Source organism: Pseudomonas sp. TWI628, assembly GCF_039673865.1.
Lineage (GTDB): Bacteria > Pseudomonadota > Gammaproteobacteria > Pseudomonadales > Pseudomonadaceae > Aquipseudomonas.
Window position 1 is genome coordinate 1 of record NZ_JBDJMM010000036.1, and the last position, 55902, is coordinate 55902.

At 59.6% G+C, this 55902-nt stretch carries 60 protein-coding genes and 5 tRNA genes (1 of these 65 only partly in view); 62 read left to right on the top strand and 3 right to left on the bottom strand.

Annotated elements, in window-relative coordinates; genetic code table 11:
• Window positions 1-215 precede the first annotated feature (215 nt).
• The 50 genes from birA (at window position 216) to bfr (ending at window position 36725) form a co-directional block, all read left to right on the top strand.
• On the top strand, window positions 216-1175 hold the full coding sequence (gene birA, locus ABE528_RS23640) for a bifunctional biotin--[acetyl-CoA-carboxylase] ligase/biotin operon repressor BirA (protein ID WP_346654214.1): 960 nt from the start codon (window positions 216-218) through the stop codon (window positions 1173-1175).
• A complete protein-coding gene (locus tag ABE528_RS23645) occupies window positions 1165-1914 on the top strand; it encodes a pantothenate kinase (protein WP_346654215.1) in 750 nt (249 codons plus the stop codon). The genes birA and ABE528_RS23645 overlap by 11 nt, the downstream gene beginning before the upstream one ends.
• 7 nt (window positions 1915-1921) lie before the next feature.
• Window positions 1922-2347: a hypothetical protein gene (locus ABE528_RS23650; protein ID WP_346654216.1), complete on the top strand. Its 426-nt coding sequence runs from the start codon at window positions 1922-1924 to the stop codon at window positions 2345-2347.
• A gap of 153 nt (window positions 2348-2500) precedes the next feature.
• A tRNA-Tyr gene (locus ABE528_RS23655) sits at window positions 2501-2584 on the top strand.
• 24 nt (window positions 2585-2608) lie between these two features.
• Window positions 2609-2682 (top strand) — tRNA-Gly (locus ABE528_RS23660).
• Between the two features lie 29 nt (window positions 2683-2711).
• Window positions 2712-2787, top strand: a tRNA-Thr gene (locus tag ABE528_RS23665).
• A gap of 79 nt (window positions 2788-2866) precedes the next feature.
• A complete protein-coding gene (tuf, locus tag ABE528_RS23670; RefSeq protein WP_028614144.1) occupies window positions 2867-4060 on the top strand; it encodes an elongation factor Tu in 1194 nt (397 codons plus the stop codon).
• 54 nt (window positions 4061-4114) lie between these two features.
• A tRNA-Trp gene (locus ABE528_RS23675) sits at window positions 4115-4190 on the top strand.
• 44 nt (window positions 4191-4234) lie between these two features.
• Complete coding sequence (gene secE / locus ABE528_RS23680) at window positions 4235-4603, top strand: preprotein translocase subunit SecE (RefSeq protein ID WP_152959299.1); 369 nt, start codon at window positions 4235-4237, stop codon at window positions 4601-4603.
• A 9-nt stretch (window positions 4604-4612) separates the two neighbouring features.
• Window positions 4613-5146: a transcription termination/antitermination protein NusG gene (nusG, locus tag ABE528_RS23685; protein WP_003255501.1), complete on the top strand. Its 534-nt coding sequence runs from the start codon at window positions 4613-4615 to the stop codon at window positions 5144-5146.
• 119 nt (window positions 5147-5265) lie between these two features.
• Complete coding sequence (gene rplK / locus ABE528_RS23690) at window positions 5266-5697, top strand: 50S ribosomal protein L11 (RefSeq protein ID WP_003255500.1); 432 nt, start codon at window positions 5266-5268, stop codon at window positions 5695-5697.
• Window positions 5697-6392, top strand: a complete 696-nt coding sequence (gene rplA / locus ABE528_RS23695; RefSeq protein ID WP_054893557.1) for a 50S ribosomal protein L1 — start codon at window positions 5697-5699, stop codon at window positions 6390-6392. Before rplK ends, rplA begins: the two co-directional genes overlap by 1 nt.
• A 198-nt stretch (window positions 6393-6590) precedes the next feature.
• Window positions 6591-7091 carry a 50S ribosomal protein L10 gene (gene rplJ / locus ABE528_RS23700; protein ID WP_346654217.1) on the top strand — a complete coding sequence of 167 codons (501 nt, stop codon included), beginning with the start codon at window positions 6591-6593 and terminating at the stop codon, window positions 7089-7091.
• A 77-nt stretch (window positions 7092-7168) separates the two neighbouring features.
• Window positions 7169-7534: a 50S ribosomal protein L7/L12 gene (gene rplL, locus ABE528_RS23705; RefSeq protein ID WP_003255496.1), complete on the top strand. Its 366-nt coding sequence runs from the start codon at window positions 7169-7171 to the stop codon at window positions 7532-7534.
• Between the two features lie 219 nt (window positions 7535-7753).
• A complete protein-coding gene (gene rpoB / locus ABE528_RS23710; RefSeq protein ID WP_152959300.1) occupies window positions 7754-11827 on the top strand; it encodes a DNA-directed RNA polymerase subunit beta in 4074 nt (1357 codons plus the stop codon).
• Between the two features lie 64 nt (window positions 11828-11891).
• Window positions 11892-16091, top strand: a complete 4200-nt coding sequence (gene rpoC, locus ABE528_RS23715) for a DNA-directed RNA polymerase subunit beta' (protein ID WP_152959301.1) — start codon at window positions 11892-11894, stop codon at window positions 16089-16091.
• Between the two features lie 211 nt (window positions 16092-16302).
• Complete coding sequence (gene rpsL, locus ABE528_RS23720) at window positions 16303-16674, top strand: 30S ribosomal protein S12 (protein ID WP_003255492.1); 372 nt, start codon at window positions 16303-16305, stop codon at window positions 16672-16674.
• 106 nt (window positions 16675-16780) lie between these two features.
• Window positions 16781-17251, top strand: coding sequence for a 30S ribosomal protein S7 (gene rpsG, locus ABE528_RS23725; RefSeq protein WP_003246741.1), 471 nt, complete (start codon window positions 16781-16783; stop codon window positions 17249-17251).
• 30 nt (window positions 17252-17281) lie between these two features.
• The gene (gene fusA / locus ABE528_RS23730; protein ID WP_152959302.1) at window positions 17282-19429 is read left to right on the top strand and encodes an elongation factor G; all 2148 of its coding nucleotides are present in this window, start codon (window positions 17282-17284) and stop codon (window positions 19427-19429) included.
• 31 nt (window positions 19430-19460) lie between these two features.
• Window positions 19461-20654: an elongation factor Tu gene (gene tuf / locus ABE528_RS23735; RefSeq protein ID WP_028614144.1), complete on the top strand. Its 1194-nt coding sequence runs from the start codon at window positions 19461-19463 to the stop codon at window positions 20652-20654.
• A 142-nt stretch (window positions 20655-20796) separates the two neighbouring features.
• Complete coding sequence (gene rpsJ, locus ABE528_RS23740; RefSeq protein WP_003186070.1) at window positions 20797-21108, top strand: 30S ribosomal protein S10; 312 nt, start codon at window positions 20797-20799, stop codon at window positions 21106-21108.
• A gap of 80 nt (window positions 21109-21188) precedes the next feature.
• Window positions 21189-21824 carry a 50S ribosomal protein L3 gene (rplC, locus tag ABE528_RS23745; RefSeq protein WP_027917847.1) on the top strand — a complete coding sequence of 212 codons (636 nt, stop codon included), beginning with the start codon at window positions 21189-21191 and terminating at the stop codon, window positions 21822-21824.
• A 12-nt stretch (window positions 21825-21836) separates the two neighbouring features.
• Window positions 21837-22439 (top strand): 50S ribosomal protein L4, encoded by a 603-nt coding sequence (gene rplD, locus ABE528_RS23750; RefSeq protein WP_027917846.1) that lies wholly within the window; start codon window positions 21837-21839, stop codon window positions 22437-22439.
• Complete coding sequence (gene rplW / locus ABE528_RS23755; protein WP_003255484.1) at window positions 22436-22735, top strand: 50S ribosomal protein L23; 300 nt, start codon at window positions 22436-22438, stop codon at window positions 22733-22735. The genes rplD and rplW overlap by 4 nt, the downstream gene beginning before the upstream one ends.
• A 14-nt stretch (window positions 22736-22749) precedes the next feature.
• Window positions 22750-23574, top strand: coding sequence for a 50S ribosomal protein L2 (gene rplB / locus ABE528_RS23760; protein WP_003255483.1), 825 nt, complete (start codon window positions 22750-22752; stop codon window positions 23572-23574).
• A 16-nt stretch (window positions 23575-23590) separates the two neighbouring features.
• The gene (gene rpsS / locus ABE528_RS23765) at window positions 23591-23866 is read left to right on the top strand and encodes a 30S ribosomal protein S19 (RefSeq protein WP_003255482.1); all 276 of its coding nucleotides are present in this window, start codon (window positions 23591-23593) and stop codon (window positions 23864-23866) included.
• Window positions 23867-23877: 11 nt separating this feature from the next.
• The gene (rplV, locus tag ABE528_RS23770) at window positions 23878-24210 is read left to right on the top strand and encodes a 50S ribosomal protein L22 (RefSeq protein ID WP_003103908.1); all 333 of its coding nucleotides are present in this window, start codon (window positions 23878-23880) and stop codon (window positions 24208-24210) included.
• A gap of 13 nt (window positions 24211-24223) precedes the next feature.
• A complete protein-coding gene (rpsC, locus tag ABE528_RS23775) occupies window positions 24224-24910 on the top strand; it encodes a 30S ribosomal protein S3 (RefSeq protein ID WP_003255481.1) in 687 nt (228 codons plus the stop codon).
• Between the two features lie 12 nt (window positions 24911-24922).
• A complete protein-coding gene (gene rplP, locus ABE528_RS23780; protein WP_003255479.1) occupies window positions 24923-25336 on the top strand; it encodes a 50S ribosomal protein L16 in 414 nt (137 codons plus the stop codon).
• Window positions 25336-25527, top strand: a complete 192-nt coding sequence (gene rpmC, locus ABE528_RS23785; protein ID WP_002555481.1) for a 50S ribosomal protein L29 — start codon at window positions 25336-25338, stop codon at window positions 25525-25527. The genes rplP and rpmC overlap by 1 nt, the downstream gene beginning before the upstream one ends.
• 2 nt (window positions 25528-25529) lie before the next feature.
• A complete protein-coding gene (gene rpsQ, locus ABE528_RS23790) occupies window positions 25530-25796 on the top strand; it encodes a 30S ribosomal protein S17 (protein WP_008089812.1) in 267 nt (88 codons plus the stop codon).
• Window positions 25797-25819: 23 nt separating this feature from the next.
• Entirely contained in the window at window positions 25820-26188 is a 369-nt protein-coding gene (gene rplN / locus ABE528_RS23795) for a 50S ribosomal protein L14 (protein WP_008089810.1), read from the top strand.
• 11 nt (window positions 26189-26199) lie between these two features.
• The gene (gene rplX, locus ABE528_RS23800) at window positions 26200-26514 is read left to right on the top strand and encodes a 50S ribosomal protein L24 (protein ID WP_003255476.1); all 315 of its coding nucleotides are present in this window, start codon (window positions 26200-26202) and stop codon (window positions 26512-26514) included.
• Window positions 26515-26534: 20 nt separating this feature from the next.
• The gene (rplE, locus tag ABE528_RS23805; RefSeq protein WP_003255474.1) at window positions 26535-27074 is read left to right on the top strand and encodes a 50S ribosomal protein L5; all 540 of its coding nucleotides are present in this window, start codon (window positions 26535-26537) and stop codon (window positions 27072-27074) included.
• A gap of 13 nt (window positions 27075-27087) precedes the next feature.
• On the top strand, window positions 27088-27393 hold the full coding sequence (gene rpsN / locus ABE528_RS23810; protein WP_012316516.1) for a 30S ribosomal protein S14: 306 nt from the start codon (window positions 27088-27090) through the stop codon (window positions 27391-27393).
• A gap of 209 nt (window positions 27394-27602) precedes the next feature.
• The gene (gene rpsH, locus ABE528_RS23815) at window positions 27603-27995 is read left to right on the top strand and encodes a 30S ribosomal protein S8 (RefSeq protein WP_019097628.1); all 393 of its coding nucleotides are present in this window, start codon (window positions 27603-27605) and stop codon (window positions 27993-27995) included.
• A gap of 12 nt (window positions 27996-28007) precedes the next feature.
• The gene (rplF, locus tag ABE528_RS23820) at window positions 28008-28541 is read left to right on the top strand and encodes a 50S ribosomal protein L6 (RefSeq protein ID WP_054887033.1); all 534 of its coding nucleotides are present in this window, start codon (window positions 28008-28010) and stop codon (window positions 28539-28541) included.
• 10 nt (window positions 28542-28551) lie between these two features.
• Window positions 28552-28902, top strand: coding sequence for a 50S ribosomal protein L18 (gene rplR / locus ABE528_RS23825; RefSeq protein WP_003255467.1), 351 nt, complete (start codon window positions 28552-28554; stop codon window positions 28900-28902).
• A 3-nt stretch (window positions 28903-28905) separates the two neighbouring features.
• Window positions 28906-29406 (top strand): 30S ribosomal protein S5, encoded by a 501-nt coding sequence (gene rpsE / locus ABE528_RS23830; RefSeq protein ID WP_003255465.1) that lies wholly within the window; start codon window positions 28906-28908, stop codon window positions 29404-29406.
• A 2-nt stretch (window positions 29407-29408) separates the two neighbouring features.
• The gene (rpmD, locus tag ABE528_RS23835; protein ID WP_003255463.1) at window positions 29409-29585 is read left to right on the top strand and encodes a 50S ribosomal protein L30; all 177 of its coding nucleotides are present in this window, start codon (window positions 29409-29411) and stop codon (window positions 29583-29585) included.
• A 3-nt stretch (window positions 29586-29588) separates the two neighbouring features.
• A complete protein-coding gene (gene rplO / locus ABE528_RS23840) occupies window positions 29589-30023 on the top strand; it encodes a 50S ribosomal protein L15 (protein ID WP_003255461.1) in 435 nt (144 codons plus the stop codon).
• Entirely contained in the window at window positions 30024-31355 is a 1332-nt protein-coding gene (gene secY, locus ABE528_RS23845) for a preprotein translocase subunit SecY (protein WP_016393394.1), read from the top strand.
• 28 nt (window positions 31356-31383) lie between these two features.
• Window positions 31384-31500 (top strand): 50S ribosomal protein L36, encoded by a 117-nt coding sequence (gene rpmJ / locus ABE528_RS23850; RefSeq protein WP_002555468.1) that lies wholly within the window; start codon window positions 31384-31386, stop codon window positions 31498-31500.
• Between the two features lie 131 nt (window positions 31501-31631).
• Window positions 31632-31988 (top strand): 30S ribosomal protein S13, encoded by a 357-nt coding sequence (gene rpsM, locus ABE528_RS23855; protein WP_003255457.1) that lies wholly within the window; start codon window positions 31632-31634, stop codon window positions 31986-31988.
• A gap of 18 nt (window positions 31989-32006) precedes the next feature.
• Window positions 32007-32396 (top strand): 30S ribosomal protein S11, encoded by a 390-nt coding sequence (gene rpsK, locus ABE528_RS23860; RefSeq protein WP_003255454.1) that lies wholly within the window; start codon window positions 32007-32009, stop codon window positions 32394-32396.
• A gap of 15 nt (window positions 32397-32411) precedes the next feature.
• Window positions 32412-33032, top strand: coding sequence for a 30S ribosomal protein S4 (gene rpsD / locus ABE528_RS23865; protein WP_027917844.1), 621 nt, complete (start codon window positions 32412-32414; stop codon window positions 33030-33032).
• A 22-nt stretch (window positions 33033-33054) separates the two neighbouring features.
• Entirely contained in the window at window positions 33055-34056 is a 1002-nt protein-coding gene (rpoA, locus tag ABE528_RS23870) for a DNA-directed RNA polymerase subunit alpha (RefSeq protein ID WP_003255452.1), read from the top strand.
• Between the two features lie 42 nt (window positions 34057-34098).
• The gene (gene rplQ, locus ABE528_RS23875; protein ID WP_003255451.1) at window positions 34099-34485 is read left to right on the top strand and encodes a 50S ribosomal protein L17; all 387 of its coding nucleotides are present in this window, start codon (window positions 34099-34101) and stop codon (window positions 34483-34485) included.
• A 172-nt stretch (window positions 34486-34657) separates the two neighbouring features.
• Window positions 34658-36097 (top strand): catalase, encoded by a 1440-nt coding sequence (locus ABE528_RS23880; protein ID WP_346654218.1) that lies wholly within the window; start codon window positions 34658-34660, stop codon window positions 36095-36097.
• Between the two features lie 163 nt (window positions 36098-36260).
• Window positions 36261-36725, top strand: a complete 465-nt coding sequence (gene bfr / locus ABE528_RS23885; protein WP_003257116.1) for a bacterioferritin — start codon at window positions 36261-36263, stop codon at window positions 36723-36725.
• A gap of 72 nt (window positions 36726-36797) precedes the next feature.
• Here the strand turns inward: bfr and uvrA are convergent, their stop codons facing one another.
• Complete coding sequence (gene uvrA / locus ABE528_RS23890) at window positions 36798-39632, bottom strand: excinuclease ABC subunit UvrA (protein ID WP_346654219.1); 2835 nt, start codon at window positions 39630-39632, stop codon at window positions 36798-36800.
• Between the two features lie 129 nt (window positions 39633-39761).
• Between uvrA and ABE528_RS23895 the strand changes: the two genes are divergently transcribed.
• Entirely contained in the window at window positions 39762-41156 is a 1395-nt protein-coding gene (locus ABE528_RS23895) for an MFS transporter (protein WP_152956289.1), read from the top strand.
• Between the two features lie 9 nt (window positions 41157-41165).
• Window positions 41166-41714, top strand: coding sequence for a single-stranded DNA-binding protein (locus tag ABE528_RS23900; protein ID WP_103448767.1), 549 nt, complete (start codon window positions 41166-41168; stop codon window positions 41712-41714).
• A 92-nt stretch (window positions 41715-41806) separates the two neighbouring features.
• Here the strand turns inward: ABE528_RS23900 and ABE528_RS23905 are convergent, their stop codons facing one another.
• The gene (locus tag ABE528_RS23905; RefSeq protein ID WP_152956288.1) at window positions 41807-43207 is read right to left on the bottom strand and encodes a PLP-dependent aminotransferase family protein; all 1401 of its coding nucleotides are present in this window, start codon (window positions 43205-43207) and stop codon (window positions 41807-41809) included.
• Between the two features lie 425 nt (window positions 43208-43632).
• Here ABE528_RS23905 and ABE528_RS23910 point away from each other — a divergent pair, with 425 nt between their 5' ends.
• From ABE528_RS23910 to ABE528_RS23955, 10 genes are all read left to right on the top strand, one after another.
• On the top strand, window positions 43633-44658 hold the full coding sequence (locus tag ABE528_RS23910) for a TauD/TfdA family dioxygenase (RefSeq protein ID WP_152956287.1): 1026 nt from the start codon (window positions 43633-43635) through the stop codon (window positions 44656-44658).
• A 29-nt stretch (window positions 44659-44687) separates the two neighbouring features.
• The gene (locus tag ABE528_RS23915; RefSeq protein ID WP_346654220.1) at window positions 44688-45473 is read left to right on the top strand and encodes a TSUP family transporter; all 786 of its coding nucleotides are present in this window, start codon (window positions 44688-44690) and stop codon (window positions 45471-45473) included.
• Window positions 45474-45494: 21 nt separating this feature from the next.
• Window positions 45495-46256, top strand: coding sequence for an SDR family NAD(P)-dependent oxidoreductase (locus tag ABE528_RS23920; RefSeq protein ID WP_346654221.1), 762 nt, complete (start codon window positions 45495-45497; stop codon window positions 46254-46256).
• Window positions 46257-46400: 144 nt separating this feature from the next.
• Window positions 46401-49469 (top strand): formate dehydrogenase-N subunit alpha, encoded by a 3069-nt coding sequence (gene fdnG / locus ABE528_RS23925; RefSeq protein ID WP_346654222.1) that lies wholly within the window; start codon window positions 46401-46403, stop codon window positions 49467-49469.
• Entirely contained in the window at window positions 49469-50419 is a 951-nt protein-coding gene (gene fdxH, locus ABE528_RS23930; protein WP_152956282.1) for a formate dehydrogenase subunit beta, read from the top strand. Before fdnG ends, fdxH begins: the two co-directional genes overlap by 1 nt.
• Window positions 50416-51072, top strand: coding sequence for a formate dehydrogenase subunit gamma (locus tag ABE528_RS23935; protein ID WP_152956281.1), 657 nt, complete (start codon window positions 50416-50418; stop codon window positions 51070-51072). Before fdxH ends, ABE528_RS23935 begins: the two co-directional genes overlap by 4 nt.
• A gap of 4 nt (window positions 51073-51076) precedes the next feature.
• A complete protein-coding gene (gene fdhE / locus ABE528_RS23940) occupies window positions 51077-52003 on the top strand; it encodes a formate dehydrogenase accessory protein FdhE (protein WP_346654223.1) in 927 nt (308 codons plus the stop codon).
• Between the two features lie 155 nt (window positions 52004-52158).
• Window positions 52159-53586 (top strand): L-seryl-tRNA(Sec) selenium transferase, encoded by a 1428-nt coding sequence (gene selA / locus ABE528_RS23945; protein ID WP_346654224.1) that lies wholly within the window; start codon window positions 52159-52161, stop codon window positions 53584-53586.
• Window positions 53583-55505 carry a selenocysteine-specific translation elongation factor gene (gene selB, locus ABE528_RS23950; RefSeq protein ID WP_346654225.1) on the top strand — a complete coding sequence of 641 codons (1923 nt, stop codon included), beginning with the start codon at window positions 53583-53585 and terminating at the stop codon, window positions 55503-55505. The genes selA and selB overlap by 4 nt, the downstream gene beginning before the upstream one ends.
• Before the next feature lie 6 nt (window positions 55506-55511).
• A tRNA-Sec gene (locus ABE528_RS23955) sits at window positions 55512-55607 on the top strand.
• A gap of 11 nt (window positions 55608-55618) precedes the next feature.
• On the opposite strand, the gene ABE528_RS23960 is transcribed toward ABE528_RS23955, so the two are convergent.
• Window positions 55619-55902, bottom strand: the final stretch of a protein-coding gene (locus ABE528_RS23960; RefSeq protein WP_346654226.1) for an asparaginase. It continues 703 nt past the right edge of the window; only the last 284 of its 987 coding nucleotides appear in the window; the start codon falls outside the window, past its right edge — the gene reads right to left on this strand; the stop codon is at window positions 55619-55621.

Below are 55902 nucleotides of genomic sequence, written 5' to 3' on the forward strand. Positions count from 1 at the left end.
ACGATGCATCGCCGATGGTAGTGTGGGGTTTCCCCATGTGAGAGTAGGTCATCGTCAAGATTCATTTCGCAAAACCCCTATCTGCGCATGCAGGTAGGGGTTTTGTCTTTCTGCCCGAAATATAGGGCACTTGTGGCGGCTGTGCGCAGCCCTTTTCCTATGCAAGCCAACGACCCCTAGCTATCATGCCAGCCTTATTCCAAGTCGAGACTGGCATGCTGAAGTTGTTGAATCTCCTCAAGGATGGCCGGTTCCATTCCGGAGAAGCCTTGGGGGCAGCCCTCGGGGTGAGTCGCAGCGCCGTTTGGAAGCAGCTGCAACACCTGGAAAGTGAGTTGAACCTCACCATTCATAAAGTTCGTGGGCGTGGCTATCAGCTGGCCGCGCCCCTGAGCTTGCTCGATGCGCAGGCGATTGCAGAGCTCGCCGACGGTGAGCGCTGGCCCGTTTTCATCCATGAAACCATCGATTCGACCAATGCCGAAGCCTTGCGCCTTGCCGGCGAAGGGCAATCAGCGCCATTTCTGGTCCTGGCTGAGCGCCAGAGTGCCGGGCGTGGTCGACGCGGTCGCATGTGGGTAAGTCCATTTGCAGAAAACCTCTATTACAGCCTGGTCTTGCGTGTCGATGGTGGCATGCGTCAGCTGGAGGGCCTGAGTCTGGTGGTCGGGTTGGCCGTGATGCGTACGCTGCAGGGGTTTGGCGTAAAGGACGTAGGGTTGAAGTGGCCCAACGATGTCCTGGTTCGCGGGCAGAAGATCACCGGTATTCTCCTTGAGCTTGTGGGTGATCCCGCAGATGTCTGTCATGTCGTGCTCGGCATAGGCATCAATGTGAACATGCAGGTCAATGAGCAGGTCGATCAGCAGTGGACCTCGATGCGGCGTGAGATCGGCGTGACAATAGATCGCAACCGCTTGGTGGCCATGCTCAGTCAGCAGCTGCAACATGAATTGGCCCGTCATCGGCGCTACGGTTTTGCGGCGTTCCAGGAAGAGTGGGAGCAGGCGCATCTCTGGCAGGGGCGTAAAGTGTCTCTCATTGCGGGTACCACCCATATCGATGGTGTGGTGCTGGGCGTGGACGGGCAGGGTGGATTGCGCCTTGAGGTCGACGGTGTGGAGAAGAGCTTCAGTGGTGGTGAGCTCAGTTTGAGGTTGCGTGATGATTCTTGAGCTCGATTGCGGTAACAGCTTCATCAAGTGGCGTGTCATTCACGCTGCCGACGCCACCATTGTAGGTGGTGGTATCGTCGATTCTGATCAGGCACTGGTAGACGAGGTTGCGGCACTCCCATCATTGCGGCTTACGGGCTGCCGAATTGTCAGTGTGCGCAGCGAGGATGAAACCGCGGCCCTCTGTGCGCTCATTGCCAAGGCTTTTGCAGTCGTTGCCCGTGTTGCTGAACCTGCGCAGGAAATGGCGGGTGTGCGTAATGGTTATGACGACTACCAGCGCCTCGGCATGGATCGATGGCTGGCGGCATTGGGTGCGTTCCATCTCGCCAAGGGCGCATGCCTGGTCATTGACCTGGGCACTGCAGCCAAGGCGGATTTCGTCTCAGCCGATGGCGAGCACCTGGGCGGCTACATCTGTCCGGGCATGCCGCTGATGCGTAGCCAGCTGCGCACGCACACCCGTCGTATACGCTATGACGACGCTTCCGCCGAGCGCGCATTGAGCAGCCTTGCGCCAGGGCGCTCCACTGTAGAAGCCGTAGAGCGCGGTTGTGTGTTGATGCTGCAGGGTTTTGCCCGCACTCAACTCGAGCAGGCGCGGGCCTTGTGGGGTGAAGACTTCACGGTGTTCCTGACGGGTGGGGATGCGCCGCTGGTGCGAGAGGCGGCGCCGCAGGGCAGGGTAGTCCCTGACCTGGTATTTGTCGGCCTGGCCATGGCCTGTCCACTGGACTGAGGTGCTTATGCGTTGGTTGTTTCTGCTGCTACTGGTGCTAAACGTCTTCTATTACGTCTGGCACCAACAGGAAGCCCCGCTGAAGGCTAAGGACGTCGCGCCGTTGTCGTTGTACAAAGGTAATCAGCAAGAAATCCGCCTGCTCAAGGAGACGGGGGCATCCGCACCGGTCCGGCGACGTGATGAATGCCTGGTGGTAGGTGGTCTGGTGGCTCGGGATCAGCTCGATGCACTTCGGCAACGCCTGCTGAGCCTGGATATCAATGCTGCGCCGGTGTCTGGCCAGCTGCCCGGAGCCGAAGGTTTCTGGCTCAAGATTTCCCCGGAAAGCGAGCGTTTACTGGACCAAACCGTCCTCGATACTCTTTCCAACGATTTCAAAGACTTAAAACGTAAAATTATTTTCTGCCAGGGTATTGCAACTGGCGAATAGCTTGATAGAATGGCGCCCGCTTCACAGGGAACACCACTCAGGTGGCAGAACTGGGAGCGAGTGTCAAAGCAGCTAAGTTTCAGATTTGATTGAAAAAATTTGAAAAAACGCTTGACACTAGGACGGCAGACACATAGAATGCCGGCCACATCTGGAGGGATTCCCGAGCGGTCAAAGGGGACGGACTGTAAATCCGTTGCGAGAGCTTCGAAGGTTCGAATCCTTCTCCCTCCACCAGTTTTAGCGAGAGCCGCAAGCTCCGCGGGTATAGTTTAGTGGTAGAACCTCAGCCTTCCAAGCTGATGATGCGGGTTCGATTCCCGCTACCCGCTCCAAGTTTGCAGGATTTTGCGCAAAGTGTTTCGCTCTTGTAGCTCAGTTGGTAGAGCACACCCTTGGTAAGGGTGAGGTCAGCGGTTCAAGTCCGCTCAAGAGCTCCATATAAACAAGGCAGATATGAAAATATCTGCCTTTGTTTTATCAGCGTAAGACTATTTTCTTCTGCGGAGGATTGTATCGATGGCTAAGGAAAAGTTTGATCGTTCCCTTCCCCACGTTAACGTCGGCACTATCGGCCACGTTGACCACGGTAAGACCACTCTGACCGCAGCTCTGACTCGCGTCTGCTCCGAAGTTTTCGGTTCGGCCGTCGTAGAGTTCGACAAAATCGACTCGGCTCCAGAAGAAAAAGCGCGCGGTATCACCATCAACACCGCTCACGTCGAGTACAACTCGAACATTCGTCACTACGCTCACGTTGACTGCCCAGGTCACGCTGACTACGTGAAGAACATGATCACCGGTGCTGCCCAGATGGACGGCGCGATCCTGGTTTGCTCGGCCGCCGATGGTCCGATGCCACAAACCCGTGAGCACATCCTGCTGTCCCGTCAGGTTGGCGTTCCGTACATCGTGGTCTTCCTGAACAAGGCTGACCTGGTAGACGACGCTGAGCTGCTGGAACTGGTCGAGATGGAAGTTCGCGACCTGCTGTCCACCTACGACTTCCCAGGCGACGACACCCCGATCATCATCGGTTCGGCTCGTATGGCCCTGGAAGGCAAAGACGACAACGAGATGGGCACCACTGCCGTCAAGAAACTGGTTGAAACTCTGGACAGCTACATCCCAGAGCCAGAGCGCGCTATCGACAAGCCGTTCCTGATGCCAATCGAAGACGTATTCTCGATCTCGGGTCGTGGTACCGTTGTTACCGGCCGTATCGAGCGTGGCATCGTCCGCGTTCAGGATCCGCTGGAAATCGTTGGTCTGCGTGACACCACCACCACCACCTGCACCGGTGTTGAGATGTTCCGCAAGCTTCTGGACGAAGGCCGTGCTGGCGAGAACTGCGGCGTTCTGCTGCGTGGTACCAAGCGTGACGACGTTGAGCGTGGCCAGGTTCTGGTCAAGCCAGGTTCGGTCAAGCCGCACACCAAGTTCACCGCAGAAGTCTACGTCCTGTCGAAGGAAGAAGGCGGTCGTCACACTCCGTTCTTCAAAGGCTACCGTCCTCAGTTCTACTTCCGTACCACTGACGTGACCGGTAACTGCGAACTGCCGGAAGGCGTTGAAATGGTAATGCCAGGTGACAACATTCAGATGACTGTTACCCTGATCAAGACCATCGCAATGGAAGACGGTCTGCGCTTCGCTATCCGTGAAGGCGGTCGTACCGTCGGCGCCGGCGTCGTAGCAAAAATTATTGAATAAGTAGTTGATTTACTTGATCAGGCCGGTATAATGGCCGGCCTGATACAGCGTTACAGGTCAGTAGCTCAATTGGCAGAGCGACGGTCTCCAAAACCGTAGGTTGGGGGTTCGATTCCCTCCTGACCTGCCATTTCACCTCGGTGTGATGGCTTTCTTCTTACAGGATCCTCCTCGATGACCCCCAAAACTGAAGCCCAAGAATCGCGTTTTGATCTGTTCAAGTGGCTGGCTGTAGTGGCTTTGGTGGTTGTTGGCGTTGTGGGTAATCAGTATTACTCCGCCTCTCCGATCCTGTACCGCGTCCTTGCACTTCTCGCCCTGGCTGCTGGCGCAGGCTTTGTTGCTCTGCAGACTGCGAAGGGTAAGTCGTTCTTTGCGTTGGCGAAGGAAGCTCGTACCGAGATCCGTAAAGTCGTGTGGCCGACCCGCCAGGAAACCACCCAGACCACGCTGATTGTCGTGGCTGTCGTGCTGGTTATGGCACTGCTGCTGTGGGGTCTTGATTCCCTGCTCGGCTGGGCGGTCTCCCTGATCGTTGGCTAAAGGTGTCCCGTGGCTAAGCGTTGGTATGTTGTGCATGCTTACTCGGGTTACGAGAAGCATGTAATGCGCTCCCTGATCGAGCGTGTGAAGCTGGCTGGCATGGAAGACGGTTTCGGCGAGATTCTGGTCCCGACCGAAGAAGTCGTTGAAATGCGCAACGGCCAGAAGCGCAAAAGTGAGCGCAAATTCTTCCCTGGCTATGTACTGGTCCAGATGGAGATGAACGAAGGGACTTGGCACTTGGTCAAGGACACCCCTCGTGTGATGGGCTTTATCGGTGGTACTGCAGACAAACCTGCTCCAATTACCGATAAAGAAGCTGAGGCTATCCTGCGTCGCGTTGCCGACGGTAGTGACAAACCGAAGCCGAAGACGCTGTTCGAGCCGGGTGAAGTGGTTCGAGTCATTGACGGTCCGTTCGCTGACTTCAATGGTAGTGTCGAAGAGGTTAACTACGAAAAGAGCCGCCTTCAGGTTGCAGTGCTCATTTTCGGTCGCTCCACTCCGGTGGAGCTCGAGTTCAGCCAGGTCGAAAAGGTCTAGGCGGACGAAGCATCCCATACCCCGCAGCCCTGTGTGCTGCGGGGTTTTGTCGTCACTGGGATAAAACGCAAGTCATCCGGGGAGCCAATAGGCGTTCGTACCCGATTTTGGAGTAGCTCATGGCTAAGAAGATTCAGGCTTACATCAAGCTGCAAGTTAAGGCCGGCCAGGCCAACCCAAGCCCACCCGTCGGTCCAGCTCTGGGCCAACACGGTGTGAACATCATGGAGTTCTGCAAGGCCTTCAACGCCCGTACTCAGGGTCAAGAAGCCGGCCTGCCGACTCCAGTGATCATCACTGTCTACAGCGACCGTAGCTTCACCTTCGAGACCAAGAGCACCCCTGCCTCGGTTCTGCTGAAGAAAGCTGCTGGCCTGACCAGTGGTTCGGCTCGCCCGAACACCGTTAAAGTCGGTACCGTTACCCGTGCTCAGCTGGAAGATATCGCCAAAGCTAAACAGGCTGATCTGACCGCCGCTGACCTGGACGCAGCTGTACGCACCATCGCTGGCTCTGCCCGCAGCATGGGCCTGAACGTGGAGGGTGTGTAATGGCTAAGCTGACCAAGCGCCAAAAGGCAATCGCCGAGAAAATCGAAGCAGGCAAGGCCTACAACTTCGAAGAAGCCGCAACCCTGCTCGCTTCGCTGCCGGCTGCCAAATTCGTAGAATCCTACGACATCGCCGTTAACCTCGGTGTTGACCCGCGTAAATCCGACCAGGTCGTTCGTAGCGCTACCGTGCTGCCACACGGCACTGGCAAGACCGTACGTGTTGCTGTCTTCACCCAGGGTCCAGCTGCTGAAGCCGCTCTGGCTGCCGGCGCTGACCGCGTAGGTATGGACGATCTGGCTGCCGAAATGAAAGGCGGCGACCTGAACTATGACGTCGTCATCGCATCGCCTGATGCCATGCGCGTTGTGGGTCAGCTGGGTCAGGTTCTGGGTCCTCGCGGCCTGATGCCTAACCCGAAAGTTGGTACCGTGACTCCAGACGTAGCCACTGCCGTGAAAAACGCCAAGGCTGGTCAGGTTCGCTACCGTACCGACAAAAACGGTATCATCCACACCTCCGTTGGCAAAATCGGCTTCGAAGCTGACAAGCTGAAGGAAAACGTTGAGGCCCTGATCGCTGATCTGAAGCGTATCAAGCCGGCTTCTTCGAAAGGTATCTACGTCAAGCGCGTTACCCTGAGCACCACCATGGGCCCAGGTCTGATCATCGATCAGAGCTCGCTGAACGTGTAAGAACTTGGTGGCGCGACCTGTCGCGCCACCTGCAAAAATTGGGGTCCCTGCCTGGCGGGGGCTATCCAAGACCGTAGGCGGCGCAAGCCTTAAAACTCCAGCCCACGCAGATGGTGCTCCCGATTCGTTTACCGAATCAGACACCAAAACGACATCCGGCTTCGGCCAGATGAAACGGTAAAAACCAGGAGTAAACCCGTGGCAATTAAACTCGAAGACAAGAAGGCCATCGTCGCTGAAGTCAACGAGGCTGCCAAAGTCGCTCTGTCCGCTGTCGTGGCCGATGCCCGTGGTGTGACTGTAAGCGCAATGACCGGACTCCGTAAAGAGGCCCGCGAAGCAGGCGTATACGTACGTGTCGTACGTAACACCCTGCTCAAGCGCGCTGTTGAAGGCACCGAATTTTCGATCCTCAACGACGCGTTCAAAGGCCCGACCCTGATTGCTTTCTCCAACGAACACCCGGGCGCTGCTGCTCGTCTGTTCAAAGAGTTCGCCAAGGGTCACGACAAGTTCGAGATCAAGGCAGCTGCGTTTGACGGCAATTTCATTGCAGCGAACCAGATCGACGTGTTGGCTACCCTGCCGACCCGCGACGAAGCTATTGCACGACTGATGAGCGTTATTCAAGGCGCCACCAGCAAGCTGGCTCGTACTCTGGCAGCCATTCGCGACCAGAAAGAAGCTACCGCTGCCTAAGGCACGCGAATTCTTTCAAAATCATACGTTTAATTTGATGGCTGCGTAGGCTGTCACCCCAATACAGGATTTAAGTCATGTCTCTGACTAACGAACAAATCATCGAAGCAATCGGCCAGAAAACCGTTCTGGAAGTTGTTGAGCTGATCAAAGCTATGGAAGAAACCTTCGGCGTTACCGCTGCTGTTGCCGCTGCTGGCCCAGCTGCTGCTGCTGCCGTTGTTGAAGAGCAGACCGAGTTCAACGTTGTTCTGGTTGAAGCCGGCGACAAGAAAGTGAACGTGATCAAAGCCGTTCGCGAACTGACCGGTCTGGGCCTGAAAGAAGCCAAAGAGAAAGTCGATGGCGCTCCTCAGGTTGTAGCTGAAGGCGTTTCGAAAGAAGCCGCTGAAGACGCTAAGAAGAAGCTGGAAGAAGCAGGCGCTAAAGTCGAGCTGAAGTAATTTCGACTTTGCGATGCCAGCCTGAGCGTTGAGCGAAAGGCTGATGGCTGGTGGCTTATGCCACCGGCCTTTTTCCGTTATTGGTGGCTGGTCAAGCCGGCCCCGATAACACGCTGCAAGACACCCATGTGGGTGCGCAAACCAAGGGGTTTGCACGATTTTCTGGCTGCTCCCGCCGGGAGAAGCCAAACAAGCAGGTGACCAAGCTGGGGAACGCTGATGGCTTACTCATACACTGAGAAAAAACGTATCCGCAAGGACTTTAGCAAGTTGCCGGACGTCATGGATGTGCCATATCTTCTGGCCATCCAGCTGGATTCGTATCGCGAATTCCTGCAAGCGGGAGCATCCAAGGATCAGTTCCGTGACGTCGGCCTGCACGCGGCCTTCAAGTCGGTATTCCCGATCATCAGCTACTCCGGCAATGCTGCCCTGGAGTACGTAGGCTACCGCCTGGGCGATCCCGCCTTCGATGTGAAGGAATGTGTCCTGCGTGGCGTGACCTTCGCGGTCCCACTGCGGGTCAAGGTGCGCCTGATCATCTTCGACAAGGAATCGTCGAACAAAGCGATCAAGGACATCAAAGAGCAAGAAGTCTACATGGGTGAAATCCCCCTGATGACTGAGAACGGTACCTTCGTTATCAACGGTACCGAACGAGTAATCGTTTCCCAGCTGCACCGTTCGCCTGGTGTGTTCTTCGACCACGACCGTGGCAAGACGCACAGCTCCGGCAAGCTGCTGTACTCCGCTCGTATCATCCCTTACCGCGGTTCGTGGCTGGACTTCGAGTTCGACCCGAAAGACTGCGTGTTCGTGCGTATCGACCGTCGCCGCAAGCTGCCGGCCTCGGTGCTGCTGCGCGCGCTGGGTTACAGCACGGAAGAAGTGCTCAACACCTTCTACACCACCAACGTATTCCATATTTCCGGCGAAAAACTCAGCCTGGAACTGGTGCCTCAGCGTCTGCGTGGTGAAGTCGCGGTCATGGACATCCATGACGAAAGCGGCAAGGTGATTGTCGAGCAGGGCCGCCGTATTACTGCGCGTCACGTCAATCAGCTCGAGAAGGCTGGTGTCAGCCAGCTGGACGTGCCGATGGAATACGTCCTCGGTCGCACCACCGCCAAGGCCATCGTTCACCCGGCCACCGGCGAAATCCTGGCCGAGTGCAACACCGAGCTGACTACCGATCTGCTGATCAAGATCGCCAAGGCTCAGGTTGTCCGCATCGAGACCCTGTACACCAACGACATCGACTGCGGTCCGTTCATCTCGGATACCCTGAAGATCGACACCACCAGCAACCAGCTGGAAGCCCTGGTCGAGATCTATCGCATGATGCGTCCAGGCGAGCCGCCGACCAAGGATGCTGCCGAGACCCTGTTCAACAACCTGTTCTTCAGCGCCGAGCGTTACGACCTGTCCGCCGTTGGCCGCATGAAGTTCAACCGTCGTATCGGTCGTACCGAGATCGAAGGTTCGGGCGTGCTGAGCAAGGAAGATATCGTCGAGGTTCTGAAGACCCTGGTTGATATCCGTAACGGCAAAGGCATCGTCGACGACATCGACCACCTGGGTAACCGTCGCGTTCGTTGCGTCGGCGAGATGGCCGAAAACCAGTTCCGCGTTGGCCTGGTGCGTGTTGAGCGTGCGGTCAAGGAACGTCTGTCGATGGCCGAAAGCGAAGGCCTGATGCCGCAAGACCTGATCAACGCCAAGCCGGTAGCGGCGGCGGTGAAAGAGTTCTTCGGTTCCAGCCAGCTCTCGCAGTTCATGGACCAGAACAACCCGCTCTCCGAGATCACCCACAAGCGCCGCGTTTCCGCACTCGGCCCTGGCGGTCTGACCCGTGAGCGCGCAGGCTTCGAAGTCCGTGACGTACACCCGACCCACTACGGCCGCGTGTGCCCGATCGAGACCCCAGAAGGTCCGAACATCGGTCTGATCAACTCCCTGGCAGCCTATGCCCGCACCAACCAGTACGGCTTCCTGGAAAGCCCGTACCGCGTGGTGAAGGAAGGCGTGGTCAGCGATGACATCGTGTTCCTGTCGGCCATCGAAGAAGCGGATCACGTGATCGCTCAGGCTTCGGCCGCGATGAACGAGAAGAAGCAGCTGATCGATGAACTGGTAGCGGTTCGTCACCTGAACGAATTCACCGTCAAGGCGCCGGAAGACGTCACCCTGATGGATGTTTCGCCGAAGCAGGTTGTTTCTGTTGCGGCGTCGCTGATTCCGTTCCTCGAGCACGACGACGCCAACCGTGCGTTGATGGGTTCGAACATGCAGCGTCAGGCTGTACCAACCCTGCGTGCCGACAAGCCGCTGGTAGGTACCGGCATGGAGCGCAACGTTGCCCGTGACTCCGGTGTTTGCGTGGTTGCTCGCCGCGGTGGTGTGATCGACTCGGTCGACGCCAGCCGTATCGTCGTTCGCGTCAATGACGACGAAGTCGAGACCGGTGAAGCCGGTGTAGATATCTACAACCTGACCAAGTACACCCGTTCTAACCAGAACACCTGCATCAACCAGCGTCCGCTGGTGAGCAAGGGTGACAAGGTTCAGCGCAGCGACATCATGGCCGACGGCCCGTCCACCGACATGGGTGAACTGGCACTGGGTCAGAACATGCGCATCGCGTTCATGGCGTGGAACGGCTTCAACTTCGAAGACTCCATCTGCCTGTCCGAGCGTGTGGTTCAGGAAGACCGCTTCACCACCATCCACATCCAGGAACTGACCTGTGTGGCGCGTGACACCAAGCTTGGCCCAGAGGAAATCACTGCGGACATCCCGAACGTGGGTGAAGCCGCACTGAACAAGCTGGACGAAGCCGGTATCGTCTACGTAGGTGCTGAAGTCGGCGCTGGCGACATCCTGGTCGGCAAGGTCACGCCAAAAGGCGAAACCCAGCTGACTCCGGAAGAAAAACTGCTGCGCGCAATCTTCGGTGAGAAGGCCAGCGACGTTAAGGACACCTCCCTGCGCGTGCCGACCGGCACCAAGGGTACCGTCATTGACGTACAGGTCTTCACCCGTGATGGCGTAGAGCGCGACAGCCGCGCCCTGTCCATCGAGAAGATGCAGCTGGACGAGATCCGCAAGGACCTCAACGAAGAGTTCCGCATCGTCGAAGGTGCAACCTTCGAGCGTCTGCGTGCTGCCCTGAACGGCCAGGTGGTCGACGGTGGCGCGGGCCTGAAGAAAGGCACCGTGATCACTGACGAAGTGCTGGACGGTCTGGAGCACGGCCAGTGGTTCAAACTGCGCATGGCCGAAGATGCACTGAACGAGCAGCTGGAAAAGGCTCAGCAGTACATCGTCGACCGCCGCCGTCTGCTGGATGACAAGTTCGAAGACAAGAAGCGCAAGCTGCAGCAGGGCGATGACCTGGCTCCAGGCGTACTGAAGATCGTCAAGGTCTACCTGGCAATCCGCCGTCGCATCCAGCCGGGTGACAAGATGGCCGGTCGTCACGGTAACAAGGGTGTCGTCTCGGTGATCATGCCGGTAGAAGACATGCCGCACGACGCCAACGGTACTCCGGTCGACGTCGTACTGAACCCGCTGGGCGTACCTTCGCGTATGAACGTCGGTCAGATCCTCGAAACCCACCTGGGCCTCGCGGCCAAAGGTCTGGGCGAGAAGATCGACCGCATGATCGAAGAGCAGCGTAAAGCCGCTGAACTGCGCACCTTCCTCACCGAGATCTACAACGAGATCGGTGGTCGTCAGGAGAACCTGGAAGAATTCACCGACGAAGAGATCCTCGCCCTGGCGAACAACCTGAAGAAAGGCGTGCCAATGGCCACCCCGGTCTTCGACGGTGCCAAGGAGCGTGAGATCAAGGCCATGCTGAAACTGGCAGACCTGCCAGAAAGCGGCCAGATGGTGCTGTTCGACGGCCGTACCGGCAACAAGTTCGAGCGTCCTGTGACCGTTGGTTACATGTACATGCTCAAGCTGAACCACTTGGTGGACGACAAGATGCACGCGCGTTCCACTGGTTCCTACAGCCTGGTCACCCAGCAGCCGCTGGGTGGTAAGGCGCAGTTCGGTGGTCAGCGTTTCGGGGAGATGGAAGTGTGGGCGCTGGAAGCATACGGCGCGGCATACACCCTGCAAGAAATGCTCACAGTGAAGTCGGACGACGTGAACGGCCGTACCAAGATGTACAAGAACATCGTGGATGGCGATCACCGTATGGAGCCGGGCATGCCCGAGTCCTTCAACGTGTTGATCAAAGAGATCCGTTCGCTCGGTATCGATATCGATCTGGAAACCGAATAACACGTGACGCGAAGGGGAGTGGGGCAGGTAATGCCCGCTCCCTGCTCCGCCAGGAGGAAAGGCCTTGAAAGACCTACTGAATTTGCTGAAAAACCAGGGTCAAGTCGAAGAGTTCGACGCCATCCGCATCGGTCTGGCGTCGCCTGAAATGATCCGTTCGTGGTCGTTCGGTGAAGTTAAGAAGCCGGAAACCATCAACTACCGTACGTTCAAGCCTGAGCGTGACGGCCTGTTCTGCGCCAAGATCTTTGGCCCAGTCAAGGACTACGAGTGCCTGTGCGGCAAGTACAAGCGCCTCAAGCACCGCGGTGTGATCTGCGAGAAGTGCGGCGTTGAAGTTGCCCTGGCCAAGGTTCGTCGTGAGCGCATGGCGCACATCGAACTGGCCTCGCCGGTTGCCCACATCTGGTTCCTGAAGTCGCTGCCGTCCCGTATCGGCCTGCTGATGGACATGACCCTGCGTGATATCGAGCGCGTGCTCTACTTCGAGAGCTATGTCGTTATCGATCCGGGCATGACCACCCTCGAGAAGGGTCAGCTGCTGAATGACGAGCAGTATTTCGAAGCGCTGGAAGAGTTCGGTGACGACTTCGATGCCCGCATGGGTGCCGAGGCTGTCCGCGAGCTGCTGCACGCTATCGACCTGGAGCACGAGATCGGTCGCCTGCGCGAAGAGATTCCGCAGACCAACTCGGAAACCAAGATCAAGAAGCTGTCCAAGCGCCTGAAGCTGATGGAAGCTTTCCAGGGCTCGGGCAACCTGCCTGAGTGGATGGTCCTGACCGTCCTGCCAGTGCTGCCGCCGGACCTGCGTCCGCTGGTACCGCTGGATGGTGGCCGCTTCGCGACTTCCGACCTGAACGACCTGTATCGTCGGGTGATCAACCGTAACAACCGTCTGAAGCGCCTGCTTGATCTGTCGGCGCCGGACATCATCGTGCGCAACGAAAAGCGCATGCTGCAGGAAGCGGTCGACGCCCTGCTGGACAACGGCCGTCGCGGTCGCGCCATCACTGGCTCGAACAAGCGTCCGCTGAAGTCCCTGGCCGACATGATCAAAGGTAAGCAAGGTCGCTTCCGTCAGAACTTGCTCGGTAAGCGTGTGGACTACTCCGGCCGTTCGGTAATTACCGTAGGCCCGACCCTGCGTCTGCACCAGTGCGGTCTGCCGAAGAAGATGGCCCTCGAGCTGTTCAAGCCGTTCATTTTCGGCAAGCTGGAAATGCGTGGTCTGGCGACCACCATCAAGGCTGCCAAGAAGATGGTCGAGCGCGAGCTGCCTGAGGTGTGGGACGTGCTCGCCGAGGTGATCCGCGAACACCCCGTACTGCTCAACCGTGCGCCGACCCTGCACCGTCTGGGTATCCAGGCCTTTGAACCGGTTCTGATCGAAGGTAAGGCTATCCAGCTGCACCCGCTGGTCTGTGCCGCGTACAACGCCGACTTCGACGGTGACCAGATGGCCGTTCACGTGCCGCTGACCCTGGAAGCCCAGCTCGAAGCGCGCGCGCTGATGATGTCGACCAACAACATTCTGTCGCCAGCCAACGGTGAGCCAATCATCGTTCCGTCGCAGGACGTTGTACTGGGTCTGTACTACATGACCCGTGAAGCCATCAACGCCAAGGGCGAAGGTCGCGTGTTCGCTGACCTGCAGGAAGTCGACCGCGTATTCCGCGCCGGCGAAGCTGCCCTGCACGCGAAAATCAAGGTTCGTATCAACGAAACCGTGAAAGACCGTGATGGCAGCATCACCAAGAACACCCGTATCGTCGACACCACCGTCGGCCGTGCGCTGCTGTTCCAGGTTGTACCGGCAGGCCTGCCGTACGACGTGGTGAACCAGCCGATGAAGAAGAAGGCGATCTCCAAGCTGATCAACCAGTGCTACCGCGTGGTTGGTCTGAAAGAGACCGTTATCTTCGCTGACCAGCTGATGTACACCGGCTTCGCTTACTCGACCATTTCCGGCGTTTCCATCGGTGTTAACGACTTCGTTATCCCGGACGAGAAGGCCCGCATCATCGGTAACGCTACCGACGAAGTGAAGGAAATCGAGAGCCAGTACGCCTCCGGCCTGGTCACCCAGGGCGAGAAGTACAACAAGGTCATCGACTTGTGGTCGAAGGCGAACGACGAAGTGTCCAAGGCGATGATGGCCAACCTCTCGAAAGAGAAGGTCATCGACCGCGAAGGCAACGAAGTCGACCAAGAGTCCTTCAACTCGATGTACATGATGGCAGACTCGGGTGCGCGGGGTTCCGCAGCCCAGATCCGTCAGCTGGCCGGTATGCGTGGCCTGATGGCCAAGCCGGACGGCTCGATCATCGAGACGCCGATCACCGCGAACTTCCGTGAAGGTCTGAGCGTACTCCAGTACTTCATCTCGACCCACGGTGCTCGTAAGGGTCTGGCGGATACCGCACTGAAGACTGCGAACTCCGGTTACCTGACTCGTCGTCTGGTAGACGTTGCGCAAGACTTGGTCGTGACCGAGATCGACTGCGGCACCGATCAGGGCCTGCTGATGACTCCGCACATCGAAGGCGGCGACGTTGTAGAGCCGCTGGGTGAACGTGTACTGGGCCGTGTAATCGCCCGTGACGTGTTCAAGCCAGGCACCGAGGACGTCATCGTTCCGGCCGGTACCCTGGTCGACGAGCAGTGGGTTGAGTTCATCGAGCTGAACAGCATCGACGAAGTGATCGTGCGTTCGCCGATCAACTGCGAAACCCGCTTCGGTATCTGCGCCAAGTGCTACGGTCGCGACCTGGCTCGCGGTCACCAGGTGAACATCGGTGAAGCTGTCGGCGTTATCGCTGCACAGTCGATCGGTGAACCGGGTACCCAGCTGACCATGCGTACGTTCCACATCGGTGGTGCTGCAAGCCGTACTTCGGCTGCCGACAGCGTCCAGGTGAAGAACGGCGGTATGGTGCGTCTGCACAACCTGAAACAGGTTGAGCGTGCCGACGGTAATCTGGTTGCCGTATCCCGTTCGGGCGAGCTGGCCATTGCCGACGAATTCGGTCGTGAGCGTGAGCGTTACAAGCTGCCATACGGTGCGGTGATTTCGGTCAAGGAAGGTGACAAGGTCGAAGCTGGCGCCATCGTCGCCAAGTGGGACCCGCACACCCACCCGATCGTTACCGAGCTGAAAGGTACCGTGACCTTCGTGGGCATGGAAGAAAACATCACCATCAAGCGTCAGACCGATGAACTGACCGGCTTGACCAACATTGAAGTACTGGACGTCAAGGATCGCCCTGCCGCAGGCAAGGAAATCCGTCCGGCAATCAAGATGGTCGACGCTGCTGGCAAGGACCTGTACCTGCCAGGTACCGACGTACCTGCCCAGTACTTCCTGCCAGCTAACGCCTTGGTTGGTGTAGCTGACGGTGCACAGATCGGTGTTGGTGACGTTATCGCGCGTATCCCGCAAGAAACGTCGAAGACCCGTGACATCACCGGTGGTCTGCCACGCGTTGCCGACCTGTTCGAAGCGCGCCGTCCGAAAGAAGCCTCGATTCTGGCTGAAGTCAGCGGCACCATCGCGTTCGGTAAAGAGACCAAGGGCAAGCGTCGTCTGGTCATCACTCCGACCGACGGCAGTGATCCGTACGAAGAGCTGATTCCGAAGTGGCGCCACCTGAACGTCTTCGAAGGCGAACAGGTAAACCGCGGCGAAGTTATCTCCGACGGCCCGAGCGATCCGCACGACATCCTGCGTCTGCTGGGTGTGAGCGCGCTGGCGAAGTACATCGTCAACGAGATCCAGGACGTTTACCGTCTGCAAGGCGTTAAGATCAACGACAAGCACATCGAGACCATCCTGCGTCAGATGCTGCGCAAGGTCGAGATCGCCGAGTCGGGTGATTCCAGCTTCATCAAGGGCGACCAGATGGAACTGACCCAGGTGCTGATGGAAAACGAGCGCCTGGCTGGGGAAGACAAGTTCATCTCCAAGTTCACTCGCGTGCTGCTGGGTATCACCAAGGCCTCGCTGTCGACCGAGTCGTTCATCTCCGCGGCTTCCTTCCAGGAAACCACCCGCGTACTGACCGAAGCGGCGGTAACCGGCAAGCGCGACTACCTGCGCGGCCTGAAAGAGAACGTGGTCGTGGGTCGTCTGATCCCGGCTGGTACCGGTCTGGCCTACCACAGCGAGCGCAAGCGTCGCCGTGATGCCGACAAACCGCTGCGCGTAAGTGCCAGTGAGGTGGAAGCCGCACTGACCGAAGCGCTGAATTCCAGCGGTAACTAAGTACAGGGCAGGGCCTCGGCAAGCCTCGAACGACCCTCGGCGACATGAAATGTTGCCGATGATCGGGCGAGGAGGGCCGGGGCCTCGTCTTGACTGGGTGCAAGATCCTCCGTAGACTTTTGTACCCTTAAATTTGGTGAGGCTCCGTCTCGCCAATTTTTGGCTTTCTTGCAAGACAATAGAGTCGCAAGACAATCAGTGGAGCTAGTAGATGGCAACTATCAACCAGCTGGTACGTCAGCCGCGCAAGCGTTCGGTCGAGAAGTCCGACGTTCCTGCGCTGCAGAACTGCCCGCAGCGTCGTGGCGTGTGCACCCGTGTGTACACCACCACGCCGAAAAAACCTAACTCGGCACTGCGTAAAGTATGCCGTGTGCGTCTGACCAACGGTTTCGAGGTTTCCTCGTACATCGGTGGTGAAGGCCACAACCTGCAAGAGCACAGCGTCGTCCTGATTCGTGGCGGCCGTGTAAAAGACTTGCCAGGTGTTCGTTACCACACCGTTCGCGGCTCTCTGGATACTTCGGGCGTTAAAGGCCGTAACCAGGGTCGTTCGAAATACGGTACCAAGCGTCCGAAGTAATCGGCCGTTTGCAGACATCCATTTTTTTGAGTCGATAAGAGTAAGGTCGGGCAGGGGTCGAAGACCCACGTCCCGGGCTAACCTGAAGACCGTTTGAGGGCTTATCATGCCAAGACGTCGTGTAGCAGCAAAACGTGAGATCCTTGACGATCCGAAGTACGGATCCCAGATCCTCGCCAAGTTCATGAACCACGTGATGGAAAGCGGCAAGAAGGCCGTAGCCGAGCGCATCGTTTACGGTGCCCTGGATACCGTCAAAGCACGCAAGAACAGCGACCCCCTGGAAATCTTCGAGAAAGCTCTCGACGCCATCGCTCCGCTGGTCGAAGTTAAGTCCCGCCGTGTAGGCGGTGCCACTTACCAGGTTCCGGTTGAAGTTCGTCCATCCCGTCGTAACGCTCTGGCAATGCGCTGGCTCGTAGACTACGCCCGCAAGCGCGGCGAGAAGTCGATGGCTCTGCGCCTGGCCGGCGAACTGCTGGATGCTGCCGAAGGCAAAGGTGCTGCAGTCAAGAAGCGTGAAGACGTGCACCGTATGGCTGAAGCCAACAAAGCGTTCTCGCACTACCGCTTCTAATTCAAGCATCAATCATTTTGCGAGGGCTTTATGGCTCGTACTACAGCAATTAACCGCTACCGTAACATCGGTATCTGTGCCCACGTTGACGCGGGCAAGACTACCACTACCGAGCGGATCCTGTTCTACACAGGTCTGAGCCACAAGATGGGCGAGGTGCATGACGGCGCCGCGACCACCGACTGGATGGTGCAGGAGCAGGAGCGCGGTATCACCATTACCTCCGCTGCCGTTACCACCTTCTGGAAAGGTTCCCGTGGTCAGTACGACAACTACCGCGTAAACGTCATCGATACCCCCGGCCACGTTGACTTCACCATTGAAGTAGAGCGTTCGCTGCGTGTACTCGACGGCGCGGTGGTTGTGTTCTGCGGTACCTCCGGCGTTGAGCCGCAGTCCGAAACCGTATGGCGTCAGGCCAACAAGTACGGTGTTCCACGTGTTGTTTACGTGAACAAGATGGACCGTGCTGGTGCCAACTTCCTGCGCGTTATCGGCCAGATCAAGAACCGCCTGGGTCACACCCCGGTTCCGGTCCAGCTGGCTATCGGTGCAGAAGACGACTTCCAGGGTCAGGTTGACCTGATCAAGATGAAAGCCATCTACTGGAACGACGACGACAAAGGTACTACCTACCGCGAGGAAGAGATTCCTGCTGAGCTGGTGGACCTGGCCAACGAATGGCGCAGCAACATGGTCGAGGCTGCTGCCGAGGCCAACGAAGAGCTGATGAACAAGTACCTTGAAGAAGGTGACCTGTCCGTCGAAGAAATCAAGGCTGGTCTGCGCGCCCGTACCCTGGCGAGCGAGATCGTTCCTGCTGTCTGCGGTTCCTCGTTCAAGAACAAGGGCGTTCCCCTGGTTCTCGACGCCGTTATTGATTTCCTGCCTGCGCCAACCGAGATCCCTGCGATCAAGGGTATCCACCCTGATCTGATCGACGTGCCGAAGGACGAAGTCACGCCAGAGCAGTACGACGAGCGTCCTGCTGACGACAACGAGCCGTTCTCGGCCCTGGCGTTCAAGATCGCCACCGACCCGTTCGTTGGTACTCTGACCTTCGTTCGCGTTTACTCGGGCTTCCTGACCTCCGGTGACTCCGTCATCAACTCGGTCAAGGGCAAGAAAGAGCGCGTTGGTCGTATGGTTCAGATGCACGCCAACCAGCGTGAAGAGATCAAGGAAGTACGTGCAGGCGACATCGCTGCTCTGATCGGCATGAAGGACGTCACCACCGGTGACACCCTGTGCAACGCCGACAAGCCGATCATCCTTGAGCGTATGGACTTCCCTGAGCCGGTGATTTCGCTCTCCGTAGAGCCGAAGACCAAGGCTGACCAGGAGAAGATGGGTATCGCACTGGGCAAGCTGGCCCAGGAAGACCCGTCGTTCCGCGTCAAGACCGACGAAGAAACCGGCCAGACCATCATCTCCGGTATGGGTGAGCTGCACCTGGACATTCTCGTTGACCGCATGAAGCGCGAGTTCAACGTCGAGTGCAACGTCGGCAAGCCGCAGGTTTCGTACCGCGAGAAGATCACCAAGTCCAACGTCGAAATCGAAGGTAAGTTCGTTCGTCAGTCGGGTGGTCGTGGTCAGTTCGGTCACTGCTGGATCCGTTTCTCGGAGCCAGACGTCGACGAGAAGGGCAACATCACCGAAGGTCTGGTGTTCACCAACGAAGTCGTTGGTGGTGTGATTCCTAAGGAATTCATCGCCCCGATCCAGAAGGGTATCGAAGAGCAGATGAAGAACGGCGTTGTTGCCGGTTATCCGCTGCTCGGCCTGAAGGCTACGGTATTCGACGGTTCGTACCACGACGTCGACTCCAACGAAATGGCGTTCAAGATCGCCGCTTCGATGGCGACCAAGCAACTGGCCCAGAAGGGCGGTGGCGTGGTGCTTGAGCCGATCATGAAGGTCGAAGTTGTAACCCCGGAAGATTACCTGGGTGACGTGATGGGTGACCTGAGCCGTCGTCGTGGGATGATCCAGGGTAATGAAGACTCGGTGTCCGGCAAGGTAATCACTGCTGAGGTACCGCTGGGAGAGATGTTCGGTTACGCAACCGACGTTCGTTCCATGTCTCAGGGTCGCGCAAGCTACTCCATGGAATTCTCGAAATACGCTGAAGCTCCGTCGAACATCGTCGAAGCTCTCATTAAAAAACAAGGCTGATTCAGCCCCTTTAGGCTAGGAGTTCACTGTCGTGGCTAAAGAAAAATTTGATCGTTCCCTTCCCCACGTTAACGTCGGCACCATCGGCCACGTTGACCACGGTAAGACCACTCTGACCGCAGCTCTGACTCGCGTCTGCTCCGAAGTTTTCGGTTCGGCCGTCGTAGAGTTCGACAAAATCGACTCGGCTCCAGAAGAAAAAGCGCGCGGTATCACCATCAACACCGCTCACGTCGAGTACAACTCGAACATTCGTCACTACGCTCACGTTGACTGCCCAGGTCACGCTGACTACGTGAAGAACATGATCACCGGTGCTGCCCAGATGGACGGCGCGATCCTGGTTTGCTCGGCCGCCGATGGTCCGATGCCACAAACCCGTGAGCACATCCTGCTGTCCCGTCAGGTTGGCGTTCCGTACATCGTGGTCTTCCTGAACAAGGCTGACCTGGTAGACGACGCTGAGCTGCTGGAACTGGTCGAGATGGAAGTTCGCGACCTGCTGTCCACCTACGACTTCCCAGGCGACGACACCCCGATCATCATCGGTTCGGCTCGTATGGCCCTGGAAGGCAAAGACGACAACGAGATGGGCACCACTGCCGTCAAGAAACTGGTTGAAACTCTGGACAGCTACATCCCAGAGCCAGAGCGCGCTATCGACAAGCCGTTCCTGATGCCAATCGAAGACGTATTCTCGATCTCGGGTCGTGGTACCGTTGTTACCGGCCGTATCGAGCGTGGCATCGTCCGCGTTCAGGATCCGCTGGAAATCGTTGGTCTGCGTGACACCACCACCACCACCTGCACCGGTGTTGAGATGTTCCGCAAGCTTCTGGACGAAGGCCGTGCTGGCGAGAACTGCGGCGTTCTGCTGCGTGGTACCAAGCGTGACGACGTTGAGCGTGGCCAGGTTCTGGTCAAGCCAGGTTCGGTCAAGCCGCACACCAAGTTCACCGCAGAAGTCTACGTCCTGTCGAAGGAAGAAGGCGGTCGTCACACTCCGTTCTTCAAAGGCTACCGTCCTCAGTTCTACTTCCGTACCACTGACGTGACCGGTAACTGCGAACTGCCGGAAGGCGTTGAAATGGTAATGCCAGGTGACAACATTCAGATGACTGTTACCCTGATCAAGACCATCGCAATGGAAGACGGTCTGCGCTTCGCTATCCGTGAAGGCGGTCGTACCGTCGGCGCCGGCGTCGTAGCCAAAATCATCGAGTAATCACTCGACCGATTGAAAAAAACCCCCGCTCAGCGGGGGTTTTTTTTATTGGGTTGACACTAAATTGGGGCGTCTATAGAATCACGCCTCCTTTTAGCGGGCGTAGTGCGTCCGTTGGGAACAGCCTGGAGTCTGAAATCCAATGCAAAATCAGCAAATCCGAATCAGGTTGAAGGCTTTCGACCATCGCCTGATCGACCAATCCACCCAGGAAATCGTGGAAACCGCGAAACGTACTGGTGCACAAGTGCGTGGTCCAATTCCACTGCCTACCCGCAAAGAGCGTTTCACCGTTCTGGTCTCCCCGCACGTCAACAAAGACGCGCGTGACCAGTACGAGATTCGCACTCATAAGCGCGTTCTGGACATCGTCCAGCCAACGGATAAAACCGTTGATGCGCTGATGAAGCTTGATCTGGCGGCAGGTGTGGAAGTACAGATCAGCCTCGGCTAAGACTTCGGTCTAGTCGTGTAACGCTCTGAAATGGGCGGCCATAGCGGGTGAAAGCCCCGTACACTCATGAGGTTTACAACATGACTATTGGTGTAATCGGTCGCAAGTGCGGTATGACCCGCATTTTCACCGAAGAAGGTGTCTCCATTCCGGTCACGGTCATTGAGATCGAGCCGAATCGTGTCACCCAGTTCAAAACTGAAGAAACCGATGGCTACCGTGCAGTGCAAGTCACTGTCGGCGAGCGTCGTGCTTCGCGTGTGACTGCCGCTCAGGCAGGCCACTTCGCCAAGGCCAACGTTGCCGCTGGTCGCGGTGTCTGGGAGTTCCGTCTTGAAGAAGGCGAGTTCCAGGCTGGCGACTCGATCAAAGCTGAACTCTTCACTGCAGGCCAGCTGGTTGACGTTACTGGTCAGTCCAAAGGTAAAGGCTTTGCCGGTACCATCAAGCGCTGGAACTTCCGTGGCCAGGACAACACCCACGGTAACTCCGTGTCGCACCGTGTCCCAGGTTCCATCGGCCAGTGCCAGACTCCTGGTCGTGTGTTCAAGGGCAAGAAAATGTCCGGTCACATGGGCGCCGAGCGCGTGACTGTTCAGTCCCTGGAAGTAGTTCGCGTAGACGCTGAGCGCAACCTGCTGCTCGTCAAGGGTGCCGTTCCTGGCGCTACTGGCGGCGACGTGGTTGTACGTCCAGCTGTCAAGGCTCGCGGTTAAGGGGATACTGACATGCAACTTAATGTAAATGACGCTCAGGCGATCGAAGTTTCCGAACTGGCTTTCGGTGGCGAATTCAACGAGACGCTGGTACACCAAGCAGTCGTGGCCTACATGGCCGGCGGCCGTCAGGGCACCAAGCAGCAGAAGACCCGTTCCGACGTGGCTGGTGGCGGTAAGCGCCCATGGCGTCAGAAGGGTACTGGCCGTGCTCGTGCTGGTACCACTCGTGGTCCGATCTGGCGTGGCGGTGGTGTAACCTTCGCAGCTCGTCCTCAAGATCACTCGCAGAAGCTCAACAAGAAGATGTACCGCGCAGCCCTGCGCTCCATCCTCGCTGAGCTGGTGCGTAGCGACCGTCTGGTCGTGGTTCAGGACTTCGCTGTTGAAGCGCCGAAAACCAAAGATCTGCTGAACAAGCTGAACGGCATGGGTCTGAACGACGTACTGATCGTTTCCGACGCTGTTGATCAGAACCTGTACCTGGCTGCTCGCAACCTGCCGCACGTCGACGTACGTGACGTTCAAGGTTCCGACCCGGTCAGTCTGATCGCATACGAGAAGGTGTTGATCACCGTCTCGGCCGTGAAGAAATTCGAGGAGCTGCTGGGATGAACCAGGAACGCGTATTCAAAGTCCTCCTTGGCCCGCACGTTTCCGAGAAGGCTACCGTTCTGGCTGAGAAAAAAGGCCAGTTCGTATTCAAGGTTGCTACCGATGCAACCAAGCTGGAAATCAAGAAAGCTGTCGAAGGCCTGTTCAACGTAAAAGTTGAAAACGTGTCGACTGTTAACGTTCTGGGTAAAACCAAGCGTACCGCACGTGGTCTGGGCAAGCGTAATGACTGGAAGAAGGCGATCGTCTCCCTTCAGCCAGGCCAAGATCTCGATTTCAGCAGCAGTGCTGAGTAAGGAAGGGGTGCATCATGGCAATCGTTAAATGCAAACCGACTTCCCCTGGCCGCCGTTTCGTGGTCAAGGTGGTCAACAAGGAGCTGCACAAAGGCGCTCCTCACGCACCGCTGATCGAGAAAAAATCGAAGTCTGGTGGTCGTAACAACAATGGCCGCATTACCACTCGTCACGTTGGTGGTGGTCACAAGCAGCATTACCGTCTGGTCGACTTCCGTCGCAACGACAAAGATGGCATCCCAGCCACTGTCGAGCGTATCGAATACGATCCAAACCGTACTGCTCACATCGCCCTGCTGTGCTACGCAGACGGTGAGCGTCGCTACATCATCGCCCCTAAAGGCGTAAGTGCTGGCGACCAGCTGATCGCAGGTGCCCTGGCCCCAATCAAGGCCGGTAACTCCCTGCAACTGCGCAACATTCCAGTGGGTAGCACCATTCACGGCATCGAACTGAAGCCGGGTAAAGGTGCTCAGATCGCACGTTCCGCTGGTGCTTCGGCTCAGCTGATCGCTCGCGAAGGTGTCTACGTGACCCTGCGTCTGCGCTCTGGTGAAATGCGTAAAGTCCTGGCTGAGTGCCGTGCGACCCTGGGCGAAGTCTCGAACTCCGAGCACAGCCTGCGTTCGCTGGGTAAAGCTGGTGCCAAACGCTGGCGCGGCGTTCGCCCAACCGTTCGTGGTGTTGCCATGAACCCGGTTGACCACCCACATGGTGGTGGTGAAGGTCGTACCTCCGGTGGTCGTCATCCGGTATCGCCATGGGGCTTCCCAACCAAGGGTGCGAAGACCCGCGGTAATAAGCGTACCGACAACATGATCGTCCGTCGTCGCAAGTAACTAGAGGGATACGACAGTGCCACGTTCTCTGAAAAAAGGTCCTTTTATCGATCTTCACCTGTTGAAGAAGGTCGAAGTGGCGGTGGAGAAGAACGATCGCAAGCCAGTTAAAACCTGGTCGCGTCGTTCGATGATCCTGCCACAAATGGTCGGTCTGACCATCGCGGTTCACAACGGTCGCCAGCATGTCCCAGTTCTCGTGAACGAAGACATGGTCGGCCACAAACTGGGCGAGTTCGCCGGTACCCGCACCTATCGCGGGCACGTGGCTGACAAGAAAGCCAAGCGTTAAGGGGTAAGGAAATGGAAGTAGCCGCTAAGTTGTCGGGCGCTCGCATCTCCGCCCAGAAAGCCCGCTTGGTCGCCGACCAGATCCGCGGGAAGAAGGTGGGCGAAGCGCTCAACCTGTTGGCCTTCAGCAGCAAAAAAGCCGCTGAAATCATGAAGAAAGTCCTCGAGTCGGCCGTAGCCAACGCCGAACACAACGAAGGCGCAGACGTTGATGACCTGAAGGTCTCCACCGTCTTCGTCAACGAAGGGCGTTCGCTGAAGCGCATCATGCCACGTGCCAAAGGCCGTGCTGATCGCATCGTCAAGCGGTCTTGCCATATCACTGTCAAGGTTGCGGACAAGTAACGGAGTCGATCAGATGGGTCAGAAAGTACATCCCACTGGCATTCGCCTGGGAATCGTCAAGGAGCACACCTCCGTCTGGTACGCAGACGGTGCTACTTACGCAGATTACCTGTTGAAGGATCTGAAAACGCGTGAGTACCTCCAAGACAAACTAAAAAGCGCGTCCGTAAGCCGTATCGATATTCATCGTCCGGCTCAAACTGCACGCATCACCATCCACACCGCTCGTCCAGGTATCGTTATCGGGAAGAAAGGTGAAGATGTCGAGAAGCTGCGTCAGGACCTGACCAAGCAGATGGGTGTGCCTGTGCACATCAACATCGAAGAGATCCGCAAGCCGGAACTCGACGCTATGCTGGTTGCGCAGAGCGTAGCTCAGCAGCTGGAACGCCGCGTAATGTTCCGTCGTGCCATGAAGCGCGCCGTACAGAACGCCATGCGTATTGGTGCCAAGGGCATCAAGATCCAGGTGAGCGGTCGTCTCGGCGGTGCTGAGATTGCTCGTACCGAGTGGTATCGCGAAGGTCGTGTGCCTCTGCACACCCTGCGTGCCGATATCGACTACAACACCTACGAAGCTCACACCACTTACGGTGTGATCGGTGTGAAGGTTTGGATCTTCAAAGGCGAAGTTATTGGTGGTCGCCAAGAAGAACTGAAACCACAAGCACCAGCGCCTCGTAAAAAAGCTGCTAAGTAAGGGGTACGCCAAATGTTGCAACCAAAGCGTACAAAATTCCGCAAGCAGATGACTGGCCACAACCGTGGTCTGGCACTGCGCGGTAGCAAAGTCAGCTTCGGCGAATTCGCCCTGAAAGCTGTTGCTCGCGGTCGCCTCACCGCTCGCCAGATCGAGTCCGCACGTCGTGCGCTGACCCGTCACGTTAAGCGTGGCGGTAAGATCTGGATCCGTGTGTTCCCGGACAAGCCGATCTCCAAGAAGCCTCTCGAGGTTCGTATGGGTAAAGGTAAGGGCTCCGTGGAATACTGGGTTGCCCAGATCCAGCCAGGCAAAGTCCTGTACGAGATCGAGGGTGTTTCTGAAGAGCTGGCGCGCGAAGCTTTCGCCCTGGCTGCTGCAAAGCTGCCTCTCGCCACCTCCTTTGTTAAGCGGACGGTGATGTGATGAAAGCGAATGAACTTCGTGAAAAATCTGCACAGCAACTGAATGAGCAACTGCTCGGCTTGCTGCGCGACCAGTTCAATCTGCGTATGCAGAAAGCAACTGGCCAGTTGGGGCAGTCGCACCTGCTCTCGCAAGTTAAGCGTGACATCGCTCGCGTGAAAACTGTGCTTAACCAGCAGGCAGGTAAGTGATCATGGCTGAAGCTGAAAAAACCGTCCGTACGCTGACTGGCCGTGTCGTCAGCGACAAAATGGACAAGACCATCACCGTTCTGATCGAGCGTCGCGTAAAGCACCCGATCTACGGTAAATACGTTAAGCGTTCGACTAAGCTGCACGCGCACGACGAATCCAACCAGTGCAAAATCGGCGACAAGGTTTCCATCCGTGAAACCCGTCCGCTGGCCAAGACCAAGTCCTGGGCACTGGTTGAAGTCCTCGAACGCGCTGTTGAAGTCTAAGGGCTAGGGGTCGGAGAAATTTTATGATTCAGACTCAATCCATGCTCGATGTGGCCGATAACAGCGGCGCTCGTCGCGTCATGTGCATCAAGGTGCTCGGCGGTTCGCACCGCCGTTACGCCGGCATCGGTGACATCATCAAAGTAACCGTCAAGGAAGCAATTCCGCGCGGTAAGGTCAAAAAAGGCCAGGTGATGACCGCTGTTGTCGTCCGTACCCGTCACGGTGTACGTCGCGCTGACGGTTCCATCATTCGTTTCGACGGCAACGCTGCTGTTCTGCTGAACACCAAGCAAGAGCCGATCGGCACTCGCATCTTCGGGCCAGTGACCCGTGAACTTCGTACTGAGAAGTTCATGAAGATCGTCTCGCTCGCCCCTGAAGTGCTGTAAGGAGATCCGACATGCAAAAGATTCGTCGTGACGACGAGATCATCGTGATCGCCGGCAAAGACAAAGGTAAGCGCGGTAAGGTGCTGAAGGTTCTGGCTGATGACCGTCTGGTTATCGGTGGCGTGAACCTGGTCAAGCGTCATACCAAGCCTAACCCGATGGCGGGCGTTCAGGGCGGTATCGTCGAAAAAGAAGCGCCTCTGCACGCTTCCAACGTTGCCATCTTCAACGGCGAAACCAACAAGGCTGACCGCGTTGGTTTCAAAGTAGAAGACGGTAAGAAAATTCGTGTCTTCAAGTCGACCCAAAAAGCGGTTGATGCTTGAACACTGCTAGGTAGAAGACCATGGCACGACTGAAAGAGATTTACCGGAACGAAATCGCTCCTAAGCTTAAGGAAGAACTTAAGCTGTCGAACGTGATGGAAGTTCCGCGCGTTACCAAGATCACCCTGAACATGGGTCTGGGCGAAGCGATCGGCGACAAGAAAGTCATCGAGCACGCTGTTGCTGACCTGGAAAAGATCACCGGTCAAAAGCCGGTCGTGACTTTCGCTCGTAAATCCATCGCGGGCTTCAAAGTCCGTGAAGGGTGGCCGATCGGCGTCAAGGTGACCCTGCGTAGCGACAAGATGTACGAATTCCTGGACCGCCTGCTGGCGATCTCCCTGCCTCGGGTTCGCGACTTCCGCGGCCTGAATGCCAAGTCCTTCGACGGTCGTGGCAACTACAGCATGGGCGTGAAAGAGCAGATCATCTTCCCGGAAATCGATTACGACAAGATCGATGCTCTGCGCGGTTTGGACATCACCCTGACCACCACTGCTCGTTCGGATGACGAAGGCCGCGCTCTGCTGCGTGCATTCAAATTCCCGTTCCGCAACTGATTGGAGTAGGATAATGGCCAAGAAGAGCATGAAAAACCGCGAGCTGAAGCGTCAGCTCACGGTAGCCAAGTTCGCCAAAAAGCGTGCTGAGCTGAAAGCGACCATCGTCAACCTGAACGCCTCTCCAGAAGAGCGTTTCGCTGCCGTTGTCGCTCTGCAGAAGCAGCCACGTGATGCCAGCGCTGCGCGTCTGCGCAACCGTTGCCGCCTGACCGGTCGTCCTCACGGTGTATACCGTAAGTTCGGCCTGGGCCGTAACATGCTGCGTCAAGCTGCAATGCGCGGTGACGTACCAGGCCTGGTCAAAGCCTCCTGGTAATTGCTGCAGGTGTGATCCCGGTGGGAGGGGAGCAATCTTCCGACCGCCGGTGACCTCGCCAACAAACAAGCCCCCTCGTGGGGCTTGTTTCGTTTCTGCCTTATGTCTAGAATGACCGGCTCACCCGAGCCTGGGTTTTTTACCCTGCCCGTTCGGGTGGTTGTGATAGCCGCAAGGCTAATATTTCTTGTATCAGGAGCATCTAGCCCATGAGTATGCAGGACCCGTTAGCGGACATGCTAACTCGCATCCGTAATGCCCAGATGGCTGAAAAGTCCGTCGTAAGCATGCCTTCCTCCACTCTGAAGGTTGCGGTTGCCAAAGTTCTGAAGGACGAAGGTTACATCGCTGGCTACCAGGTTACTGGTGAAGCCAAGCCTTCCCTGTCGATCGAACTGAAGTACTTCGAAGGCCGTCCGGTCATCGAGGAACTGAAGCGCTCCAGCCGTCCAGGCCTGCGCCAGTACAAGTCCGTCACTGAGCTGCCGAAAGTACGTGGCGGCCTGGGCGTGTCTATTGTCTCCACCAACAAAGGTGTGATGACTGATCGCGCTGCGCGCGCTGCCGGTGTCGGCGGCGAAGTTCTCTGCACAGTGTTCTAAGGGGGGATAGACATGTCTCGCGTCGCTAAGAACCCCGTTAAGCTGCCATCTGGTGTCGAAGTCAAATTCGCTGGCCAGCAGCTTTCGGTGAAGGGTGCCAAAGGCACTCTCGAACTGAACGTTCACTCGTCTGTTGAAGTTACCGAAGAGTCTGGTGAGCTGCGTTTCGTCGCTCGCAATGGTGACCAGCAAGCTCGTGCCATGGCCGGTACTACCCGCGCTCTGGTCAACAACATGGTCCAAGGCGTAAGCCAAGGCTTCGAGCGTAAGCTCCAGCTGGTCGGTGTTGGTTACAAGGCACAGGCCAAAGGCACCGTCCTGAACCTGGCCCTGGGCTTCTCTCACCCAGTGGACTACGAACTGCCAGCCGGCATCACCGCTGAAACGCCTAGCCAGACCGACATCCTGATCAAGGGTATCGACAAGCAGCTGGTAGGTCAGGTGGCCGCTGAAATCCGCGGGTTCCGTCCGCCAGAGCCTTACAAAGGCAAGGGTGTGCGTTACGCGGACGAAGCAGTCCGTCGTAAAGAAGCCAAGAAGAAGTAGGGCCTAGCAAATGACCGACAAAAAAGTTATTCGACTGCGTCGCGCTCGCAAAGCACGTCTCAAGATGCACGAACTCGAAGTCGTGCGCCTGTGCGTGTTCCGCTCCTCGCAGCACATCTACGCCCAGGTCATTTCGGCCGACGGCAGCAAGGTTCTGGCAAGCGCCTCGACCTTGGACAAAGACCTGCGTGATGGCGCCACTGGCAACATCGACGCGGCCACTAAGGTTGGCAAGCTGGTAGCTGAGCGTGCGAAAGCCGCCGGTGTATCTCAAGTTGCCTTTGACCGTTCCGGCTTCAAGTACCATGGCCGCGTCAAAGCGCTGGCTGATGCTGCTCGTGAAGGCGGGCTGGAGTTCTAAGTTATGGCAAATAACGATCAAAAGCGCGACGAAGGCTACATCGAGAAGCTGGTTCAAGTTAACCGCGTAGCCAAAACCGTTAAAGGCGGCCGTATCTTCACCTTCACCGCGCTGACCGTGGTTGGTGATGGCAAGGGTCGCGTTGGTTTCGGCCGTGGCAAATCGCGCGAAGTACCTGCTGCGATCCAGAAAGCCATGGAAGCTGCTCGTCGCAACATGATCCAGGTTGACCTGAAGGGCACCACCCTGCAGTACGCCACCAAGGCTGCCCACGGCGCCTCGAAGGTTTACATGCAGCCTGCCTCGGAAGGTACCGGTATCATCGCCGGCGGCGCCATGCGTGCCGTCCTGGAAGTTGCTGGTGTTCAGAACGTCCTGGCCAAGTGCTACGGTTCGACCAACCCAGTGAACGTGGTTTACGCCACCTTCAAGGGTCTGAAAGCCATGCAATCTCCTGAGTCCATTGCTGCCAAGCGCGGCAAGAGCGTTGAGGAGATCTTCTAATCATGGCAACCGTAAAAGTAACGCTGATCAAGAGCGTCTCGGGCCGCCTGCCTAACCACAAACTGTGCGTTAAAGGTCTGGGTCTGCGTCGCATCGGTCACACTGTAGAAGTCCAGGATACTCCCGAGAACCGCGGGATGATCAACAAGGCTTACTACATGCTGAAGGTCGAGGGCTAATCGATGAAACTCAATGATCTGAGTCCAGCGCCGGGTTCCCGTCGCGAGAAGCATCGTCCAGGTCGTGGTATCGGTAGCGGTCTGGGTAAGACCGGCGGCCGTGGCCACAAGGGTCAGACCTCCCGTTCCGGTGGTTCGATCGCTCCTGGCTTCGAAGGCGGTCAACAGCCGCTGCACCGTCGTCTGCCGAAGTTCGGCTTCGTTTCCCTGAAAGCCATGGACCGCGCTGAAGTGCGTCTGTCCGAGCTGGCCAAAGTGGAAGGCGACGTGATCTCCGTGCAGTCCCTGAAGGATGCCAACGTGATCAACCAGCACATTCAGCGTGTGAAAATCATGCTGTCTGGCGAAGTTACTCGCGCAGTCACCATCAAGGGCATCGCAGCCACCAAGGGTGCGCGTGCGGCTATCGAAGCAGCTGGCGGCAAATTCGAGGAATAAATGGCTAAGCAAGGTGCTCTCTCTTCGCTCGGTAAGGGCGGGATGTCGGAACTCTGGGCTCGTCTGCGCTTTCTGTTCATGGCGATCATCGTCTATCGGATAGGTGCGCATATCCCGGTTCCTGGCATCAATCCAGACCGTCTGGCGGATCTGTTTCGGCAGAATGAGGGGACCATTCTTAGCTTGTTCAACATGTTTTCCGGTGGCGCGCTTGAGCGCATGAGCATCTTTGCACTGGGGATCATGCCGTACATCTCGGCATCGATCATCATGCAGCTGATGACGGCGGTCAGCCCGCAACTGGAGCAGTTGAAGAAGGAAGGTGAAGCTGGCCGTCGCAAGATCAGCCAGTACACCCGCTACGGCACCGTTATCCTGGCACTGGTTCAAGCCATTGGCATGTCCATTGGCCTGGCCAACCAGGGCGTGGCGTTTTCTGTAGGTCTCGGCTTCTATGTCGTTGCCGTCTCCACCTTCGTGGCAGGCGCGATGTTCATGATGTGGCTGGGCGAGCAGATCACCGAGCGCGGTGTGGGTAACGGTATCTCGATGTTGATCTTCGCAGGTATCGTTGCCGGTCTTCCGAGAGCAATCGGGCAGTCTTTCGAGTCTGCACGCACAGGCGATATCAACATTTTCGCCCTGGTCGCAATCGGTTTGCTTGCAGTAGCGATCATCGGTTTCGTGGTGTTCATTGAGCGTGGTCAGCGTCGTATCGCCGTTCACTACGCCAAGCGTCAGCAGGGCCGCAAGGTCTTTGCCGCGCAGACCAGCCACTTGCCGCTGAAGGTGAACATGGCGGGGGTTATCCCGGCCATTTTCGCGAGCAGCATTCTGCTGTTCCCGGCTTCGCTGGGTGCCTGGTTCGGTCAGTCCGAAGGTATGGGCTGGCTGCAGGACATCTCGCAGTCGATCGCTCCTGGTCAGCCGTTGAACATTCTGCTGTTTAGTGCAGGGATCATTTTCTTCTGCTTCTTCTACACAGCGTTGATGTTCAACCCGAAAGACGTAGCGGAAAACCTGAAGAAGTCCGGTGCCTTTATTCCGGGTATCCGTCCTGGTGAGCAGTCTGCGCGCTACATTGATGGCGTTCTGACTCGTTTGACCATGTTCGGTGCTCTTTACATGATGGCCGTCTGCCTTCTGCCCCAGTTCCTGGTGGTGGCAGCAAATGTGCCGTTCTACCTTGGCGGGACCTCGTTGCTGATTGTGGTAGTGGTTGTGATGGACTTCATGTCCCAAGTACAATCGCACCTCGTTTCGCACCAGTACGAATCCCTGATGAAGAAAGCCAACCTGAAAGGCTACGGCGGCAGCGGTCTGCTGCGCTGATACGCCCCTAAGGTTCGAGGAGTCGGTAATGAAAGTTCGTGCATCGGTGAAAAAGCTGTGCCGTAACTGCAAGATCATCCGTCGCGAAGGCGTCGTACGAGTGATCTGCAGCGCGGAACCGCGTCACAAACAGCGCCAAGGCTGAGTGTGATCTGCGCTTCAAACCCAGCAGCTAGTGTGCTGCTGGGTTGATTATTCGTTTCTACAGCGATATTATCTCGCGCCCTATTTCTTGGCTTCCGGGGCGTAGGTAGCTGTCAATTGGAGTCCCACTGAATGGCCCGTATTGCAGGCGTCAACATTCCAGATAACAAGCATACTGTTATCTCGCTGACCTACATCTATGGTGTCGGTCGCACAACTGCGCAGAAGATCTGTGCAGACGCTGGTGTCAACCCAGCCGCAAAGATCAAGGATCTGAGCGACGAGCAAATCGAAACCCTGCGTGGCGAAGTCGCGAAGTTCACCACCGAAGGTGACCTGCGTCGTGACATCAACATGAAGATCAAACGCTTGATGGACCTGGGCTGCTACCGTGGCCTGCGTCATCGTAAAGGTCTGCCGGTTCGCGGTCAGCGCACCAAGACCAACGCACGCACCCGTAAGGGCCCGCGTAAGCCGATCCGCAAGTAACCGCCCGGGAATATAGACATGGCAAAACCTGCTGCTCGTCCTCGTAAGAAAGTCAAAAAGACAGTGGTTGATGGCATCGCCCACATCCATGCGTCTTTCAACAACACCATCGTGACCATCACCGACCGTCAGGGCAATGCTCTGTCGTGGGCTACCTCCGGTGGTTCGGGTTTCCGTGGTTCGCGCAAATCCACCCCGTTCGCAGCCCAGATTGCTGCTGAGCGTGCTGGTCAAGCTGCGCTGGAATATGGTCTGAAGAACCTCGACGTCAACGTCAAGGGTCCAGGTCCAGGTCGTGAATCCGCCGTTCGTGCATTGAACAGCTGCGGCTACAAGATCGCCAGCATCACCGACGTGACGCCAATCCCGCATAACGGGTGCCGTCCGCCGAAGAAGCGTCGCGTGTAATCAGGAGACAGAAGAATGGCACGTTACATTGGTCCAAAATGCAAACTGTCTCGTCGTGAAGGCACCGACCTGTTCCTGAAGAGCGGCGTTCGCGCTCTGGAATCGAAGTGCAACATCGAAGCAGCCCCAGGTATCCACGGCCAGCGCCGTGGCCGTCAGTCCGACTACGGTACCCAGCTGCGCGAGAAACAAAAAGTCCGTCGTATCTACGGTGTTCTGGAGCGTCAGTTCCGCGGTTACTACCAAGCTGCTGCCTCGAAAAAAGGCGCAACCGGTGAGAACCTGCTGCAACTGCTCGAGTGCCGTCTGGATAACGTCGTTTACCGTATGGGCTTCGGCTCGACTCGTTCCGAGTCCCGTCAGCTGGTTTCGCACAAAGCGATCAGCGTCAACGGTAAGACTGTAAACATTCCATCCTACCAAGTTCGTCCGGGTGACGTGGTCGCGGTTCGCGAGAAGTCGCTGAACCAGCTGCGCATTGTTCAAGCCCTTGAACTGTGCGCCCAGCGTGGCCGCGTTGAGTGGGTAGACGTAGATTCCGCTAAGAAGTCGGGCGTTTTCAAGAACGTTCCAGCTCGTGGCGATCTGTCTGCCGACATCAACGAAAACCTGATTGTCGAGCTCTACTCCAAGTAAGGGCTAGAAAATAGGTGCATCCATGCAGATTTCGGTAAATGAGTTCCTGACTCCCCGCCATATTGATGTGCAGGTAGTCAGTCCGACCCGCGCCAAGATTACGCTCGAGCCTCTCGAGCGTGGTTTCGGCCATACCCTGGGCAACGCGCTGCGCCGCATCCTGTTGTCCTCCATGCCTGGCTGTGCAGTAGTCGAGGCCGAGATCGATGGCGTACTCCATGAGTACTCCGCGATCGAAGGTGTTCAGGAAGACGTAATTGAAATCCTGTTGAACCTGAAAGGCCTGGCTATCAAACTGCACGGTCGTGACGAAGTTACGCTGACCTTGTCGAAAAAGGGTTCGGGGGTGGTTACCGCTGCCGATATTCAGCTGGATCACGATGTCGAGATCGTCAACCCCGATCACGTAATCGCGAACCTGGCGTCCAACGGCGCCCTGAACATGAAGCTCACCGTAGCTCGTGGTCGCGGTTACGAGCCGGCTGACTCCCGTCAAACCGACGAAGACGAAAGCCGGAGCATTGGCCGTCTGCAGCTGGACGCTTCGTTTAGCCCGGTGCGTCGTATCGCCTATGTGGTCGAAAACGCCCGTGTTGAACAGCGTACCAACCTGGACAAGCTGGTCATTGATCTGGAAACCAACGGCACCCTGGATCCTGAAGAGGCTATCCGCCGCGCTGCGACCATCCTGCAACAGCAGCTGGCCGCGTTCGTCGACCTCAAAGGTGACAGCGAGCCTGTCGTAGTCGAGCAGGAAGACGAGATCGATCCGATCCTGCTGCGCCCGGTTGACGACCTGGAACTGACTGTACGTTCGGCCAACTGCCTCAAGGCGGAGAACATCTACTACATCGGCGACCTGATTCAGCGTACCGAAGTAGAGCTGTTGAAGACTCCTAACCTGGGCAAGAAGTCCCTGACCGAAATCAAGGACGTCCTGGCCTCTCGTGGTCTGTCTCTCGGCATGCGCCTCGACAACTGGCCGCCTGCAAGTCTTAAGAAAGACGACAAGGCGACCGCCTGATCGTCGTAATCACCGAACGTAGTGTTTGGTAAGGAATGAATCATGCGTCATCGTAAAAGTGGACGTCACCTGAGCCGTACCAGCTCTCACCGCAAGGCTATGTTCCAGAACATGGCAGTGTCGCTGATCGAGCACGAGCTGATCAAAACCACCCTGCCGAAAGCCAAGGAACTGCGCCGCGTTGCCGAGCCGCTGATCACCCTGGCCAAGGAAGACAGCGTTGCTAACCGTCGTCTGGCCTTCGACCGTACCCGTTCGAAGTCCGCTGTTGGCAAACTGTTCAACGACCTGGGCAAGCGTTACGCCACCCGTCAGGGCGGCTACCTGCGCATCCTGAAGTGCGGTTTCCGCGCTGGCGACAACGCGCCTATGGCGTATGTCGAGCTGGTTGATCGTCCGGTCGGCGGTGCTGTAGAAGCTGCTGAGTAAGACGTTCTGTCTGCTACAAAGAACCGGGCCTAGTGCCCGGTTTTTTGTGTCTGCATGTATTGTTTATTTCTATTGATACAAGTTATGTAATGAATTTGTTCTGAAACTACCGCTCGTCGATACTCCTTCTCAAGCCGTTTAGTCGGCACTCGAAGACCGATAAGGAGAGCCCATGAGCAAGATTCTCACCACCGCCAGCGGTGCACCTGTAGCCGACAACCAGAATTCCCGTTCCGCTGGCCCGCGCGGCCCGCTGCTGCTCGACGACTTCCACCTGATCGAGAAGCTCGCCCACTTCAACCGCGAGAACATCCCCGAGCGCCGTGTACACGCCAAAGGCTCCGGAGCCTACGGCACCTTTACCGTCACCCGCGATATCACCTCGTACACCAGCGCCAAGCTGTTCGAACAGATCGGCAAGCAGACCGAGACTTTCCTGCGCTTCTCGACGGTCGGTGGCGAGCGCGGCTCGGCGGATACCGAGCGCGACCCTCGTGGCTTTGCGGTGAAGTTCTACACCGAGGAAGGCAACTGGGACATCGTTGGCAACAACACGCCGGTGTTCTTCATCCGCGACCCGCTCAAGTTCCCGGACTTTATCCACACCCAGAAGCGCCACCCGCAAACCAACCTGAAGAACGCTCAGATGATGTGGGACTTCTGGTCGCACTCGCCTGAAGCACTGCACCAGGTCACCATCCTGTTCTCCGACCGTGGTATCCCGGACGGCTACCGGCACATGCACGGCTTCGGTAGCCACACCTACAGCCTGATCAATGCCCAAGGCGAGCGCACCTGGGTCAAATGGCACTTCAAGACCCAACAAGGCATCAAGAACCTGGCCCCGGCTGACGCAGCCCGCCTGGCCGGTACCGACCCGGACTACGCCCAGCGGGACCTGTTCGAGGCCATCGAGCGTGGCGACTTCCCGCGCTGGACCGTATGCATCCAGGTAATGAGTGAGGCCGAGGCGGCCAACCGCGATGAGAACCCGTTCGATGTGACCAAAACCTGGTCGCAGAAGGACTACCCGCTGATCGAAGTCGGTGTGCTGGAGCTCAACCGCAACCCGCTCAACTACTTCGCTGAAGTGGAGCAGGCTGCGTTCGGCCCGAGCAACATGGTTCCGGGTGTCGGCCTGTCGCCTGACCGCATGTTGCAGGGGCGCGTATTCGCTTACGCCGATGCACATCGCTACCGTGTGGGCACCAACCACCAGCAGCTGCCGGTAAACGCCCCGCGCAGCCCGGTAAACAGCTACCAGCGTGACGGTTCGATGGCCATGGGCAGCTACGGCAGTGCGCCGAACTATGAGCCCAACAGCTACGCCGATGCGCCAAAGCAGTCGCCACGCCATGCTGAACCCGCATTGGCTCTCAGCGGCGCGGCGGACCGCCACGACCACCGCGATGACAACGACTACTACAGCCACGCCGGGGCGTTGTTCCGCCTGATGAGTGATGAACAGAAGACTCTGCTGATCAGCAATATTGCCGGCACCATGGCGGGCGTGAGCGACGATGTGATCCAGCGTCAGTTGCAGTACTTCTTCAAGGCCGACCCAGCCTACGGCGAAGGTATCGCCAAGGCATTGGGCGTGAATCTCGCTTAAGTCGAAGTGATAAGTAGAACCGCCCTCATTTGGGCGGTTTTTCAATGAATATCACTACTGTTTAACCGATTTTTTGCTTCTAATTGCGCGGTTTTCAGTGACCTCGTGCAAAAGCTGGTTCACACTATGTGCATTAGTCGTTTTCACAGGGAGAATCAGGGCGATGCAAGGTCACCCGGACGTAATCAACTACCTCGTCACGTTGCTGAAGGGCGAACTGGCCGCACGCGACCAGTACTTCATCCACTCGCGTATGTACGAAGACTGGGGCTTGTCCAAGCTCTACGAGCGTATCAACCACGAGATGGAAGAAGAGACCCAGCACGCTGATGCCCTGATGCGCCGTATCCTGATGCTCGAAGGCACTCCCGACATGCGCGCGGACGACCTCGAAGTGGGCAGCACCGTGCCGGAAATGATCGAGGCCGATCTCAAGCTGGAGTACAAGGTGCGTGGCGCGCTGTGCAAAGGCATTGAGCTGTGCGAGTTGCACAAGGACTACATCAGCCGCGACATCCTGCGCGCGCAGCTGGCTGACACCGAAGAAGATCACACCTACTGGCTGGAGAAGCAGCAGGGCCTGATCAAGGCCATCGGCCTGGAGAACTACCTGCAGTCGCAGATGTAAGTTATCCACAGCTTCACGAAAAAGCCCCTGGCACCAACGGTACCAGGGGCTTTTTCATGTCACCGGCAACTGTCAGGCCCGGTCACGCTCCAGCAGTGGCTTGAGGTAATGCCCGGTATACGACTGCTTCATCTTGGTCAGTTCTTCCGGCGTACCACAGGCGATGATCTGCCCACCCTTGGATCCGCCTTCCGGCCCCAGGTCCACCAGCCAGTCGGCGGTCTTGATTACATCCAGGTTGTGCTCGATCACCACCACGGTGTTGCCGTGGTCACGCAGGCGATGCAGCACGTCCAGCAGTTGCTGGATGTCGGCGAAGTGCAGGCCGGTGGTCGGCTCGTCGAGGATGTACAAGGTCTTGCCGGTGTCGCGTTTGGACAGCTCACGGGACAGCTTCACCCGTTGCGCCTCACCACCAGATAGCGTGGTCGCCGACTGCCCCAGCTTGATGTACGAAAGCCCCACGTCCATCAGCGTCTGCAGCTTGCGCGCCAGCGCCGGTACCGCATCGAAGAACTCGCGGGCATCCTCGATGGTCATTTCCAGCACCTCGTGGATGTTCTTGCCCTTGTACTTGATCTCCAGGGTTTCGCGGTTGTAGCGCTTGCTCTTGCACACGTCGCACGGCACGTAGATGTCCGGCAGGAAGTGCATCTCGACCTTGATCAGGCCGTCGCCCTGGCAAGCCTCGCACCGGCCGCCCTTGACGTTGAACGAGAAGCGCCCCGGGCCGTAGCCGCGCGAGCGCGATTCCGGCACGCCGGAGAACAGCTCGCGAATCGGCGTGAAGATGCCGGTGTAGGTCGCCGGGTTCGAGCGCGGCGTGCGGCCGATCGGGCTCTGGTCGATGTCCACCACCTTGTCCAGATGCTGCAGGCCGTCCATGCTGCTGTGCGGCGCGGCCTCCAGGCTGCTCGCGCCGTTGAGGGCAGTGGCGGCGAGCGGGAACAGGGTGTTGTTGATCAGCGTCGACTTGCCCGAGCCGGACACGCCGGTCACGCAGGTCAGCAGGCCGATCGGGATTTCCAGGTCGACGTTCTGCAGGTTGTTGCCGCGCGCGCCTTTGAGCTTGAGCTGCAGCTTCTTGTCGCGCGGGGTGCGCTGGGCCGGCACGACGATCTTCTTGCGCCCGGACAAGTACTTGCCGGTCAGCGAATCAGGGTGGTCCATGACCTCCTGCGGCGAACCCTCGGCGACAATCTGGCCACCGTGCACACCGGCACCCGGGCCGATGTCCACCACGTAGTCGGCCAGGCGGATGGCGTCCTCGTCGTGTTCTACCACGATCACGGTGTTACCCAGGTCGCGCAGGTGGTTGAGGGTGGCCAGCAGGCGGTCGTTGTCCCGTTGATGAAGACCGATGGACGGCTCATCAAGGATGTACATCACCCCGACCAGGCCGGCACCGATCTGGCTGGCCAGGCGGATACGCTGGGCTTCACCGCCAGACAGCGTATCGGCACTGCGGTCGAGGGTCAGGTAGTCGAGGCCGACGTTGACCAGGAACTGCAGGCGCTCGCAGATCTCCTTGAGGATCTTCGCCGCGATCTCGCCGCGGCGGCCGGTCAGGGTCAGGTCACCGAAGTAGTTGCTGGCTTCACCAATCGGCAGGTTGGTCACCGCCGGCAGGGTCTTCTCGCCAACCCACACATGGCGGGCTTCGCGGCGCAGGCGGGTGCCACGGCAGTCCGGGCAGGGCTGGGTGCCGAGGAATTTGGCCAGCTCTTCACGCACGGTGGCCGACTCGGTTTCGCGGTAGCGGCGCTCCAGGTTCGGCACGATGCCTTCGAACGGATGCGAGCGCTTGACGATATCGCCACGGTCGTTGAGGTACTTGAAGTCGACGCTCTGCTTGCCGCTGCCCTGCAGGATCACCTTCTGGTGCTCGGCTGACAGTTGGCCGAACGGCTCCTCCAGGCTGAAGCCATAATGCGCGGCCAGCGAGCCAAGCATCTGGAAGTAGTAAACGTTGCGCCGGTCCCAGCCGCGAATCGCACCTTCGGCCAGGGTCAGCTCGCTGTTGACCAGGCGCTTGGTGTCGAAGAACTGCTTCACGCCCAGGCCGTCGCAGGTCGGGCAGGCGCCGGCAGGGTTGTTGAAGGAGAACAGCTTCGGCTCCAGTTCGCTGATCGCGTGGCCGCACAGCGGGCAGGCGAAGCGTGCCGAGAAGATCATCTCTTCACCTGGCTCGTCGTCCATGGGCGCCACCAGGGCGATGCCGTCGGCCAGCTTCAGCGCGGTCTCGAACGACTCGGCCAGGCGCTGCTGCAGGTCGGCGCGGACCTTGAAACGGTCCACCACTACGTCGATGCTGTGCTTTTTCTGCTTGTCCAGCTTGGGCAGTTCGTCCAGCTCATACAGCTTGCCGTTGACCCGCGCACGGACGAAGCCCTGTGCGCGCAGCTCGTCGAACACCGCCAGGTGTTCGCCCTTGCGCTCGCGCACCACCGGGGCCAGCAGCATCAGCTTGCTGCCTTCCGGGCGTTCCAGCACCAGGTCGACCATCTGGCTGATCGTTTGCGCTTCCAGCGGAATGTCGTGGTCCGGGCAGCGTGGCGTACCCACGCGGGCATACAGCAGGCGCAGGTAATCGTAGATCTCGGTGATGGTGCCCACCGTGGAGCGGGGGTTGTGCGACGTCGACTTCTGCTCGATGGAAATGGCCGGCGACAGGCCTTCGATGGTGTCGACGTCGGGCTTTTCCATCATCGACAGGAATTGCCGGGCATAGGCCGAGAGCGATTCCACGTAGCGGCGCTGGCCCTCGGCGTAGAGGGTGTCGAACGCCAGGGACGACTTGCCGGATCCGGACAGGCCGGTGATCACGATCAGCTTGTCCCGCGGCAGGGTCAGGTCGATGTTCTTCAGGTTGTGGGTACGCGCCCCACGAATCAGGATCTTGTCCACTGCGGCCTCGCTTGGCGGGCATAAACAAGGAAGTATACGGCGCGCTGCCAGTACGCGGCAAAGCGTCGCGTAGATGCCGTCAAGCTGTCGGACTGATAGAATCGCCGCCGGTTCACACGAGGTTTATCCATGCACGACACCCACAACGAGCGCATGAGCAGCGGCGAAACCCGCGCTGCTAGCGGCCTGGCCCTGGTCTTTGCCTTTCGTATGCTGGGCATGTTCATGGTCTTGCCGGTGCTGGCCACCTACGGCATGGACCTGGCCGGCGCCACGCCCGCGCTGATCGGCCTGGCCATTGGCGCCTATGGCCTGACCCAGGCAGTGTTGCAGATCCCGTTCGGGATGATTTCCGACCGCATTGGCCGCCGCCCGGTCATCTACCTGGGGCTGGTGGTCTTCGCCCTGGGCAGCCTGTTGGCGGCCCAGGCAGACTCCATCTGGGGGGTAATCGCCGGGCGTATCCTGCAGGGTGCAGGGGCGATTTCCGCGGCAGTCATGGCTTTGCTCTCGGACCTGACCCGCGAGCAGCACCGGACCAAAGCGATGGCGATGATCGGCATGAGCATCGGCTTGTCGTTCGCCGTGGCCATGGTTATCGGCCCATTGCTCACGAGCCACTTCGGCTTGTCAGGATTGTTCCTGGCCACCGCAGGACTTGCCCTGGTCGGCATCCTGCTGATTGCCTTCGTCGTCCCCAATACACACAGCACCTTGCAGCACCGCGAGTCGGGTGTGGCGCGCCAGGCGCTCGGCCCGACCCTGCGTCATCCGGACCTTCTGCGCCTGGATGCGGGCATTTTCATCCTCCACGCCATCCTCATGGCCAGCTTCGTCGCGCTGCCTCTGGCATTCGTCGAACGCGGCGGCCTGCCCAAGGAACAGCACTGGTGGGTGTACCTGACCGCGCTGCTGATCTCATTTTTTGCAATGATCCCGTTCATCATCTACGGCGAAAAAAAGCGCAAGATGAAACGTGTGTTGGCCGGTGCGGTCAGTGTGCTGCTGCTGACGGAAGTGTTCTTCTGGCAGTGGGCTGACGGTTTGCGCGGACTGGTGATTGGCACCGTGGTATTCTTTACCGCATTCAACCTGCTGGAGGCTTCGTTGCCTTCGCTGGTGAGCAAGGTGTCGCCTGCTGGTGGCAAGGGGACGGCGATGGGGGTGTACTCCACCAGCCAGTTCCTCGGCGCCGCCCTGGGAGGAATCCTCGGTGGCTGGCTGTTCCAGCACGGTGGGCTGAACATGGTGTTCCTTGGTTGCGCAATCCTGTGTGCCATCTGGTTGGTCGTCGCCTTGCGCATGAACGAGCCGCCGTATGTGACCAGTTTGCGCATGCCGCTGACGCCAGAGGCAGTTCGGGAAGCCGGCTTGACCGAGCGCCTGATGGCCGTGCCGGGTGTGACCGACGCCGTGGTGGTGGCAGATGAAGCCGCCATCTATATCAAACTGGATACGAAAATTTTGGACCGTGCGACCCTCGAGCGACTGGTGAATCCAGCCTCTTCGGCGTGCGAAGCCTAGGAGAACGTTATGGCCCGTGGGGTTAACAAAGTCATTCTGGTCGGCACCTGTGGCCAGGATCCCGAAGTCCGCTACCTGCCCAACGGTAACGCCGTGACCAACCTGAGCCTGGCTACCAGCGAGCAGTGGACCGACAAGCAGTCGGGCCAGAAGGTCGAGCGTACCGAGTGGCACCGTGTGTCGCTGTTCGGCAAGGTCGCCGAAATTGCCGGCGAATACCTGCGCAAAGGCTCGCAGTGCTACATCGAAGGCAAGCTGCAGACCCGCGAGTGGGAAAAGGACGGCATCAAGCGTTACACCACCGAGATCATCGTCGACATCAACGGCACCATGCAGCTGCTCGGCGGTCGTCCGCAGGGCCAGCAGCAGGGCGGTGACCCGTACAATCAGGGTGGCGGCAACTACAACCAGGGTGGCGGTCAGCAGCAACAGTACAACCAGGCTCCGCCACGCCAGCAGGCTCAGCGCCCGCAGCAGCAACAGCGCCCGGCGCCGCAGCAGCCAGCACCGCAGCCAGCGGCTGACTTTGACAGCTTCGATGATGATATTCCGTTCTGATTGAACGGTCTGGCGTCTGGCTGGAACAAAAAACCCAGGGCATTTGCCCTGGGTTTTTTTATGCCTGCCGTCTCAACGCTCGTAGGGTCAATTCAATAAAACAGCCGTGGCTCTGGCGAATCCAGCAGGCTCGCCAGTTTGGTCAGGGCAAAGCCCAGCTCCTGGCGGCTGGGGGCCATCAAGGCAATGCGCACCCCACATGTGGCGTGGCTGCGCTCGGGCAGGAACTGGCTGCCACTGACCACCGTGACGCCATTGTTGCGCGCCAGATTGGCGAACTCGTCGCTGGTCCAGGGCTCGGGCAGCTCCAGCCAGATGTGGAAGCTGTTGGGTTGGCTGCGGATCTTGTACTTGCCGAGGATCTCGCACGCCATATGCTGGCGGGCAGCGGCCTCCTCGCGCTGCACCTGCACCAACTGGTCGGCCATGCCACTGTTGATCAGGTTGCTGGCCAGCTGGGCCATCAGCGGCGATGGCATCCAGACGCTGCTGCGGACCATCGACGACAGCCGCGAGAGGGTTTGCGGCGGGGCGTACAGGTAGCCGATGCGCAGCGCCGGCAGCACGCTTTTGGACAGGCTGGTGAGGTAAACCGAGCGCTCAGGGGCATAGGCGGCAAGCGGCTGGTAATCCGGGGCGGGTTCGAGAAAGCCGTAGATGTCGTCATCGACGATGAACAGGTCGAACTCGCGAGCGATTTGCGCAATGGCCTCGCGCCGCGCGTGGGGCATGATCGAGTTGGTCGGGTTCTGGTGCGTCGTGACGCAAACCAGCAGCGAAGGGCGATGTTGCAGGCATGCCGCACGCAGGGCCTCGGGAATCAGGCCGAACTCGTCCACGGCCACGCCACGCAAGCGACGGCCCATGCTGTGGGCCAGGGAGATGATGCCTGGGTAGCAGAACGACTCGCACAGCACCACATCATCGCTCTTCGACAGGCTGCTGATGGCCACCAGCAAACCATGCTGGGCGCCGGACGTCAGCACCACCTGCTGCCAGCGGGCTTCGGGTAGCCAACGCCTGATCCAGGCCGCGCCGGCCTGCTTGTGCGTCGCATGGCCGCCCTCGGTGACATAGTCCAGCACCTGGGCCAGGTCGGGCGCCTCGGCCAGCTCGTTGATGGCGCCGCGCAGCCAGTCGGTCATGTGGGCGTCATTGGGCTTGATGATCGACAGGTCGATCTGCCCGCTGTCGCGCTCGGCGCTGACGGCCAAGGGCCGCACAGGCGCAGGCGGGGCAGGGGGCTGCGCCTGACGCTGCGGCAGCACGAAAGTCCCGCGCCCGACTTCGCCCACCACCAGGCCGCGCTTGGCGGCTTCGTCATAGGCTCGGCCGATGGTGCCGGGCGTCACGTCCAGTGACTCGGCCAGGTCCTTGAGGGTTGGCAAGCGTTCGCCAGCCACCAGCCGGCCGCTGCCGATGTCCTGTTCCAGGGCGTCGGCGATCATCAGGTAGACCGGCTGCGCCAGGTCGCTGTAGTGAGGAACCCACATAGAAATGGCACCAGAATCTGCGAGAACGCGGAAGCCTAGCACGAATGGTCTGATGGAAGTAATTGTGTTTTCTTACACGTAAATTACCTCGATTGAATCGCATCGATCTTCTGGTCGCAGGCTTCGAGATGCGACGCTTACCGGAGCTCAAGCAGCTTGGGCTCCGACAGTCGCACGTTGAAAAATCAGAAACCTTTTGAAATCAATGGTTTGATCTGATCAATGCAATCGTCTCTCGGTACGCAAGATAAAAGACATTGAGTCGATGTTATTTTTGTAATTACAATGATTGCGTCGATTCAATGCGCTAGCCTTTCCCCGGCTTCTGTCGCTCAATCGTCCCGCTGTGACCGGCTTCATAAAACATAAACATCTGCCGCCGACACCGACTGGCCTCAGGCCAGCAACATGGAATATCACTGCAAATGGAAAGTGCACACCTGCATCAAGGCGCCGAGCTTCAAGCCTCACTGGAGATCCGTCTGCCCTGGGTCATCTCCAGCGCCTGGCAAACCCTGCTGAACAACACACCGCTTGACTTCGAGACAAGCAAGGAACTCTATCCACAGCTCAAGGACCAGGCACAGGACGTGCTGGGCAAGGCGCTGTGCCAACAGATCCGTGGCTTTGTCGCGGATCCGTACCTGACCAGCATGATCGTGCGCAATTGCCCGCGTGACCGTGATGTCCCGCCCACGCCTTATTCCGGCGTGCTCAGCCCGCGCAGCACGCCAATTGCGTGCCTGGTCAGCCTGACCATGCAGAGCCTGATGGGGATCAACCCGGTGGTTTACGAGGGCGAAAACGATGGCCGGCTGTTCCGCCATGTGATTCCGTCGCGCCATTCATCCAGCCACAAGAGCTCCCATGGCTCGCGGCTGCGCTTCTCCTATCACGTGGACAACCCGGACCTGCCGCTGTCCTCCGAGCCCCTTGGCGTCGCTTCGTGCTGCCCGGAGTACCTGTCGTTCTTCGGCATGCGCTGCGACCCGCGCATCAGTACCACACTGGTCAGCCTCGATGCCGTGGTGGCGGCACTGCCCGCGACCACCGTGCGCGAACTGTGCCTGCCACAGTTCGAGATCCGCCGGCCGGACTCCTTTAGCGGTAACCGCCGTTGCACCGCCGAACTCCCGGTCCTGGTGCGTGGCCATGCTGGTGAGTGGTTGTGCCGTTTCGACAGCGAGAACACCCACGGTCTCAACCTGCGGGCCGAGCAGGCGCTGGCCAGCCTGCGCAGCGTGCTGGAAACCCGTCGCTTCGATGAGCCGCACCTGCTGCTGCCGGGCGACTTCATGGTCTTCAAGAACCAGCGTGTGCTGCATGCCCGCGACGGTTTCGAGCCACAGAACGATGGCGCCGACCGCTGGCTGCTGCGCCTGTTCGCGGTCAATGACCTGAACCGCGTGCATTTCGCCCGGGCCGACAACCTTTACGAAGTTCTCTCCTGATTTCTTACTGACTCGACGGACGTACCGATATGGAACTGTTAGGCACCTTCTGGGCGGAACACTGGTTACTGGCGATCCTGATGCTGGGCGCTATCGCATTCGTTGCAGGCTTTGTCGACAGCATCGCCGGTGGGGGCGGGCTGTTCCTGGTGCCGGGCTTTCTGTTGGTGGGCATGCCACCGCAGGTTGCCTTGGGGCAGGAGAAGCTGGTCAGCACCCTGGGTACCCTTGCGGCCATCCGCAACTTCCTGGCCAACAGCAAGATGGTCTGGCAGGTGGCGCTGGTCGGGGTGCCGTTTTCATTGCTCGGGGCTTACCTGGGCGCGCACCTGATCGTGTCGATCCCCCAGGAAACCGTAGGCAAGATCATCCTGGCGCTGATCCCGTTCGGCATCCTCATCTTCCTCACCCCCAAGGACCGCCCGGTGGAGGAGCGCGAGCTGTCGCCGCGCATGCTGTATACCGTGGTTCCGCTGACCTGCCTGGCCATTGGCTTCTACGACGGCTTCTTCGGCCCCGGCACCGGCAGCATGTTCATCATCGCGTTCCACTACCTGCTGCGCATGGACCTGGTCTCCAGCTCCGCCAACTCCAAGACGTTCAACTTCGCCTCGAACATCGGCGCCCTGGTGGCGTTCGTCATGGCGGGCAAGGTCGTTTACCTGCTGGCGCTACCGCTGGTGGCCTGCAACATCCTCGGCAACCACCTGGGCAGCGCCCTGGCCCTGCGCAAAGGCAATGAAGTGGTGCGCAAGGCGTTGGTGTTCTCGATGCTCTGCCTGTTTACCAGCCTGGGTGTGAAGTACCTGGCCTGAAACCTCCAAAGGAGATAACTGATGAAAACTGCATTCGTGACCGGCGCTTCTTCGGGCTTTGGCCGGGCCATTTGCCGCACCCTGATCGGCAAGGGTTACCGTGTGATCGGCGCTGCCCGGCGCATGGACAAGCTGCAAACGCTGGAGGCCGAGCTGGGCGTCAATTTCATTGCGCTGGCGCTGGACGTCACCGACCCGCTGTCGATCGAGGCGGCCTTCGAACAAGTCCGCGACGCGTCGCTGCAGATTGACCTGCTGGTGAACAATGCCGGGCTGGCGCTGGGTGTCGACCGTGCCCAGGCCAGCAGTAGCGAGAACTGGCAGCAGATGATCGACACCAACATCACCGGCCTGGCCATGGTGACCCACAAGGTGCTGCCACAGATGGTGGAGGCCGACAGTGGCATGATCATCAACATGGGGTCGATCGCCGGCACTTATCCGTACCCGGGCGGCAATGTTTACGGCGCCAGCAAGGCCTTCGTCCGCCAGTTCAGCCTCAACCTGCGCGCCGACCTGGCAGGCACCCGTGTGCGGGTGAGCAACATCGAACCAGGCTTGTGCTCGGGCACCGACTTCTCGGTGGTGCGCCTGAACGGTGATCTGGACGCTGTGCAAGCGCTCTACCGCGACGTGGAGGCCCTCCTGCCGGAAGACATCGCCGCCACGGTGGCCTGGATTGCCGAGCAGCCGGGGCATGTGAATATCAATATCGTCGAGATCATGCCGGTGGCCCAGAGCAGTGCAGCACTGAATGTGGCGCGTAACCTGCCGCGGTGTTGAATGGCGTATGCGCTGACCCACGTCATCGCACCTTCCCGATTCTTGACTAGTCTTACCTATTGGCGGCCATCAAAAAGCCGCCACCGTGACTACCAAGAGGCGCCGGCCATGTTCCGTGCGTCCAAATCTGATCAGGAGTGCACGATGGATCTCAACCGTCGGCAGTTCTTCAAGGTCGCCGCCGTCGGCCTTGGAGGCTCGAGCCTGGCGGCGTTGGGCATGGCCCCGACGCCGGCCTTCGCCGAGCAAGTGCGTCACTTCAAGCTGGCGCACACCAAAGAAACCCGCAACACCTGCCCCTACTGCTCGGTCGGCTGCGGCCTGATCATGTACAGCCAGGGTGATGCGGGCAAGAACGTCAAACAGAACATCATCCACATCGAAGGCGACGCCGATCACCCGGTCAACCGCGGCACCTTGTGCCCGAAAGGCGCCGGGCTGCTCGACTTTATCCACAGCCCGAGCCGCCTCAAGTACCCCGAAATGCGCAAGCCGGGCAGCAACGAGTGGGTGCGGGTCAGCTGGGACGAGGCGCTCGACCGCGTTGCCGACCTGATGAAAAAGGACCGCGACGCCAACTTCATCGAGAAGAACGCCCAGGGACAAACGGTGAACCGCTGGCTCACCACCGGTTTCCTAGCTGCTTCCGCCGCCTCCAGCGAGGCTGGCTACCTGACCCACAAGGTCGTCCGCGCTACAGGCATGCTGGGGTTCGATAACCAGGCACGTGTCTGACATGGCCCGACGGTGGCAAGTCTTGCCCCGACGTACGGCCGTGGCGCCATGACCAACCACTGGTCCGATATCGCCAACGCGAATCTGGTCCTGGTGATGGGTGGCAACGCAGCAGAAGCGCATCCGTGCGGCTTCAAATGGGTGACCGAGGCCAAGGCGCACAACCAGGCGCGGCTGATCGTGGTCGACCCACGGTTTACCCGTACCGCTTCGGTGGCGGACTACTACGCGCCGATCCGTACCGGTACCGACATCGCCTTCATGGGCGGGCTGATCAATTACCTGCTGAGCAACGACAAGATCCAGCACGAGTACGTGCGCAACTACACCGACGTATCGTTCATCGTCAAAGAAGGCTATGGCTTCGAGGACGGGCTGTTCAGCGGCTACGACGAGGCCAAGCGCGTGTATGCGGATAAATCCGGCTGGGGCTACGAGCTGGGCGAGGACGGCTTCGCCAAGGTCGACCCGACCCTGCAGCATCCACGCTGCGTTTACCAGCTGATGAAGCAGCATTACAGCCGCTACACCCCAGAACTGGCCAGCATGACCTGCGGCATGCCGCAGGACGCCATGATGAAGGTCTGGGAGGAGATCGCCACCTGCTCGGTACCGGGCAAGACCATGACGATCCTCTACGCACTCGGCTGGACGCAGCACTCCATTGGCGCTCAGATCATCCGCAGTGCGGCCATGGTCCAGCTGCTGCTGGGCAACGTCGGCATGCCTGGCGGCGGGGTCAACGCCCTGCGCGGGCACTCCAACATCCAGGGCCTGACCGACCTCGGCCTGCTGTCCAACTCGTTGCCGGGTTACCTGACCCTGGCTGGCGACGCCGAGCAGGACTACGCCACCTACATCGACAAGCGCGCTTCCAAGCCGCTGCGCCCGGGGCAGCTGTCGTACTGGCAGAACTACGGCAAGTTCCACGTGAGCCTGATGAAGGCCTGGTACGGGCCCAACGCCACGGCGGAAAACAACTGGGGCTATGACTGGCTGCCCAAGCTCGATGTGCCGGCGTACGACGTGCTGCGCATGTTCGAAATGATGAGCCAGGGCAAGGTCAACGGCTACATGTGCCAGGGCTTCAACCCGATCGCCGCGCTGCCGGACAAGAACCGCGTTACCGCGGCGCTCGGCAAGCTCAAGTGGCTGGTGATCATGGATCCGCTGGCCACCGAGACTTCGGAGTTCTGGCGTAATGCCGGGCCGTTCAACGATGTCGACACGGCCAATATCCAGACCGAGGTGATCCGCCTGCCCACCACCTGCTTCGCCGAGGAAGATGGCTCGCTGGTCAACAGCAGCCGCTGGCTGCAGTGGCACTGGAAAGGCGCCGATGGCCCGGGCGAGACCCGCACCGACGTGCAGATCATGAGCGAGCTGTTCATGCGCCTGCGTCATCGTTACCAGGCCGAAGGTGGTGCCTACCCTGATGCGATGTTGAACATCCACTGGCCGTACAAGATCCCTGAAGAGCCGTCGCCGGAGGAGCTGGCCAAGGAGATGAACGGCTGGGCGGTCACCGACTTCACCGACGCCAGCGGTGCCACGCTCAAGGCCGGCCAGCAGCTGGCAGGCTTCGGCCAGCTCAAGGACGACGGCAGCACCGCGTCCGGCTGCTGGATCTTCGCCGGCTGCTGGACCGAGCAGGGCAACCAGATGGCCCGGCGCGACAACAGCGACCCGTATGGCATGCACCAGGTGCAGAACTGGGCCTGGGCCTGGCCGGCCAACCGCCGCATCCTCTATAACCGCGCCTCCAGCGACCCGCAAGGCAAGCCGTGGGACCCGGAGAAGAAGCGCTTGGTATGGTGGAACGGCAAGGCCTGGACCGGCACCGACGTGCCAGACTTCAAGGTCGACTCGCCGCCAGAAGCGGGGATGAACCCGTTCATCATGAACCCCGAAGGCGTGGCGCGCTTCTTCGCCATCGACAAGATGGCCGAAGGCCCGTTCCCCGAGCACTACGAGCCGTTCGAGACGCCGATTGGCATCAACCCGCTGCACCCGCAGAACAAGAAGGCCACCAGCAACCCGGCCGGGCGGATCTTCGATTCGGTGTGGGACACCCTCGGCACGCACGACGAGTTCCCGTACGCGGCGACCACCTACCGGCTGACCGAGCACTTCCACTTCTGGAGCAAGCACTGCCGCCTCAACGCCATCGCCCAGCCCGAGCAGTTCGTCGAGATCGGCGAGGTGCTGGCCAACGAGAAAGGCATCAAGGCCGGTGACCGGGTGCGGGTGTCGAGCAAGCGTGGGCACATCGATGCGGTGGCGGTGGTGACCAAGCGGATTCGCCCGCTGCAGGTCAACAACCAGACCGTGCACCAGATCGGCATCCCGCTGCACTGGGGCTTCACCGGGACCACGCGGCATGGCTACCTGACCAACACCCTGGTGCCGTTCCTCGGTGACGGCAACACCCAGACGCCGGAGTCCAAGTCGTTCCTCGTCAAAGTGGAGAAACTCTGATGGCCAGCCAAGACATCATCGCCCGCTCGGCCACCACCACCGTTCCGCCTTCGGTACGCCAGCTGGAAGAGGTCGCTAAGCTGATCGACACCACCAAGTGCATCGGTTGCAAGGCCTGCCAGGTGGCGTGTTCGGAGTGGAACGAGTTGCGTGACGAGGTCGGCCACAATCACGGCACCTACGACAACCCCCAGGACCTCACCGCCGAGACCTGGACCCTGATGCGTTTCACCGAGCATGAGCGCGACGACGGCAACCTGGAGTGGCTGATCCGCAAGGACGGCTGCATGCACTGCGCCGACCCAGGCTGCCTGAAGGCCTGCCCGAGCCCGGGCGCGATCATCAAGCACGCCAACGGCATCGTCGACTTCAACCAGGACCACTGCATCGGCTGTGGCTACTGCATCACCGGCTGCCCGTTCAACATCCCGCGTATCTCGCAGAAGGACCACAAGGCATACAAGTGCACCCTGTGTTCCGACCGGGTGAGCGTGGGCCTGGAGCCGGCCTGCGTGAAGACCTGCCCGACCGGGGCGATCGTGTTCGGCAGCAAGGACGAGATGAAGGTGCATGCCGCCGAGCGCATCGTCGACCTCAAGTCGCGCGGTTACGACCAGGCCGGGCTGTACGACCCGGACGGCGTCGGCGGCACCCACGTGATGTATGTACTGCACCATGCCGACACGCCGAAACTGTATGCCGGCCTGCCGGACCAGCCGGTAATCAGCCCGCTGGTGGGGTTGTGGAAGGGCTTCACCAAGCCCCTGGCGCTGCTGGCCATGGGCGCTGCGGTGCTGGCCGGGTTCTTCCACTACGTGCGGGTTGGCCCGCAGCGGGTGGAAGAGGACGAACACCCCACACCGCCGGACGAAAGCGTGCATCAGGTGGACCCTGCGGTGCATGTCTATGACCCGACCAAGCCCGGTGGGCAAGGGGAGCAGCGGCCATGAACGACAACAAACCCATCCTGCGCTACAACGCCAACGAGCGGACCAACCACTGGATCGTCGCCATCCTGTTCATGACGGCGGGGCTCTCCGGGCTGGCGCTGTTCCACCCGGCACTGTTCTGGCTCAGCCATCTGTTCGGCGGCGGGCCATGGACGCGCATCCTGCACCCGTTCCTGGGCGTGGCGATGTTCGTGTTCTTCCTCGGCTTGGTGCTGCGCTTCTGGCGCGCCAACTTTATCACCGCCAACGACCGCCTGTGGCTGCGCCGCGTGGACCGGGTGATGCTGAACAAGGAGGAGGGCGTGCCGCCGATCGGCAAGTACAACGCCGGGCAGAAGCTGTTGTTCTGGACCCTGCTGGCGTGCATGTTGGTGTTGCTGCTCAGCGGCGTGGTGATCTGGCGCGCGTATTTCAGCCAGCTGTTCGGTATCGAGGTCATTCGCCTGTCGGCGCTGGCCCATGCCCTGGCGGCGTTCGTGCTGATCCTCAGCATCATCGTGCACATCTACGCCGGTATCTGGATCAAGGGCTCGATCGGCGCCATGCTGCATGGCTGGGTCAGCCGCGCCTGGGCACGCAAGCACCATGAGTTGTGGTACCGCGAAGTGACCGGCGACAAGACGCCGGGCAATCACGGACGAAAAGAAGGATGAGCGCTTGAGCACGATTCTCGAACCCGGGCAGATCGAAGCGTCGGCAGTGATGCCGCCGTTTCTGCATCTGCCGCCTGGCAATCTGTTTGCACTGCGCGCAGCGCGCCTGGAACACCTGGCTGAGGGCAATGCGCTTGGCGACTACCTGCTGCTGATCGCTCAGCTGTGCAGCGTCCAGCAGCAGCTTGTGGATAACCCTCCCGGCGGTTTGCCGGTGGCTGAGGAGCGTCAGCGCCTGTGCATAAGTCATGGGCTGCCGCCGTTGGCAGCCGACAGCCTGGTGCGTGAGGGGCCGTGGCTGGTCTGGTTGCAGGCCTTGCTCACGCACTTCGACAGCGAGGCCAGTGGCGCGCTGGGTGAGGCGCTGCAAGCCCTGCGCGACAGTGACGATAGCCAGCGCAAGGGCTGGGGCATCGCCTTGCTCGGCGGGCAATACGATGCGGTGCCGGCGGCACTGGTACCGTTCATTGGCGCCGCCTTGCAGGCCGCCTGGTCGAGCTGGTTGCTGGCGCTGCCAGCCCCTGAACTCAAGCCAGCCGGTAGTCTGGCGCAGTGCCCGGCCTGTGGTTCGCCGGCGATGGCCGGGGTGGTGCGCAACCGCGGCAAGCACAACGGCCTGCGTTACCTGGCCTGTTCCCTGTGTGCCTGTGAGTGGCATGTGGTGCGGGTCAAATGCGTGTATTGCGAGTCGAGCAAGGATTTGCGTTACACCAGCCTCGAAGACGACCGGCACGCGCCGGGCAAGGCGCCGCTACGGGCCGAGTGCTGCCCGGAATGCGAAAGCTACCTGAAGCAGAATTATCTGGAAAACGATGCGGCGGCAGAGCCACTGGCCGACGACCTGGCCAGCCTGGCGCTGGATATTCGCCTGGACGAGGAGGGCTTCCATCGCCTGGCACCCAACCTGATGCTCGCGCCGGGTAGTGGGTGAGTGTCTACACTGTAATACCGAGTCGCCTGCTTCGCGGGTAAACCCGCTCCTACAGGTACAGCGCAAATTTGAAGGCTGGCGCTGTATGTGTAGGAGCGAGGTTACCCGCGAAGAGGCCAGTACAGACAACGGAACCGTCCAAGGTAGTACTCTGCATGCCCTCCAGCCTAGCCAGCGACACCCCACGCCTGCCCTCCATCGACACCCTCCTGCGCCACCCGGCCTGCCTTCCGCTGATCGACCGCCACGGTCGCGACGCCGTGCTGGCCACCCTGCGTCAGTTGCTCGACGACCTGCGTGAGCCCGCCCGCAGCGGCCAGCTCAACGCCGCCGAACTGGCCTCTGAAATCCTCCTCGGCCGTGCCGGCGAACGCCTGTCGATCCAGCAACGCAGCCAGGTCCGCCGCGTGTTCAACCTAACCGGTACCGTGCTGCACACCAACCTTGGCCGCGCGCTTTTGCCTGAGGAGGCAGTCGAGGCCATGCAGACTGCCGCCCGCTACCCGCTCAACCTGGAGTTCGACCTGGCCACCGGCAAGCGCGGCGACCGTGATGACCTGATCGAGGGCCTGATCCGCGAGCTGACCGGCGCCGAGGCCGTCACCGTGGTCAACAACAACGCAGCCGCCGTGTTGCTGGCGCTCAACAGCCTGGGCGCGCGCCAGGAGGGCATCATCAGCCGTGGCGAACTGATCGAGATCGGCGGTGCCTTCCGCATCCCCGACATCATGGCCAGGGCCGGGGTGAAGCTGCACGAGGTCGGCACCACCAACCGCACCCACGCCCGTGACTATGAAGCTGCCATCGGCCCGCGCACCGGCCTGCTGATGCGCGTGCACTGCAGCAACTACAGCATCCAGGGTTTCACCCATCAGGTCCCGACGGCCGAGCTGGCGCGAATCGCCCACCAGCATGAACTGCCGCTGCTCGAAGACCTCGGCAGCGGCAGCCTGCTCGACCTCACGCGCTGGGGGCTGCCCGCCGAGCCGACGGTGCGTCAGGCCCTGGCCGATGGCGCCGATATCGTTACCTTCAGCGGCGACAAATTGCTGGGGGGGCCCCAGGCCGGGATCATCGTCGGTCGCAAGGATTTGATCGCCAGGATCAAGAAAAACCCGCTCAAGCGCGCACTGCGTGTCGACAAGATCACCCTCGCCGCACTCGAGGCGGTGCTGGCGCTGTACCGCAACCCCGACCGCCTGGCCGAACGCCTGCCGAGCCTGCGCCTGCTGACCCGCAGTCAGGCCGAGATCCAGGCCCAGGCCGAGCGCCTGGCCCCCGAACTCAAGGCGCACCTCGGTGAACAATGGCTGGTCAGCGTCGAGCCGGCGCTGGGCATGATCGGCAGCGGCAGCCAGCCAGTGGCGCGCCTGCCCAGCGCGGCGCTGTGCCTGCGCCCGCACGTGTCGAAGAAGCTGCGCGGGCGCAGCCTGCATGTGCTGGAACGGGCCCTGCGCGACCTGCCGGTGCCGGTGCTTGGGCGCATCGCTGACGACGCCTTGTGGCTCGACCTGCGCCAGCTCGACGATGAAGCCCAGTGGCTGGCGCAGTTGCCGACGTTGCAACTGGGGCCCGTGCAATGATCGTCGGCACCGCCGGCCACATTGACCACGGCAAGACCGCGCTGCTTCAGGCCCTGACCGGCCAGGCCGGTGACCAGCGCCAGGAAGAGCGCGCCCGTGGCATGACCATCGACCTTGGCTACCGCTACGCAGCGCTGGCCGAAGGCGCGGCGTTGACCGGCTTCATCGATGTGCCGGGCCATGAGCGGTTCATCCACAACATGCTGGCCGGCGCCCATGGCATCGACCTGGTGCTGCTGGTGGTGGCCGCCGACGACGGGGTAATGCCGCAGACCCGCGAGCACCTGGCGATCATCGAGCTGCTGGGTATTCCCCAGGCGCTGGTGGTGATCAGCAAATGCGACCGAGTCGAGCCCACGCGTGTGGCCGAGGTGCAGGCGCAGGTCAGGGAGTTGCTAGCAGAGGGGCCTTATGCCAAGGCCCGGCAATTCCCCGTGTCGAGCATCACCGGGCAGGGTATCGAGGTGTTGCGCCGGGCTTTGCTGGAGGCCGAAGTGCGGGTGAGTCAGCGCAGCGTGCGCGGTGGTTTTCGCCTGGCGGTCGATCGCGCCTTCGCCGTGACCGGGGCCGGGGTGGTAGTGACCGGCACGGCACTGGCCGGGCGCGTCAGTGCCGGTGACACATTGCTGCTGGGCAAGGTCGGCAAGCCGGTGCGGGTGCGTGGCCTGCACGCGCAGAGCCAGGTGGCATTGGTGGCTGAGGCCGGCCAACGGGTGGCGCTGAACATCGCCGCTGAGCGCCTGACGCTAGAGCAGGTGCACCGCGGCGACTGGCTGGTGCCCGAATGGCTGCATGCGCCCAGCGTGCGAGTGGATATCGAGCTGTGCCTGCTACCCGGTGAAACGCGGATTTTTGAGCATTTCAGTGCCGTTCACGTGCACTTGGGTACTCAGGATGTGACGGCCCGGGTGGCTTTGCTCGAAGGGGAAACCCTGGCCGCTGGCCAGCGCATGTTCGCCCAACTGCTGCTCAACGCACCGTTGCAGGCGGTACACGGGGACCGTCTGGTGCTACGGGACCAGCGTGCCCAGCGTACTCTGGGCGGCGGCAAGGTGCTCGACCCGTTCGCGCCAAGTCGGCAACGCCGCAGTGAGCAACGCCTGCGCCAGCTGCAGGTGCTGCGCGATGCAGAGGGCCTGGAGGAGGCACTGCCTGCCTTGCTCGCCAGTGCGCTCGGTGGCCTCGACCCGCAGCGCCTGGAGCGCCAGTTCAATCGCCAGCGCGAAACCTGGCTATTGCCCAACGATGTGCAGGTGGTTGCCACGCGCCAGGGCCCGCTGCTGTTTGCCAAAAGCCAATGGCAGGCACTGCGGCATCAGGTGCTGGAGCAGCTGGCGCGCTTTCATGAGCAGGAGCCTGACCAGCTCGGCCCGGACCGGGACCGCCTGCGCCGCTTCGTCGCCTTGCCGCTTGAGCGTCCGGCGTTTGTCAGCCTGCTTGATGAGCTGCTCAATGACCAGCTGATCGCCAGCAGTGGGCCATGGCTGCATTTGCCTGAGCACAAGGTACAGTTGAGCGCCGCCGACAGCGCGCTGTGGGAGCGGCTGCAGCCGAAGTTGCTGGCAGGGCAATACGACCCGCCCTGGGTCAGGACGTTGGCCGCTGAAGAAAATTGCCCGGAGGCGGATGTGCGCCTGTTGTTGCGCAAGCTGGCCCGGCTGGGCCTGGTACATCAGGTGGTGCGCGACCTGTTCTACCCTGAGGTGACGCTAGGGCGCATGGCAGAGCTGCTGCTCAGGCAGGCCAACGAGACGCCGATAGTGCAGGTTGCTGCGTTTCGCGATATGTTGGGCATCGGTCGCAAGCGCAGTGTGCAGATTCTCGAATACTTCGACCGCATTGGCCTTACCCGTCGGGTGGCCGATCAGCGTTACATCCGCGCCGACAGCGCCCTGGCCCAGCAGCAGGCCAGGCACTGAGTTCAAGGAAGGCAATCGCGCCCGGTGGCGCGGCCGGGCTTCAAACCCGGTTGGGGACGGCAGCCGTTCCCGGGCAGGTTCGACTCCCGCTGCCTTCCGCCATTTTCCCGGGTTTAGGCGCGCTCCCCGCAAAGATCCAGCGCGAACCATTGCTCCGCCGCATCCACATCCAGCCCCGCACCCAGCAGCGCAAACATCTTGCCCAACGCCGCCTCACGGGTCATGCCGCCTGCACTGACCAGCCCGGCCGTACGCAGGCGATTGCCCGCCGCATAGGTATCGAACACTACCGAACCTTCCGGGCACTGGCTGATGGCCGTCAGCAGCACACCGCGCTGGCGCGCTGCACGCAGCACCTCCAGCAACGCCAGGTCATCCGACGGCCCGGTGCCACTGC

Excerpts from the sequence above, each read along its gene's own strand:
- rpsE (WP_003255465.1), top strand. The coding sequence starts at position 28,906 with ATGGCAAATAACGATCAAAAGCGCGACGAAGGCTACATCGAGAAGCTG.
- rpsQ (WP_008089812.1), top strand. The coding sequence starts at position 25,530 with ATGGCTGAAGCTGAAAAAACCGTCCGTACGCTGACTGGCCGTGTCGTC.
- tuf (WP_028614144.1), top strand. The coding sequence starts at position 2,867 with ATGGCTAAGGAAAAGTTTGATCGTTCCCTTCCCCACGTTAACGTCGGC.
- rpmD (WP_003255463.1), top strand. The coding sequence starts at position 29,409 with ATGGCAACCGTAAAAGTAACGCTGATCAAGAGCGTCTCGGGCCGCCTG.
- rplD (WP_027917846.1), top strand. The coding sequence starts at position 21,837 with ATGCAACTTAATGTAAATGACGCTCAGGCGATCGAAGTTTCCGAACTG.
- rpsN (WP_012316516.1), top strand. The coding sequence starts at position 27,088 with ATGGCCAAGAAGAGCATGAAAAACCGCGAGCTGAAGCGTCAGCTCACG.
- rplX (WP_003255476.1), top strand. The coding sequence starts at position 26,200 with ATGCAAAAGATTCGTCGTGACGACGAGATCATCGTGATCGCCGGCAAA.
- secE (WP_152959299.1), top strand. The coding sequence starts at position 4,235 with ATGACCCCCAAAACTGAAGCCCAAGAATCGCGTTTTGATCTGTTCAAG.
- fdxH (WP_152956282.1), top strand. The coding sequence starts at position 49,469 with ATGGCCAGCCAAGACATCATCGCCCGCTCGGCCACCACCACCGTTCCG.
- rpsK (WP_003255454.1), top strand. The coding sequence starts at position 32,007 with ATGGCAAAACCTGCTGCTCGTCCTCGTAAGAAAGTCAAAAAGACAGTG.
- rplQ (WP_003255451.1), top strand. The coding sequence starts at position 34,099 with ATGCGTCATCGTAAAAGTGGACGTCACCTGAGCCGTACCAGCTCTCAC.
- birA (WP_346654214.1), top strand. The coding sequence starts at position 216 with ATGCTGAAGTTGTTGAATCTCCTCAAGGATGGCCGGTTCCATTCCGGA.
- rplW (WP_003255484.1), top strand. The coding sequence starts at position 22,436 with ATGAACCAGGAACGCGTATTCAAAGTCCTCCTTGGCCCGCACGTTTCC.
- rpsG (WP_003246741.1), top strand. The coding sequence starts at position 16,781 with ATGCCAAGACGTCGTGTAGCAGCAAAACGTGAGATCCTTGACGATCCG.
- selA (WP_346654224.1), top strand. The coding sequence starts at position 52,159 with ATGCCCTCCAGCCTAGCCAGCGACACCCCACGCCTGCCCTCCATCGAC.
- ABE528_RS23920 (WP_346654221.1), top strand. The coding sequence starts at position 45,495 with ATGAAAACTGCATTCGTGACCGGCGCTTCTTCGGGCTTTGGCCGGGCC.
- selB (WP_346654225.1), top strand. The coding sequence starts at position 53,583 with ATGATCGTCGGCACCGCCGGCCACATTGACCACGGCAAGACCGCGCTG.
- secY (WP_016393394.1), top strand. The coding sequence starts at position 30,024 with ATGGCTAAGCAAGGTGCTCTCTCTTCGCTCGGTAAGGGCGGGATGTCG.
- rplK (WP_003255500.1), top strand. The coding sequence starts at position 5,266 with ATGGCTAAGAAGATTCAGGCTTACATCAAGCTGCAAGTTAAGGCCGGC.
- rpsH (WP_019097628.1), top strand. The coding sequence starts at position 27,603 with ATGAGTATGCAGGACCCGTTAGCGGACATGCTAACTCGCATCCGTAAT.
- rplE (WP_003255474.1), top strand. The coding sequence starts at position 26,535 with ATGGCACGACTGAAAGAGATTTACCGGAACGAAATCGCTCCTAAGCTT.
- ABE528_RS23915 (WP_346654220.1), top strand. The coding sequence starts at position 44,688 with ATGGAACTGTTAGGCACCTTCTGGGCGGAACACTGGTTACTGGCGATC.
- rplP (WP_003255479.1), top strand. The coding sequence starts at position 24,923 with ATGTTGCAACCAAAGCGTACAAAATTCCGCAAGCAGATGACTGGCCAC.
- ABE528_RS23935 (WP_152956281.1), top strand. The coding sequence starts at position 50,416 with ATGAACGACAACAAACCCATCCTGCGCTACAACGCCAACGAGCGGACC.
- rpoB (WP_152959300.1), top strand. The coding sequence starts at position 7,754 with ATGGCTTACTCATACACTGAGAAAAAACGTATCCGCAAGGACTTTAGC.
- rpsM (WP_003255457.1), top strand. The coding sequence starts at position 31,632 with ATGGCCCGTATTGCAGGCGTCAACATTCCAGATAACAAGCATACTGTT.
- fusA (WP_152959302.1), top strand. The coding sequence starts at position 17,282 with ATGGCTCGTACTACAGCAATTAACCGCTACCGTAACATCGGTATCTGT.
- rpsL (WP_003255492.1), top strand. The coding sequence starts at position 16,303 with ATGGCAACTATCAACCAGCTGGTACGTCAGCCGCGCAAGCGTTCGGTC.
- rplR (WP_003255467.1), top strand. The coding sequence starts at position 28,552 with ATGACCGACAAAAAAGTTATTCGACTGCGTCGCGCTCGCAAAGCACGT.
- ABE528_RS23905 (WP_152956288.1), bottom strand. The coding sequence starts at position 43,207 with ATGTGGGTTCCTCACTACAGCGACCTGGCGCAGCCGGTCTACCTGATG.
- rplL (WP_003255496.1), top strand. The coding sequence starts at position 7,169 with ATGTCTCTGACTAACGAACAAATCATCGAAGCAATCGGCCAGAAAACC.
- rplF (WP_054887033.1), top strand. The coding sequence starts at position 28,008 with ATGTCTCGCGTCGCTAAGAACCCCGTTAAGCTGCCATCTGGTGTCGAA.
- rpoA (WP_003255452.1), top strand. The coding sequence starts at position 33,055 with ATGCAGATTTCGGTAAATGAGTTCCTGACTCCCCGCCATATTGATGTG.
- rpmJ (WP_002555468.1), top strand. The coding sequence starts at position 31,384 with ATGAAAGTTCGTGCATCGGTGAAAAAGCTGTGCCGTAACTGCAAGATC.
- bfr (WP_003257116.1), top strand. The coding sequence starts at position 36,261 with ATGCAAGGTCACCCGGACGTAATCAACTACCTCGTCACGTTGCTGAAG.
- ABE528_RS23910 (WP_152956287.1), top strand. The coding sequence starts at position 43,633 with ATGGAAAGTGCACACCTGCATCAAGGCGCCGAGCTTCAAGCCTCACTG.
- ABE528_RS23650 (WP_346654216.1), top strand. The coding sequence starts at position 1,922 with ATGCGTTGGTTGTTTCTGCTGCTACTGGTGCTAAACGTCTTCTATTAC.
- rplC (WP_027917847.1), top strand. The coding sequence starts at position 21,189 with ATGACTATTGGTGTAATCGGTCGCAAGTGCGGTATGACCCGCATTTTC.
- rplO (WP_003255461.1), top strand. The coding sequence starts at position 29,589 with ATGAAACTCAATGATCTGAGTCCAGCGCCGGGTTCCCGTCGCGAGAAG.
- ABE528_RS23645 (WP_346654215.1), top strand. The coding sequence starts at position 1,165 with ATGATTCTTGAGCTCGATTGCGGTAACAGCTTCATCAAGTGGCGTGTC.
- ABE528_RS23880 (WP_346654218.1), top strand. The coding sequence starts at position 34,658 with ATGAGCAAGATTCTCACCACCGCCAGCGGTGCACCTGTAGCCGACAAC.
- rplA (WP_054893557.1), top strand. The coding sequence starts at position 5,697 with ATGGCTAAGCTGACCAAGCGCCAAAAGGCAATCGCCGAGAAAATCGAA.
- rplV (WP_003103908.1), top strand. The coding sequence starts at position 23,878 with ATGGAAGTAGCCGCTAAGTTGTCGGGCGCTCGCATCTCCGCCCAGAAA.
- rpmC (WP_002555481.1), top strand. The coding sequence starts at position 25,336 with ATGAAAGCGAATGAACTTCGTGAAAAATCTGCACAGCAACTGAATGAG.
- rplN (WP_008089810.1), top strand. The coding sequence starts at position 25,820 with ATGATTCAGACTCAATCCATGCTCGATGTGGCCGATAACAGCGGCGCT.
- rpsC (WP_003255481.1), top strand. The coding sequence starts at position 24,224 with ATGGGTCAGAAAGTACATCCCACTGGCATTCGCCTGGGAATCGTCAAG.
- ABE528_RS23895 (WP_152956289.1), top strand. The coding sequence starts at position 39,762 with ATGCACGACACCCACAACGAGCGCATGAGCAGCGGCGAAACCCGCGCT.
- rplB (WP_003255483.1), top strand. The coding sequence starts at position 22,750 with ATGGCAATCGTTAAATGCAAACCGACTTCCCCTGGCCGCCGTTTCGTG.
- rpsD (WP_027917844.1), top strand. The coding sequence starts at position 32,412 with ATGGCACGTTACATTGGTCCAAAATGCAAACTGTCTCGTCGTGAAGGC.
- rpsJ (WP_003186070.1), top strand. The coding sequence starts at position 20,797 with ATGCAAAATCAGCAAATCCGAATCAGGTTGAAGGCTTTCGACCATCGC.
- ABE528_RS23900 (WP_103448767.1), top strand. The coding sequence starts at position 41,166 with ATGGCCCGTGGGGTTAACAAAGTCATTCTGGTCGGCACCTGTGGCCAG.